General features: G+C 66.7%; 43 protein-coding genes and 1 pseudogene (1 of these 44 running past the window's edge). 24 read left to right on the forward strand and 20 right to left on the reverse strand.

Going from position 1 to position 57,671, the window contains the following annotated elements; genetic code table 11:
• Nucleotides 1-219 precede the first annotated feature (219 nt).
• The 3 genes from JW364_RS18030 (at nt 220) to JW364_RS18040 (ending at nt 8,867) form a co-directional block, all read left to right on the forward strand.
• Nucleotides 220-996, forward strand: a complete 777-nt coding sequence (locus JW364_RS18030) for a hypothetical protein (protein ID WP_307814805.1) — start codon at nt 220-222, stop codon at nt 994-996.
• A gap of 361 nt (nt 997-1,357) precedes the next feature.
• Complete coding sequence (locus JW364_RS18035; protein WP_205334459.1) at nt 1,358-4,846, forward strand: DNA-directed RNA polymerase subunit beta; 3,489 nt, start codon at nt 1,358-1,360, stop codon at nt 4,844-4,846.
• A gap of 64 nt (nt 4,847-4,910) precedes the next feature.
• Nucleotides 4,911-8,867: a DNA-directed RNA polymerase subunit beta' gene (locus tag JW364_RS18040; RefSeq protein ID WP_058253299.1), complete on the forward strand. Its 3,957-nt coding sequence runs from the start codon at nt 4,911-4,913 to the stop codon at nt 8,865-8,867.
• A gap of 60 nt (nt 8,868-8,927) precedes the next feature.
• Here JW364_RS18040 and JW364_RS18045 read toward each other — a convergent pair whose 3' ends face one another.
• The 5 genes and pseudogenes from JW364_RS18045 to JW364_RS18065 form a co-directional block, all read right to left on the reverse strand.
• Complete coding sequence (locus JW364_RS18045; RefSeq protein WP_165630493.1) at nt 8,928-9,908, reverse strand: alpha/beta hydrolase; 981 nt, start codon at nt 9,906-9,908, stop codon at nt 8,928-8,930.
• A gap of 394 nt (nt 9,909-10,302) precedes the next feature.
• Nucleotides 10,303-11,817, reverse strand: coding sequence for an acyl-CoA synthetase (locus JW364_RS18050; RefSeq protein ID WP_205334027.1), 1,515 nt, complete (start codon nt 11,815-11,817; stop codon nt 10,303-10,305).
• Nucleotides 11,818-11,848: 31 nt separating this feature from the next.
• A pseudogene (locus JW364_RS18055) lies at nt 11,849-12,687 on the reverse strand (SDR family oxidoreductase).
• 44 nt (nt 12,688-12,731) lie between these two features.
• Nucleotides 12,732-13,529 (reverse strand): maleylpyruvate isomerase N-terminal domain-containing protein, encoded by a 798-nt coding sequence (locus JW364_RS18060; RefSeq protein WP_205334028.1) that lies wholly within the window; start codon nt 13,527-13,529, stop codon nt 12,732-12,734.
• A 56-nt stretch (nt 13,530-13,585) separates the two neighbouring features.
• Nucleotides 13,586-15,037, reverse strand: a complete 1,452-nt coding sequence (locus JW364_RS18065) for an aldehyde dehydrogenase (RefSeq protein WP_205334029.1) — start codon at nt 15,035-15,037, stop codon at nt 13,586-13,588.
• Between the two features lie 116 nt (nt 15,038-15,153).
• Between JW364_RS18065 and JW364_RS18070 the strand changes: the two genes are divergently transcribed.
• Complete coding sequence (locus tag JW364_RS18070) at nt 15,154-16,176, forward strand: AraC family transcriptional regulator (RefSeq protein WP_205334030.1); 1,023 nt, start codon at nt 15,154-15,156, stop codon at nt 16,174-16,176.
• Here JW364_RS18070 and glsA read toward each other — a convergent pair.
• The 7 genes from glsA to JW364_RS18105 form a co-directional block, all read right to left on the reverse strand.
• Nucleotides 16,173-17,438 (reverse strand): glutaminase A, encoded by a 1,266-nt coding sequence (gene glsA, locus JW364_RS18075; RefSeq protein ID WP_205334031.1) that lies wholly within the window; start codon nt 17,436-17,438, stop codon nt 16,173-16,175. The genes JW364_RS18070 and glsA overlap by 4 nt on opposite strands.
• Before the next feature lie 22 nt (nt 17,439-17,460).
• Complete coding sequence (locus tag JW364_RS18080; RefSeq protein ID WP_205334032.1) at nt 17,461-17,832, reverse strand: glyoxalase superfamily protein; 372 nt, start codon at nt 17,830-17,832, stop codon at nt 17,461-17,463.
• Nucleotides 17,833-18,231: 399 nt separating this feature from the next.
• Nucleotides 18,232-19,047: a hypothetical protein gene (locus JW364_RS18085; RefSeq protein WP_240199276.1), complete on the reverse strand. Its 816-nt coding sequence runs from the start codon at nt 19,045-19,047 to the stop codon at nt 18,232-18,234.
• 381 nt (nt 19,048-19,428) lie between these two features.
• Nucleotides 19,429-20,310: a helix-turn-helix domain-containing protein gene (locus tag JW364_RS18090; protein ID WP_205334034.1), complete on the reverse strand. Its 882-nt coding sequence runs from the start codon at nt 20,308-20,310 to the stop codon at nt 19,429-19,431.
• Nucleotides 20,311-20,368: 58 nt separating this feature from the next.
• Nucleotides 20,369-20,695 (reverse strand): hypothetical protein, encoded by a 327-nt coding sequence (locus JW364_RS18095; RefSeq protein ID WP_205334035.1) that lies wholly within the window; start codon nt 20,693-20,695, stop codon nt 20,369-20,371.
• Nucleotides 20,696-20,830: 135 nt separating this feature from the next.
• Nucleotides 20,831-21,370, reverse strand: a complete 540-nt coding sequence (locus JW364_RS18100) for an RNA polymerase sigma factor (protein WP_205334036.1) — start codon at nt 21,368-21,370, stop codon at nt 20,831-20,833.
• Nucleotides 21,371-21,433: 63 nt separating this feature from the next.
• Nucleotides 21,434-21,793 carry a hypothetical protein gene (locus JW364_RS18105; protein ID WP_205334037.1) on the reverse strand — a complete coding sequence of 120 codons (360 nt, stop codon included), beginning with the start codon at nt 21,791-21,793 and terminating at the stop codon, nt 21,434-21,436.
• Between the two features lie 159 nt (nt 21,794-21,952).
• Between JW364_RS18105 and JW364_RS18110 the strand changes: the two genes are divergently transcribed.
• From JW364_RS18110 to JW364_RS18120, 3 genes are all read left to right on the forward strand, one after another.
• Entirely contained in the window at nt 21,953-23,335 is a 1,383-nt protein-coding gene (locus tag JW364_RS18110; protein ID WP_240199272.1) for a GTPase, read from the forward strand.
• Nucleotides 23,336-23,404: 69 nt separating this feature from the next.
• Complete coding sequence (locus JW364_RS18115) at nt 23,405-25,258, forward strand: dynamin family protein (protein WP_205334067.1); 1,854 nt, start codon at nt 23,405-23,407, stop codon at nt 25,256-25,258.
• Between the two features lie 45 nt (nt 25,259-25,303).
• Entirely contained in the window at nt 25,304-27,088 is a 1,785-nt protein-coding gene (locus tag JW364_RS18120; RefSeq protein WP_205334039.1) for an Hsp70 family protein, read from the forward strand.
• Between the two features lie 27 nt (nt 27,089-27,115).
• Here JW364_RS18120 and JW364_RS18125 read toward each other — a convergent pair whose 3' ends face one another.
• On the reverse strand, nt 27,116-27,784 hold the full coding sequence (locus tag JW364_RS18125; protein ID WP_205334040.1) for a hypothetical protein: 669 nt from the start codon (nt 27,782-27,784) through the stop codon (nt 27,116-27,118).
• Nucleotides 27,785-28,089: 305 nt separating this feature from the next.
• On the opposite strand from JW364_RS18125, the gene JW364_RS18130 reads away from it, so the two are divergent.
• Both JW364_RS18130 and JW364_RS18135 read left to right on the forward strand, forming a co-directional pair.
• Nucleotides 28,090-28,794, forward strand: a complete 705-nt coding sequence (locus JW364_RS18130; RefSeq protein ID WP_205334041.1) for a hypothetical protein — start codon at nt 28,090-28,092, stop codon at nt 28,792-28,794.
• Nucleotides 28,795-28,835: 41 nt separating this feature from the next.
• Nucleotides 28,836-29,966, forward strand: a complete 1,131-nt coding sequence (locus JW364_RS18135; protein ID WP_205334042.1) for a DNA polymerase IV — start codon at nt 28,836-28,838, stop codon at nt 29,964-29,966.
• 717 nt (nt 29,967-30,683) lie between these two features.
• On the opposite strand, the gene JW364_RS18140 is transcribed toward JW364_RS18135, so the two are convergent.
• From JW364_RS18140 to JW364_RS18150, 3 genes are all read right to left on the reverse strand, one after another.
• A complete protein-coding gene (locus JW364_RS18140; protein WP_205334043.1) occupies nt 30,684-31,943 on the reverse strand; it encodes an HNH endonuclease signature motif containing protein in 1,260 nt (419 codons plus the stop codon).
• Between the two features lie 747 nt (nt 31,944-32,690).
• Nucleotides 32,691-33,881 (reverse strand): alkaline phosphatase family protein, encoded by a 1,191-nt coding sequence (locus tag JW364_RS18145; RefSeq protein WP_307814806.1) that lies wholly within the window; start codon nt 33,879-33,881, stop codon nt 32,691-32,693.
• Nucleotides 33,882-33,886: 5 nt separating this feature from the next.
• Entirely contained in the window at nt 33,887-34,738 is an 852-nt protein-coding gene (locus JW364_RS18150; protein ID WP_205334045.1) for a GNAT family N-acetyltransferase, read from the reverse strand.
• A gap of 73 nt (nt 34,739-34,811) precedes the next feature.
• Here JW364_RS18150 and JW364_RS18155 point away from each other — a divergent pair, with 73 nt between their 5' ends.
• The 4 genes from JW364_RS18155 to JW364_RS18170 all read left to right on the forward strand — a co-directional run bounded on the left by JW364_RS18155 (nt 34,812) and on the right by JW364_RS18170 (nt 37,610).
• Nucleotides 34,812-35,327 carry a YtxH domain-containing protein gene (locus JW364_RS18155; RefSeq protein WP_205334046.1) on the forward strand — a complete coding sequence of 172 codons (516 nt, stop codon included), beginning with the start codon at nt 34,812-34,814 and terminating at the stop codon, nt 35,325-35,327.
• An 86-nt stretch (nt 35,328-35,413) separates the two neighbouring features.
• Nucleotides 35,414-36,163 (forward strand): YcnI family protein, encoded by a 750-nt coding sequence (locus JW364_RS18160; protein ID WP_205334047.1) that lies wholly within the window; start codon nt 35,414-35,416, stop codon nt 36,161-36,163.
• The gene (locus JW364_RS18165) at nt 36,156-36,704 is read left to right on the forward strand and encodes a copper resistance CopC family protein (RefSeq protein ID WP_205334048.1); all 549 of its coding nucleotides are present in this window, start codon (nt 36,156-36,158) and stop codon (nt 36,702-36,704) included. The genes JW364_RS18160 and JW364_RS18165 overlap by 8 nt, the downstream gene beginning before the upstream one ends.
• Before the next feature lie 6 nt (nt 36,705-36,710).
• A complete protein-coding gene (locus tag JW364_RS18170; protein WP_205334049.1) occupies nt 36,711-37,610 on the forward strand; it encodes a copper resistance D family protein in 900 nt (299 codons plus the stop codon).
• Between the two features lie 243 nt (nt 37,611-37,853).
• Here the strand turns inward: JW364_RS18170 and JW364_RS18175 are convergent, their stop codons facing one another.
• Nucleotides 37,854-38,777, reverse strand: a complete 924-nt coding sequence (locus tag JW364_RS18175; protein ID WP_068971172.1) for an alpha/beta fold hydrolase — start codon at nt 38,775-38,777, stop codon at nt 37,854-37,856.
• 118 nt (nt 38,778-38,895) lie between these two features.
• Here JW364_RS18175 and JW364_RS18180 point away from each other — a divergent pair, with 118 nt between their 5' ends.
• Entirely contained in the window at nt 38,896-39,705 is an 810-nt protein-coding gene (locus JW364_RS18180) for an alpha/beta fold hydrolase (RefSeq protein WP_205334068.1), read from the forward strand.
• 110 nt (nt 39,706-39,815) lie between these two features.
• Here JW364_RS18180 and JW364_RS18185 read toward each other — a convergent pair whose 3' ends face one another.
• Together JW364_RS18185 and JW364_RS18190 are read right to left on the reverse strand one after the other, a co-directional pair.
• Complete coding sequence (locus tag JW364_RS18185; RefSeq protein WP_205334050.1) at nt 39,816-41,075, reverse strand: HNH endonuclease signature motif containing protein; 1,260 nt, start codon at nt 41,073-41,075, stop codon at nt 39,816-39,818.
• 176 nt (nt 41,076-41,251) lie between these two features.
• Nucleotides 41,252-41,491 (reverse strand): hypothetical protein, encoded by a 240-nt coding sequence (locus JW364_RS18190; RefSeq protein ID WP_205334051.1) that lies wholly within the window; start codon nt 41,489-41,491, stop codon nt 41,252-41,254.
• A gap of 823 nt (nt 41,492-42,314) precedes the next feature.
• On the opposite strand from JW364_RS18190, the gene JW364_RS18195 reads away from it, so the two are divergent.
• From JW364_RS18195 to JW364_RS18210, 4 genes are read left to right on the forward strand one after another with little or no spacing between them, the layout of a single operon-like run.
• Nucleotides 42,315-43,859, forward strand: coding sequence for a hypothetical protein (locus JW364_RS18195; RefSeq protein WP_205334052.1), 1,545 nt, complete (start codon nt 42,315-42,317; stop codon nt 43,857-43,859).
• A complete protein-coding gene (locus JW364_RS18200) occupies nt 43,856-45,301 on the forward strand; it encodes a glycosyltransferase family 2 protein (protein WP_205334053.1) in 1,446 nt (481 codons plus the stop codon). The genes JW364_RS18195 and JW364_RS18200 overlap by 4 nt, the downstream gene beginning before the upstream one ends.
• Nucleotides 45,294-47,258, forward strand: coding sequence for a hypothetical protein (locus JW364_RS18205; RefSeq protein ID WP_205334054.1), 1,965 nt, complete (start codon nt 45,294-45,296; stop codon nt 47,256-47,258). Before JW364_RS18200 ends, JW364_RS18205 begins: the two co-directional genes overlap by 8 nt.
• Nucleotides 47,255-49,210 carry a glycosyltransferase family 39 protein gene (locus tag JW364_RS18210; RefSeq protein ID WP_205334055.1) on the forward strand — a complete coding sequence of 652 codons (1,956 nt, stop codon included), beginning with the start codon at nt 47,255-47,257 and terminating at the stop codon, nt 49,208-49,210. Before JW364_RS18205 ends, JW364_RS18210 begins: the two co-directional genes overlap by 4 nt.
• Here JW364_RS18210 and JW364_RS18215 read toward each other — a convergent pair.
• A complete protein-coding gene (locus tag JW364_RS18215) occupies nt 49,193-49,564 on the reverse strand; it encodes a hypothetical protein (protein ID WP_240199273.1) in 372 nt (123 codons plus the stop codon). The genes JW364_RS18210 and JW364_RS18215 overlap by 18 nt on opposite strands.
• Before the next feature lie 940 nt (nt 49,565-50,504).
• Between JW364_RS18215 and JW364_RS18220 the strand changes: the two genes are divergently transcribed.
• The 6 genes in view from JW364_RS18220 to JW364_RS18245 are tightly spaced (at most 17 nt apart) and all read left to right on the forward strand, a layout consistent with a single transcriptional unit that may run on beyond the window.
• Nucleotides 50,505-51,920 carry a sugar transferase gene (locus JW364_RS18220; protein WP_374100849.1) on the forward strand — a complete coding sequence of 472 codons (1,416 nt, stop codon included), beginning with the start codon at nt 50,505-50,507 and terminating at the stop codon, nt 51,918-51,920.
• The gene (locus JW364_RS18225; protein WP_205334056.1) at nt 51,920-53,221 is read left to right on the forward strand and encodes a UDP-glucose/GDP-mannose dehydrogenase family protein; all 1,302 of its coding nucleotides are present in this window, start codon (nt 51,920-51,922) and stop codon (nt 53,219-53,221) included. The genes JW364_RS18220 and JW364_RS18225 overlap by 1 nt, the downstream gene beginning before the upstream one ends.
• Nucleotides 53,214-54,338: a glycosyltransferase gene (locus JW364_RS18230; protein WP_205334057.1), complete on the forward strand. Its 1,125-nt coding sequence runs from the start codon at nt 53,214-53,216 to the stop codon at nt 54,336-54,338. Before JW364_RS18225 ends, JW364_RS18230 begins: the two co-directional genes overlap by 8 nt.
• A 1-nt stretch (nt 54,339) precedes the next feature.
• Nucleotides 54,340-55,818, forward strand: a complete 1,479-nt coding sequence (locus JW364_RS18235) for a lipopolysaccharide biosynthesis protein (RefSeq protein ID WP_307814807.1) — start codon at nt 54,340-54,342, stop codon at nt 55,816-55,818.
• A gap of 5 nt (nt 55,819-55,823) precedes the next feature.
• On the forward strand, nt 55,824-56,921 hold the full coding sequence (locus tag JW364_RS18240; RefSeq protein WP_205334059.1) for a polysaccharide pyruvyl transferase family protein: 1,098 nt from the start codon (nt 55,824-55,826) through the stop codon (nt 56,919-56,921).
• A gap of 17 nt (nt 56,922-56,938) precedes the next feature.
• Nucleotides 56,939-57,671: the 5' portion of an O-antigen ligase family protein gene (locus tag JW364_RS18245; protein ID WP_205334527.1), read on the forward strand. 614 nt of this gene lie beyond the right edge of the window; 733 of the gene's 1,347 nt are visible here — the first part of the coding sequence; it begins with the start codon at nt 56,939-56,941; the stop codon falls past the right edge of the window.

Below are 57,671 nucleotides of genomic sequence, written 5' to 3' on the forward strand. Positions count from 1 at the left end.
CCCTCTGAGGTGCGAGAAGCCCCCCTGCCCCCTGAGGTGTCGGACGAAGCGACAACCCCTCTGCCCCCTGAGGTGTCGGACGAAGCTGCGTCCCCCTTGCTCCCTGAGGTGCGAGGAGCGAAAGCCGCCGGGCCGAGCGAGCGAAGCGAGTCGAGGTCGACGAGCCACGAAGGGCCTGGTGACGCCACCGCGGAAACCGGCAATTCCCTGCCCCCTGAGGTGCGAGGAGCGCGAGCGACGAGCCTCGAAGGGCCTGGTGACGCCACCGCGGAAACCGACACCGCGGAAACCGACGCCGTCAGCCTCGAGAAGCCCTCTCCGGCCGAGTCGCCCACACCCGACGTCACCAAACCCAAGACCAAACCGGTCGCGCGGGTCTCGACCCTGCGCCGCGGAGACACCCCGGCGCCGGCCGGGTCGTCGGACAAGCCGAACCGGCCGATGGGCCGGCGTCCCGGCAAGCGGGACCGGCGGGGGAGGGGTGCCTCCCGCAATCCCCTCGGCATCCGTACCGGAGTGCTGGCGGGCATCGCGGCCGTGTTGTTCGTCATCGCTGCCATCCTCGCGTTCCATCCGGGCGCCGAGATCGGACCGAACAAGGCGTTCGTGGACCAGGAGTCGACATCGCAGCTCACCTCGCAGGCCCAGGAGCGGATCTGCGCGGTGTTCGGGTATGACCACACCGAACTCGACGAGTGGCAGCGGCGGGCGCAGGACGCGCTGACCGGGCAGGCCCGCACGGAGTTCGACGACACGCTGAAGGCGCAGCGCGAGCTGATCACGCAGACCAAGACGGGTGCGGAGTGCCGGGTCGACGCGATCGGCGTCCGGGACCTCTCCGGCGCCGACGACGGCGCGACCGCGACCGTCATCGCGAACCTGGTGGTGAGCGAGACGCAGAACAGCATGGCCACCAACAGCGGTGCACCGCGCGCCCAGTTCGCGATGGTGCGTGAGGGCGACCAGTGGCGGATCCGGGCGGTCGAGCCCTTCTGATCGAGGTGCGTCGCCCCCTCATCACCAGGTCGGACGCCGAGTTCGACACCGACTTCGCGAAATTCGCGCGTAGCGCTTGACGTGGAGGCGATGTCGGGCCAGGCTGTGACCAGCGATCGACGTGCAGGCAGCCACCCGCGCGAAATCGCTTTCCAGACGGCTTGACAAAGTGCGTCTATTTTCTGCTACAGTTGGACGTTGCGCTGGCTGCCTCCTGTCCATCTATCGATCCTTCTTCGGCCACTCTCTAGACGTGTGTGCTGCGGTGATCGCCGATTCCAGGGTGTCACCAGCGAACGGCCCATCAAGCCACGTACTGCACATCTAGGTTGTGAATAACGTCGTGTTGGAAGGACGCATCTTGGCAGTCAACCGCCAGTCCACCTCAACAATCCCCGGCGCGCCGCATCGCGCGTCGTTTGCAAAGATCAGCGAGCCGCTGGAGGTCCCGGGCCTCCTCGACCTCCAACTCGATTCGTTCGAATGGCTCGTCGGTTCGCCGGAGTGGCGCGCGAAGGCGATCGCCCGCGGCGACGAGAACCCGACCGGTGGCCTCGAGGACATCCTCCACGAGCTGTCCCCGATCGAGGACTTCTCCGGTTCGATGTCCCTGTCGTTCTCCGAGCCGCACTTCGACGAGGTCAAGGCCTCCGTCGAGGAGTGCAAGGACAAGGACATGACCTACGCGGCGCCGCTGTTCGTCACCGCGGAGTTCATCAACAACAACACCGGCGAGATCAAGTCGCAGACCGTCTTCATGGGCGACTTCCCGATCATGACCGAAAAGGGCAGCTTCATCATCAACGGCACCGAGCGTGTCGTGGTGAGCCAGCTGGTCCGCAGCCCCGGCGTGTACTTCGACGCCTCGATCGACAAGACCACCGAGAAGACCCTGCACACCGTCAAGGTGATCCCGGGTCGCGGTGCGTGGCTCGAGTTCGACGTCGACAAGCGCGACACCGTGGGTGTGCGTATCGACCGCAAGCGCCGTCAGCCGGTCACCGTGCTGCTCAAGGCGCTGGGCTTCACCGCCGAGGAGATCACCGAGCGGTTCGGGTTCTCCGAGATCATGATGTCGACGCTGGAGAAGGACAACACCGGCAGCCAGGACGAGGCGCTGCTGGAGGTCTACCGCAAGCTGCGCCCGGGTGAGCCGCCGACCAAGGAGTCCGCGGAGAACCTCCTGGAGAACCTGTTCTTCAAGGACAAGCGTTACGACCTCGCCCGCGTGGGCCGCTACAAGGTCAACAAGAAGCTGGGCCTGACGGGCAACCCGATGGTGGGCGAGTCCACGCTGACCCGCGAGGACATCATCGCGACCGTCGAGTACCTGGTGCGTCTGCACGAGGCCGACCCGCACACCACCACCTACATGACCGTCCCCGGTGGCGTCGAGGTGCCCGTCGAGGTCGACGACATCGACCACTTCGGCAACCGTCGCCTGCGTACCGTCGGCGAGCTGATCCAGAACCAGATCCGCGTGGGCCTCTCGCGTATGGAGCGTGTTGTGCGTGAGCGCATGACCACTCAGGACGTCGAGGCGATCACCCCGCAGACCCTGATCAACATCCGTCCCGTCGTGGCGGCGATCAAGGAGTTCTTCGGAACCAGCCAGCTGTCGCAGTTCATGGACCAGAACAACCCGCTGTCGGGTCTGACCCACAAGCGTCGTCTGTCGGCGCTGGGCCCGGGTGGTCTGAGCCGTGAGCGTGCCGGCCTCGAGGTGCGCGACGTGCACCCGTCGCACTACGGCCGCATGTGCCCGATCGAGACCCCTGAGGGTCCGAACATCGGTCTGATCGGTTCGCTCTCGGTGTACGCGCGGGTCAACCCGTTCGGATTCATCGAGACCCCGTACCGCAAGGTCGTCGACGGTGTCGTCACCGACGAGATCGAGTACATGACCGCCGACGAGGAGGATCGCTTCCTCATCGGTCAGGCCAACACCAACTTCGACGGCAGCGGCCGCATCACCGACGAGCGTGTGCTGGTGCGCAAGAAGGGCTCCGAGGTGGAGTTCGTGGGCGCCGACGCCGTCGAGTACCTCGACGTCTCGCCGCGCCAGATGGTGTCGGTCGCCACCGCGATGATCCCGTTCCTCGAGCACGACGACGCGAACCGCGCCCTGATGGGTGCGAACATGCAGCGTCAGGCCGTGCCGCTGGTGCGCAACGAGTCGCCGCTGGTCGGTACCGGTATGGAGCTGCGTGCCGCCGTCGACGCCGGTGACGTCATCGTGTCCTCCAAGACCGGTGTGGTGGAAGAGGTCTCGGCCGACTACATCACCGTCATGTCCGACGAGGGCACCCGTGACACCTACCGGATGCGCAAGTTCGCGCGTTCGAACCACGGCACCTGCGCCAACCAGCGTCCGATCGTGGACGAGGGCCAGCGCGTGGAGGCCGGCCAGGTCCTCGCCGACGGCCCCTGCACCGAGAACGGTGAGATGGCGCTCGGCAAGAACCTGCTCGTGGCGATCATGCCGTGGGAGGGTCACAACTACGAGGACGCGATCATCCTGTCGCAGCGCCTCGTCGAAGAGGACGTGCTCACCTCGATCCACATCGAGGAGCACGAGATCGACGCCCGCGACACCAAGCTCGGTGCCGAGGAGATCACCCGGGACATCCCGAACGTCTCCGACGAGGTCCTCGCCGACCTCGACGAGCGCGGCATCGTGCGCATCGGTGCCGAGGTCCGCGACGGCGACATCCTGGTCGGCAAGGTCACCCCGAAGGGTGAGACCGAGCTGACCCCGGAAGAGCGTCTGCTGCGTGCCATCTTCGGTGAGAAGGCCCGGGAGGTCCGCGACACCTCGCTGAAGGTGCCCCACGGCGAGACCGGCAAGGTCATCGGCGTGCGCGTGTTCAGCCGCGACGACGACGACGATCTCGCGCCCGGCGTCAACGAGCTGGTCCGCGTGTACGTGGCCCAGAAGCGCAAGATCCAGGACGGCGACAAGCTCGCCGGTCGTCACGGCAACAAGGGCGTCATCGGCAAGATCCTCCCGCAGGAGGACATGCCGTTCCTGCCCGATGGCACCCCCGTCGACATCATCCTCAACACCCACGGTGTGCCGCGGCGTATGAACATCGGCCAGATCCTGGAGACCCACCTCGGGTGGGTGGCCAAGGCCGGCTGGAACATCAACGTCGCCGAGGGTGTGCCGGAGTGGGCGTCGCGTCTGCCCGAGGACATGTACTCGGCCGAGCCCGACACCAACACCGCCACCCCGGTGTTCGACGGCGCCCGCGAGGAGGAGCTGACCGGACTGCTGTCCTCGACGCTGCCGAACCGCGACGGTGAGGTCATGGTCAACGGCGACGGCAAGGCGACGCTGTTCGACGGTCGTTCCGGCGAGCCGTTCCCGTACCCGGTGTCGGTCGGCTACATGTACATCATCAAGCTGCACCACCTGGTCGACGACAAGATCCACGCTCGTTCGACCGGCCCGTACTCGATGATCACCCAGCAGCCGCTGGGTGGTAAGGCGCAGTTCGGTGGTCAGCGCTTCGGTGAGATGGAGTGCTGGGCCATGCAGGCCTACGGTGCGGCGTACACGCTGCAGGAACTGCTGACCATCAAGTCGGACGACGTGGTGGGCCGCGTCAAGGTCTACGAGGCGATCGTCAAGGGCGAGAACATCCCGGAGCCGGGTATCCCTGAGTCGTTCAAGGTGCTGCTGAAGGAGCTTCAGTCGCTGTGCCTGAACGTCGAGGTGCTCAGCTCCGACGGTGCCGCCATCGAGATGCACGACACCGACGACGAGGACCTGGAGCGCGCCGCTGCCAACCTCGGCATCAACCTGTCGCGCAACGAGTCGGCCACCGTCGACGATCTCGCCAACTGATCTGACCCTCACCCGGCCGGGTTTCGCCCCGGCTACTGACAACAGAGCTCTGGAAAGGTAACAAGTGCTCGACGTCAACTTTTTCGACGAACTGAAGATCGGCCTGGCCACGGCCGACGACATCCACAACTGGTCATACGGTGAGGTCAAGAAGCCGGAGACGATCAACTACCGCACGCTCAAGCCGGAGAAGGACGGCCTGTTCTGCGAGAAGATCTTCGGCCCGACCCGCGACTGGGAGTGCTACTGCGGCAAGTACAAGCGCGTCCGCTTCAAGGGCATCATCTGTGAGCGCTGCGGCGTCGAGGTGACCAAGGCCAAGGTGCGCCGTGAGCGCATGGGCCACATCGAGCTGGCCGCCCCGGTCACGCACATCTGGTACTTCAAGGGTGTGCCGAGCCGGCTGGGCTACCTGCTCGACCTGGCGCCGAAGGATCTCGAGAAGATCATCTACTTCGCCGCCTACGTGATCACCGCGGTCGACGACGAGCTCCGTCACAACGAGCTCTCGACGCTCGAGGCCGAGATGGAGGTCGAGAAGAAGGCTGTCGCCGATCAGCGCGACGTCGACCTCAACGAGCGTCAGCAGAAGCTCGAGCAGGATCTCGCCGAGCTGGAGGCCGAGGGTGCCAAGGCCGACGTGCGCCGCAAGGTGCGCGACGGTGCCGACCGCGAGATGCGTCGTATGCGCGACGCCGCTCAGCGTGAGCTCGACGGTCTCGAGGAGATCTGGGACAAGTTCGTCAAGCTCGCCCCGGGCGACCTCATCATCGACGAGAAGCTCTACCGTCAGCTCGAAGAGCGCTACGGCGAGTACTTCCAGGGTTCGATGGGCGCCGAGGCGATCAAGAAGCTCCTGGAGACCTTCGACATCGACGCCGAGGCCGAGTCGCTGCGCGAGACCATCCGCAGCGGCAAGGGCCAGAAGAAGCTGCGCGCGCTCAAGCGGCTCAAGGTCGTCGCGGCGTTCCAGCAGTCGGGCAACTCGCCGCTGGGCATGGTTCTCGACGCCGTTCCGGTGATCCCGCCGGAGCTGCGTCCGATGGTGCAGCTCGACGGTGGCCGCTTCGCGACCTCCGACCTCAACGATCTGTACCGCCGCGTCATCAACCGCAACAACCGCCTCAAGCGACTGATCGATCTGGGTGCTCCCGAGATCATCGTCAACAACGAGAAGCGGATGCTGCAGGAGTCGGTCGACGCCCTGTTCGACAACGGTCGTCGTGGCCGTCCGGTCACCGGGCCGGGCAACCGCCCGCTGAAGTCGTTGAGCGATCTGCTCAAGGGCAAGCAGGGTCGTTTCCGTCAGAACCTGCTCGGCAAGCGCGTCGACTACTCGGGCCGTTCGGTCATCGTGGTCGGCCCGCAGCTCAAGCTGCACCAGTGCGGTCTGCCGAAGCTGATGGCTCTCGAGCTGTTCAAGCCGTTCGTGATGAAGCGTCTGGTCGACCTGAACCAGGCGCAGAACATCAAGTCGGCCAAGCGCATGGTCGAGCGTCAGCGCCCCGCGGTGTGGGACGTCCTCGAAGAGGTCATCGCCGAGCACCCGGTTCTGCTGAACCGTGCACCGACGCTGCACCGCCTCGGCATCCAGGCCTTCGAGCCGCAGCTGGTGGAGGGCAAGGCCATTCAGCTCCACCCGCTGGTGTGTGAGGCCTTCAACGCCGACTTCGACGGTGACCAGATGGCCGTGCACCTTCCGCTGTCGGCGGAGGCGCAGGCCGAGGCGCGCATCCTGATGCTGTCGTCGAACAACATCCTGTCGCCGGCGTCGGGCCGTCCGCTCGCCATGCCGCGTCTGGACATGGTGACCGGTCTGTACTACCTGACCACCCTCAAGGAGGGTGCGGCGGGCGAGTACACCCCGGCGAACGGCGACGACGTCGAGCGTGGCGTCTACTCGACCCCGGCCGAGGCCATCATGGCCGTCGACCGCGGTGTGCTGACCGTGCAGTCGCGCATCAAGGTGCGTCTGACCGACCAGCGTCCGCCGGCCGACATCGAGGCCGAGCAGTTCCCCGACGGCTGGAAGTACGGCTCGCCGTGGGACATCGAGACCACGCTGGGCCGGGTGCTGTTCAACGAGCTGCTGCCGATCGAGTACCCGTTCGTCAACGAGCAGATGCCGAAGAAGCGTCAGGCCGTGATCATCAACGATCTCGCCGAGCGCTACCCGATGATCGTGGTCGCCCAGACCGTCGACAAGCTGAAGGACGTCGGCTTCTACTGGGCCACCCGTTCGGGCGTCACCGTCTCGATGGCCGACGTGCTGGTGCCGCCGCAGAAGGCGGAGATCCTCGACAAGTACGAGGAGCGGGCCGACGGTCTGGAGCGCAAGTTCCAGCGCGGTGCCCTCACCCCGGACGAGCGTCGTGACTCCCTCGTGGAGATCTGGAAGCAGGCGACCGAAGAGGTCGGCGCGGCCATGGAGGCGCACTACCCGGACGACAACCCGATCCCGATGATCGTGAAGTCGGGTGCGGCGGGCAACATGACCCAGATCCGCTCGCTGGCGGGCATGAAGGGTCTGGTGACCAACCCGAAGGGTGAGTTCATCCCGCGTCCGATCAAGTCCTCGTTCCGCGAGGGCCTGACCGTGGCCGAGTACTTCATCAACACGCACGGTGCCCGGAAGGGTCTGGCCGACACCGCGCTTCGTACCGCCGACTCGGGTTACCTGACCCGTCGTCTGGTGGACGTGTCGCAGGACGTCATCGTGCGCGAGACCGACTGTGGCACCGAGCGTGGCATCACCACGACCATCGCCGAGAAGCAGGCCGACGGCACGCTCATCCGTGACGCGCACGTCGAGACCTCGACCTACGCCCGCACGCTGGCGCAGGACGCGGTCGACGCCGACGGCAACGTCATCGTCGAGCGCGGTCACGACCTGGGCGACCCGGCCATCGAGGCCCTGCTCGCCGCCGGCATCACGCAGGTGAAGGTCCGTTCGGTCCTGACCTGTGGGACCGGCACCGGTGTGTGTGCGATGTGCTACGGCCGTTCGATGGCCACCGGCAAGCTCGTCGACATCGGCGAGGCCGTCGGTATCATCGCGGCCCAGTCGATCGGTGAGCCCGGTACCCAGCTGACGATGCGTACGTTCCACCAGGGTGGCGTCGGTGACGACATCACCGGTGGTCTGCCGCGTGTCCAGGAGCTCTTCGAGGCCCGCGTCCCCAAGGGCGTGGCGCCGATCGCGGAGGTCTCCGGCCGGGTGCGTCTCGAAGACGACGACCGCTTCTACAAGATCACCCTCATCCCGGACGATGGTTCGGAAGAGGTTGTCATCGACAAGATCTCGAAGCGTCAGCGTCTGCGCGTGTTCAAGCACGACGACGGTTCCGAGCGGCTCCTCGCCGACGGTGACCACGTCGAGGTCGGCCAGCAGCTCATGGAGGGCTCGGCCAACCCGCACGAGGTGCTCCGTGTCATGGGTCCCCGTCAGGTGCAGATCCACCTGGTCAACGAGGTCCAGGAGGTCTACCGCAGCCAGGGTGTGTCGATCCACGACAAGCACATCGAGACCATCGTGCGTCAGATGCTGCGTCGCGTGACGATCATCGATCACGGTTCGACCGAGTTCCTGCCCGGTTCGCTCGTCGAGCGTGCCGAGTTCGAGGCGGCCAACCGTCAGGTCGTGACCGAGGGTGGCGAGCCCGCAGCCGGACGTCCGGTCCTGATGGGTATCACCAAGGCCTCGCTGGCGACCGAGTCGTGGCTGTCGGCGGCGTCGTTCCAGGAGACCACGCGTGTCCTGACCGACGCGGCGATCAACAGCCGCAGCGACAAGCTGATCGGTCTGAAGGAGAACGTGATCATCGGTAAGTTGATCCCGGCCGGTACCGGTATCAACCGCTACCGCAACATCCAGGTTCAGCCGACCGAAGAGGCTCGTGCCGCGGCGTACGCGGTGCCGTCGTACGACGACACCTACTACAGCCCGGACGGCACCTTCGGTGCTCCGGCCGGCGCTGCGGTGCCGCTGGACGACTACGGGTTCTCCAACGACTACCGGTAGGCGCTAGGACAAGACGACGCGGCCCCCGCACTCATCGCGAGTGCGGGGGCCGCGTCGTTTCTAGGGAACGGGCAGTGTTGTGACGGTGCGGGTTTCGAGCAGCAGGTCGTAGTAACGGCCGCCGGGGTAGTAGGTCGGGGTCGCGGTGTCGGCCACCATGTCCGACGACCAGCCAGTGGCGAGTGCGCGGATGACCCGTCCGTTGCGGGGACGCGGCACCGCAAGCTCGGACAGTTCGCCGATCAGATCGGTCGACTCGCCTTCGGCGTCGATGTGGATTCCGGTCACCAGGCGCGAGCCGAGAAACTCCTGCCGCGTTGTCTCCTGGAGGACGGACACGCCTTGCCCGAAGTTGTTGGATACCGACGGTTGCGACGCGATGACCCGGATCGGTAGCCCGGCGGCGGCGAGAGATGCTGCGGCGGTGGCGAAGTTGACCCCGAAGAACGAGTTGACGGGGTCGAACAGCATGAGGCCGGCGAGGCGCCGGTAGGCGACGGGGTCGGCGCGGCGGAGTGCGTCGGCCGCCACGACGACGAACTCGCCGCCGGCCGAGTGTCCGGAGAAGATCATTCGGTACGGCATCGTCACGTCGGGGCGGTGGGCGGAATCACGGGCCTCGCGAAGGCTTGTCGCGAGCGGACTGCCGGTGTCCCGGCCGGAACCGAAGACCCCGCCGATGGTCCGCGCGAACGCCGCGTTGTCGGCGATGTTGTAGGCGACGGCACACCCGCCGAGGTTGACCGAGTCCAGCGTCGGGCTCACGACGAGGAACCCGGATTTCGCATACGCGCGGGCCACGGAGTCGAGATTGGCCGCAGTACGGGAGAAGCCGTGCTGCAACCACACGATCGCCGAGGGTTCACCGGGCGGGAAGTACCACCGGACCGCGACCCGGACGGGCTTGCCCGCACATTCGGTGGCGATGTCGGACGACGACACGGCCGCCGGCGCTGCTGTCACTGCCGACGGTGTCACACCGACGAACACCACGATCGCGGCAACAACCGCGATGCACCAGCGGAACAATCCTCCCGACATCCGGCAAGTCTAGGACCGGCCGGACGCCACGGTGCGCGGTTTCAGGGAGCGCGACCCCCTCCGGCCTCCGCTCCCTGTGGTGCAGAGGAGCGAAAGCGACCCCCCCCCCCCCCCCCCCACCCCTCCCCAATCCGAAGAACCGCATAACCCATGCTCCCTGAGGTGCGAGGAGCGCAAGCCGCCGGGCCGAGCAGGCGACGAAGGAGCGCGTCGAGGTCGACGAGCCACGAAGGGCCTGGTGAGGCACCTTGCGAGCCCCTTCGTGGCTCGCTTCGCTCGCACCTCAGGGAGCATGGAGTTCAGACGCTCACGAATGTACTTTCGAAGTTCGCGACGGCCATCCCTCTGCTCCCTGAGGAGCGCCCGGAGCTTGCGGAGGGCGCGTCACGAAGGGTCACAGCTTGCGCTTGACCAACTTCCCGGTCGGCGTGCGCGGCAACGTGTCCCGGAAGATGACCTCGCGCGGCAGCTTGAACTTCGCGATCCGCGGTCGGAGGTGATCCAACAGTGCATCGGCGAGCTCGTCGCCAGCGTCCTGCCCCGAGACCGGTTGCACGACCGCCGTCACCCGCTCGCCGAGATCGGGGTCGGGTACGCCGATGACCGCGGCGTCGAGCACCGACGGGTGGGCGAGGAGTGCATCCTCGATCTCCCGCGGGTAGATGTTCACCCCGCCGGAGATGATCAGGAACGAGTCGCGGTCGGTGAGGAACAGGTGGCCCTCGTCGTCGACGTAACCGACATCGCCGGTGGTCGTCCATGTCGGATGCTCGGGATGCTGTGCGCCACTGGTCTTCTCGGGGTCATTGTGGTACTCGAACGGCAGCCGGTCGCGCTCGAAGTAGATCGTGCCGATCGTTCCCGGCGGCACCTCGGTGCCCTCGGGATCGCAGACCCGGATCGTGCCGAGGACGGCGCGCCCCACCGTGCCCGGGTACTCCAGCCACTCCGGGGTGTCGACGATGGTGAGACCGTTGAGCTCGGTGGACGAGTAGTACTCGGACAGGATCGGACCCCACCAGTTGATCATGGCCCGTTTGACGTCGACGGGACACGGCGCGGCGGCGTGCACCGCGACCTTCAGGCTCGACGTGTCGTACCGGGCCCGCACCTCCTCGGGAAGTCGGAGCATGCGCACGAACATCGTCGGCACCCACTGGCTATAGGTGACGCGGTGTTCCTCGATGAGGGCCAGCGCCCGTTCCGCGTCGAACCGCTCCATCACCACCACCGTGCCGCCAAGCGCCTGCACCGAGGCGCAGGTGCGAAGCGGCGCAGCGTGATACAGCGGTGCCGGCGACAGGTAGACGGTGTCGGGACCGACGCCCCACACGGACTGGTTCATCGCGATCATGGTGTCGCCGGGCTCGTCGACCTGCCGGTTCGGCAGTTCGGGTTTGATGCCCTTCGGTCGTCCGGTGGTGCCGGACGAGTAGAGCATGTCCGCGCCTCGCGGCTGGTCGGCGAGCGGTTCGGTCGACTGCGTCGCCGCGGCGGCGTCGAGGTCCTCGTGACCCTCGATCCGGCCGGAGTAGGCGAAACGTGTCTCGACGCCGGGGGTGAGCGGGACCAGCTCGGCGCCGAGGTCGGCGAGAGCGGCGTCGACGATGAGAGCCTTCGCGCCGCAGTCGGTCACGATGTAGGCGCTCTCGGCGGCGGTGAGGTGCCAGTTCACCATGCTCAGGTAGAGGCCCGACCGCATTGCCGCCCAATAGATGTCGAAGATCCGCGCGGTGTTGGTGGCGAGCACCGCGAGGTGGTCGCCGGGCCGCAGGCCGCGGTCGGCCAGGGCTCGGGCGACCTGGATCGACCGGGTCTCCGACTGGGTGAAGGTGACCGTTTCACCAGAGTCGGCCATGAGGACCGCGGGATCGTTGGGTCGGGTGGAGAGGTGGGCTCCGGGGTACATCAGAAAGCTCCTAGCGGGTCGAACCGGTCGATCAGTACAGGTAGTCCTCGCCGCTGGCACGCACGGTCACGTCGGAAAGGCTGATGCCCCACGGCTGGTCGATGACGTGGACGACGGCGTCGGCGAGATCCTCGGGCTTGATCAGCCAGTACTTGATGGAGTCGACGTCGGTGAGTTCGGCGGGCAGGTCGTCGTTCATGAGGGCCGTGACGTGCTCGCCGTAGGAGGCGGCGCGCTGGCCGACGAGGCCCATGATCGCGGTGTCGTTGACGATCCAGCTGGCGAGGTTGGTGCCGGTGATGCCGGTCGGCTTGACGGTGGTGACCTTGATCTTGCCCTTGGCCTCGATGCGCAATGAGTCCGAGATGGTGGTGACCGCGGCCTTGGTCGCGCTGTACACGCCCGAACCCTCGATGCCGGCATTGCCGTAGATCGACGAGATGTTGACGACCTGGCCGCGACCCTGCGCGATCATCTGGTCGTAGACCCCGCGGAGATGCCGTTGACGACGCCCTTGATGTTGATGTCGATGGCGGCGTGCCACTTCTGCCAGGCGCGGGCGTGGTCGGCGAAGTAGGCGAGCGGCATGACACCGGCGTTGTTGACGAGGACGTCGATGGCGCCGAACTGCTCCACGGTGGCCTTCGCCGCCGCGGCGACCTGCTCCATGTCGGTGACGTCGGCGACCTGGGCGAGCGCCGAACCACCGGCCGCGCGGATGCCCTCGACGACGGCGTTGACGTTGTCGGCGTTGACGTCGACTCCGACGACGTGCGCGCCGGCGGCCGCGGTCTTCTCCGCGATCAGCTTGCCGAAGCCGCTACCGGCGCCGGTGATGACGATGACCTTGTCCTTCAGGTACTCGGACATGGGGGTACTCCGTTTCTGTTCTGGGTGAGACGAATTGAGTGAGTTCAGACGATGTCGACGGCGTCGAGGACGCCTGCGACGCGCTGTCGGTCGCCGCTGACGGTGACCGCCGACCGCCAGGCGCTGCGGGTGGTGCCCCAGCGCAGGAAGTCGGTGGCCGAGGAGGTCGCGACGTCGGCCGGCAGGTCGGCGGTCTCGCGTACGGTGACGATCGTGCCCGCGGTGTCCCGGTCGAGGACGAACGACCGGTCCGTCGCGCCGGTGAGATGCAGGCCGATGGGCTGTTCGAGTGTGGGATACACTGCTGCACCGCACATCTGGGGCAGGCCGGCGATCATCCAGTCGATGGCGGGATCGATGGCCGCACTCACCGACACCTCGGCGGCGTCCAGCGGTCCGAACGGCTGCATGAGGTCGCTGGTGAGATGCACGAGGTGGTCGAAGGCGACGGCGTCGCTGAGCTGGCTCAGCCGGTAGGTGCCCAGGTCGAGCATGTCCAGCGGCTGGTCACGAAGGTCCTCGCCCTGCAACACGGCCAGGGTCGCGAGGCCGGCCTCGGACTGCGCGCGGTAATACTCGACAGCCTGTTCCGACGACCAGTCGGCCCGCTCGCGTACCGCGGCGTCGTTGAGTCGCTCGGACTTTCCGCTCGGATTGTCGGGGAAGACCAGGTCGGGGTCGGCGATGAAGTTGAAGAAGAAGCCCATGTGGGTGACGACGTCGTGGACGCGCCAGCCGTGGCAGGCGCTGTCGGCCGCCCAGTGGGCGGGCGTGAGCCGGTCGAGCAGGGCGAGGGTGTCGTTCACCAGTGCCTTGGCAGCAGTGACTCCGGCATCGGACATGGCCGATCGCCTCCTTGGAATATGTTGTGTACGAGTGTGAATGGACGAGACGGGTGTCAGGCGGGCAGGAAGATCGACTTGAGGTTCTGGTAGGCGGCCAGGCCCTCGGGGCCGAGCTCGCGGCCGATGCCGCTGGCCTTGACGCCACCGAAGGGCGAACCCCAGTCGAGGTTGAAGTAGTTGACGCCGAACGAGCCGGTCTCGACGCGACGGGCGACGTCGACGCCGCGATCGGGATCGGAGGTCCACACCGTTCCGCCGAGCCCGTACGACGAATCGTTGGCGAGCGCGATGGCGTCGTCGACGTCGTCGTAGCGCAGCACGGTCAGGACCGGGCCGAAGACCTCTTCGCGGGCGATGGTGGCCGAGTTGTCGATGCCGGCGAAAACGGTTGGCTCGACGAAGAACCCGCGGTCGACACCCGACGGCGTCCCGCCACCGGTGGTGACCGTGCCACCCTCGGTGCGGCCGCGCTCGATCAGCGACAGCACCCGATCCCGGTGCCGGCCGCTGGCGAGCGGACCGACCGCGACGTTCTCGTCCATCGGGTCGCCGACCGGCAGCGACGCGCACATCGCGCTGATCGCATCGAGGTACTCGTCATAACGGCTGCCTGGCACCAGGATTCGGGTGGACATGTAGCAGGTCTGGCCGGTGTTGAGCAGCGAGGCGGTGGCGAGTCCGCCGACGGTCTGCTCGAGATCGGCGTCGTCGAGCACCAGCGCTGCGGACTTGCCGCCGAGTTCGAGGGTCACCGGACGGATGAGTTCGCCACAGACGCGGCCGATCTCGCGGCCGGCCGGGGTCGAGCCGGTGAACGCGACCTTGTCGACGTGCGGGTGCGACACCAGGTGACGGCCGATCTCGCTGCCGCCGTTGACGATGTTGAGGACACCGGCGGGCAGGTCGGCGGCGATGGCCGCCTCGGCGAGGACGTACGCGTCGAGGCTCGTCTCGGGGGATGGCTTGAGAACCACGGTGCAGCCGGCGGCCAGCGCGGGCGCGATCTTGAACATCGAGAGGATCGCCGGGAAGTTCCACGGTGCGATCGCCCCGACGACGCCGATGGCCTCGCGGCGCACGATCGTCGAGCCGGGCAACGGTTGGCTGGTACGCGTCTCCTCCACCGGGGTGGACTCGACGAGGTCGGCGTAGTAGCGCAGCAGCTGAACCGGGGCCGCGCCTTCCGCGAAGCGCGCCAGCGCGATCGGCATGCCGTTCTCGGACGTCACCGCCGACGCGCGGTCCTCGGCGCGTTTGTCGAGCTCGTCGGCGAACCGGCGCAGGTGTGCGGCACGGTCGGCAGGGGACAGGTCGCGCCAGCCCGACGACCGGAACGCGGTGCGGGCGGCCTCGACGGCCGCGTCGACGTCGGCGGTGGTGGCCTCGGGTACCGAGCCGAACTGCTCCTCGGTGAGCGGGGAGATCGGGATCGTCGCCGAACCGGCCGGCGCGCGCCAGCCGCCGTCGATGAAGAAACTCGTGCGGACGGTGTCGATGGTGGTCATGGGTACTCCTCGCTGAGTGTGTCGGCCGTCGAGCGGTCGGCGGCGTGTGTCCATGATCACTCCCACCCAGGTCGGATTTCTTGACATCTCATGACGACTTCTTGACAGTTGGTGCCATGGCCGATCTGATCTGCGCATCCTCGCTCAGTCAGTTACCCGAACTGATTGCCGAACACGATGGCGATGCCCGCGCGATCCTCGGCCGCGTCGGCATCGACCCGGCCGTCGTCGGCGCGTACGACCGGTTCGTCCCGTTTACCGCTCTGTCGACGGTCATCGGTCTGTGCGCGGCCGAGTTCGACGTCCCCGACTTCGGGCTGCGCCTCGCCGCCCGGCAGGACCTCGACATCCTCGGCCCGGTCGCGATCGCCGCCCGCAACGCCGAGACCGTCGGCGATTCGTTTCGACAGGTCTCGGCATTCGCACACGTGTACAGCCCGGCCATCCGCGCTCAGATGCACTACGGCGAGCGGGAGGTCGCCTATGAGTTCGATACCGTGCTGCAGCGTGTGCCGTACCGACCGCACGTCGTCGAACTAGCGATGGGCGTCACCCGGTCGACGTTCGCGATGACGCTGGGCCACGGCTTCCGCGCGAACCGGATCACCTTGGCGCACCCGCCGATGTCCGAGCCGCGCGTCTACACCGACTATTTCGGTTGCCCGGTCGAGTTCGAGGCGCCGGCCAACCTGGTGGTCTTTCCCCGCGGGGTGATGCAACAGACGTTGCGGCGGGTCGACCCCTTGGCCTACGACGTGGCCATCCGATTCATGACCGGACACGATCGCGAGAGGGCCTTCGGCGAGGCGGTCTCGGCGCTGATCGTGCGCGCACTGCCGGCCGGGGCGGCCACGCTGGAGGCGGTGTCGAAGCTGCTGATGATGCACCCGCGTGCGGTGCAGCGGGGTCTGGCCGACGAGGGCGCGACGTTCGAGCAACTCGTCGACGACGCGCGCCGCGACCTCGCCGTCTCACTGCTGTCGAATCGGGGTGTCCCGCTGGCGGCGGTGGCGCGGCAGATCGGATACTCCGAGCAGAGCACGCTGACCCGCAGTTGCCGACGCTGGTTCGGCGTGCCGCCGCTGGCGAAGCGCCGCGAGCTGACTGCCCCGGGCCAGGACTCGTCCCGAGATCTCTAGGAGTCTCCGACGGTCGGGGTGTCGTCGCTGTCCGGGGTGTCGTCGCCATCCGAGAAGTCGTCGTCAGCCGAAGCGTCGTCGAAAATGTCATCGGGGTCTTCTATGCGGACGTCGTAGTCGTCACCGAGGCGGCGGGCCACCTCGCCGATCAGCCGTCGGGCGGCGTCGTCCATCACGCGGACATGGGTCAGATCGAGGACGACGGCGTCGGTGCCGAAGCCTTCGCACGCACGACTGGCGACGATTTCCGCGCCCGCGAAGCGCACGTCGCCCTGGAGCTCGACGACTGTCGTGCCGTCGTGTTCGGTCACCGATCGCAGCGCGGGCCGACCGGTGGGGGCCACGTGCATCATGTGCAGTTCCATGTCGCGCGACAGCCGTTCGAAAACGGCGACGCCGCGCACGCTGTTGCCCTGTCTGTCGAGCTGCGGCGACCACACCGCGAGCCCTACCTGGCCGGGCAATACGCCCAGGATCGCGCCGCTGACACCGCTTTTCGCGGGGATTCCGACCGTCGCCATCCAGCTGCCGCTGCCGTCGTACATGCCGCACGTGGCCATGACCGACAGGACGTGCCGGGTGATCCAGCCTTCCAGGAGGCGCTCGTCGTCGCCGGTCGACAGTCCGCCGTTGGCGAGTACCGACCCCATGACGGCGAGGTCGCGGCAGGAGACCCGGATCGAACACTGGGCTGCGTACCCGTCGACGACCTCGTCGGGTTCGCAGTCGAGTTTGCCCGCCGAGCGCAGCAGGTAGGCCAGCGCGGTGTTGTGGTCGTCGGAGGCGAGTTCGGCGCGGTGGACCTCCTTGTCGACCGAGACCTCGCGTCCGGCGAGAGTGCTGACGAGGTCGATGACGCGGTCGACGCGTTCGTTGGGATCCGCGCCGTTGATCATCTCGTGCACGGCGACGGCGCCCGCGTTGATCAGCGCGTTGCGCGGCCGGCCGGTCTCGGCCTCGAGCGAGATCTCGTTGAAGGCGTCGCCGGACGGTTCGGTGTCGACGCGTTCGAGTACGGCGTCGAGCCCGCGGTCGCGCAGGGCGAGCGCGTAGGCCGGTACCTTGCCGATGGACTGGATGGAGAATTCGTGGTCGGCGTCGCCGGCGGTGTACACGGTGCCGTCGATGGTGGCCAACGCGATACCGAACGACGACGGATCCGCCTGCTCGAGTTCACGATTGCCGGTCGCGACCTCACCGCCGTCGTCGTCGCGGCATTCGGAGAGTACTCGTTCGAGGTAGTCGTCGATGGGGGAGCGCATATCCCACGGTAGCCACTTGGGCTCAGTTCTGGCGGTACGGCATGTACTGCACCGACCAGTGGTTGCCGTCCGGATCGTCGAAGTACACGAAGTGGCCCCACGCCTGTTCGTCGATCTCGCCGGGGTCGACGCCAACCGCGAGCAGCTGCTCGCGGGCCTCGTTGATGTCGGTGACGACGACCTGCAGACCCTTCACCGATCCCGGTTCCGCGTCGCTCAGTCCCTTGCCGAAGGCGATGGAACACGCCGACCCGGGCGGGGTCATCTGGACGAACCGGATCTCGTCGGACACGACGTGATCGTGGTCGACGTTGAAGCCGATCTTGGTGTAGAAGTCTCGCGCCCGGTCGACGTCGCTGACCGGCAGGATGACGAGTTCGAGTGTCCAGTTCACGGTTCCTCCTGGGGTTGTGGTGTGACACCAGCCTCTCAAGAGTCGAGGACAGTTTCGGTCCTTATTCGAGACGTTGGCCCGCCCCCCTCTGAGTAGGCGAGGTGCCTGCCGAGGGCCGTCTCGCCCGCTCCCTGATCCGAAAGAACGCCCTGCCACTGCTCCCTGAGGAGCGCCCGGAGCTCGCGGAGGGCGCGTCACGAAGGGTCTTCGCAACCCGACTCACCAGGACCCTTCGTGACGCTCGCAAGCTCGCTCCTCAGGGAGCAGTACAAGGGCTCGCGCCGCGCTCAACAGTTCTTTCGCCACGACGGCCGCCCGACCGCTCCCTGAGGAGGCGCGGAGCTTGCGGAGGGCCGTCTCGCCCGCTCCCGGAGGAGGCCCGGAGCTTGCGGAGGGCCGTCACGAAGGGTCGCCCCGTCGGCGGATGCGGTGCCGGTCGGGGCGTGTCAGCGCGCGGATCTCCTCGAGGACCTCCTCCCAGTCGTACAGCACGTCGTCGTAGGTGAGGCGCATCGTCATCCAGCGGTCGAGCATGGTCATCCGGTCCCGCCGACGGTCGTTGCGGAATGCGGCTCGGTCGGAGTGGTACGACTCGCCGTCGCACTCGATGAGCAACGAACCCGTGCGGAGATCAGCGTGTTCGCGGTCGCCGATCGACGGTTGCACCTCCACGTCGAATCCCGCGGCGATGAGCCGGAGCCGGACGAGCGACTCGGTGCCGGATTGCGAACGGGCATCACATCGGTCGAACATCGCCGAGACCGCACGGGTTACACGACCCATCTCGGCCTGGAGGTCCGGGATGGTCAAGTCGGTGGCGTTGAGGACCGAGTCGACCACCGCTATCCACTCCTCGGCCGGAAGGCACCCTGCGGCGCAGCCGACCGCCACGGCGATCGGGTCGACGGCCGTCGTCACGGGGAGCGGGCGGCCGAAGCCCTGGCACCACCGGAACGGGCCGCTGGGCTTCGTGGCGGACTTCGCGTGTTTGCTGAGACGAACGTGGGTCTCGTTGTGGCCCGGCGGTATCCAAAGATCCGGCAGGCCGCGCCGCTGATGGAACCGCAGCGCGCTGATGCAGGACAGCGCACCTCCGGCCGTCACCGCGGACACGACGTGGGGGTCCGCCGCGGACGTCCGCACCCAGCCGTATCGGAGCGACGTCAGGGTCTCGGCCTTGCGCGCCTGCGCAATGGCATCGGGCGCCCAGCCCATCGCGGTCAGTTCTCTCAGCGAGTACACGCCACAATCCGAAGTCACACCTGCTTTGACGCACGGAACCGGTCGGTGGTTTCGTCAGATCGGGCCGGGTGTGGAAAGTGTTGTCCCCGTGAGAGTCGTGGGAGGGCAATATGCCCTTCGAGGTCGCTCATGGGGACGAGACTTTGACTCACCCCGCAGAGAACCGGACCGTGGTGCGGATCTGGGTGGCTCCGGGGTGGTCACAGGCGGTAGTCGTGCCGGCTTTGGGCGTGGCCAGGCGCGACGGGCCGGTTCCTAGGCTTCGTCGGGCCGGGTGTGGAAAGTGTCGTCCCCGTGAGTGTCGTGGGAGGGCAATGTGCCCTTCGAGGTCGCTCATGGGGACGAGACTTCGGCTCACCCCGCCGAGAACCGGATGGCGGCGCGCACCTGGGCCGCGATCGCCCGTCCGGCGCCGAGCGGCCACCGGTGCATGACGTAGTCGGCGGCCGCGTCGACGGAGAGTTGACGGGTGGAGTTTCCCGCGCGCACCCAGAACTCGGGCGGGGCGTTCTTCCCGGCCCGCAGATAGACCGGCCGCGGGGACGGTGAGCACGTCACCCGGCAGACCGGGACGTCCCCCGACCCGTCGGGCCGCGCGACCGATTCGACGGTGATGCCGACGGCCGCCGCGGTGTTCTGGCCGAGAGTGGTGGTCAGCAGATCGCGCAGCCACAGTTCGAAACGGTCGGCGTCGGGCACCTTCAGTGTGGCGAAGTCGGGTTCGAGACCGAGCGGGGTGCCGTCGTCGGCGACACCGATGAGCAGGGTGCCGCCGTCGGAATTGAGAAACGCCGACACCGTCTTGACGATCACCTGCTCCATCCGCGGGTCTTTCTCGCCGCTGCGCAGGTTGACCCGGGCGGTCGACTTGAACTCGAGCCGATCCGATTCGCCGTCGGAGAGCAGTTGCGCGACAGGGGCATTGGATTGCCGTTGCAACCGCGCCGCGAGCAGGCCGTAGGCGCCGACGGCGACGACCGAACTGATCAGTCCCAGCACGACCGTCGTCACGCTCCACACCCGGAGGTGCTTGTCGACGAGGCCGGCGATGTAGAGGCCGAGCGCGGTGCCGAGGATCGACAGCACCATCGCCGTCGTCGCGTCGAGGCGGGCGCGTCGGCGCAGCAACCACCTGGCGACGACGCCGAACACCCACGCGACCACCAGCACCAGTATTAGCGCGGTCGCCGTCGCCCAGACCGGTACCGCGAACTCGATTCCGCCGATCGTTCCCACACAGCTTTATAGCCCGGAGCCGCGCTCAGCGTGGCTCCGGGCTATAAGGACGTCGAACTCAGATGGCGTCGCCGCCGTCGATGCTGCCGAAGTCGCCGACCTCGACGTTGCCCTCGTCGTCGACGGCGGTGTCGAAGGTGCCGTCGCCGTCGGTGTCGGCGACGGCGATGTCGGTGTGGCCGTCGGCGTCGGTGTCGGCTTCGATGATGTCGATCTCGCCGTCGGCATTGGTGTCGTAGGCGATGGAGTCGGCCTGGCCGTCGCCGTCGGTGTCGAGGATGGCGTCGGTGGTGCCGTCACCGTCGACGTCGGTGAGTGCGGCGTCGACGGCTCCGTCGCCATCGGTGTCGACGAGAACGGCGTCGGCGGGGATCTCGGTGCTCATGGTGGGTCCTCTCGGGGTTCGGCGCGGTGGTGCCGGGGGTTGTGAAGTGCTTCTGGTTACTTGGAGGTGAGTCTGCCCCGGTTTGTTCCCCACGGCCTCGAAGTCGCGTCGGGATCATTCGCGGGGAGTACCCCCTCAGCGCAGATCGGCGAGCAACTCCGACAGGAGGGACCGCGCGCGGGAGATGCGACTGCGCACGGTCTGCAGGCCGATGCCCTGGGCCTCGGCGATCTCGGAGTAGCTGAGCTCGCCGTAGACGCGCAGCACGAAGGTCGCCCGATAGGCGTCGGGGACCTGCGCCAACGCTTCGGCGATCCGGTCGGACACGACGACCTGCGCCGCGACGTCCAGATGGCTCATCGGGTCGTGGTCGGCGATGTCGTCGGCGTCGGTGCGTTTGCGGATCCGGGCGAGCGCGGCGTTGGACCCGATGCGGTACAGCCAGGTCGACAGTTGCGCGTCACCACGGAAGTTGCCGATGGCCCGCCACGCGGCGACGAGCGCGTCCTGCATGGCGTCCTCGGCGTCGTGCTGATTGCCGGTGATGCGTAAACAGATGGCCCACAGCCGGTCTCGATGCTGTTCGACGAGCGTGGTGAAGGCCGCCTGATCGCCGGCGCGGGCGCGTTCGAGGAGGTCCGCGCCAGCGGGGGATTCGTCGATCAACGACTGCACCCGCTCATCGTAGGGCCGTGCCCCGACCATGGCAGCACATCGCGACTTTCGGTGCCGCGCAGCTCAGAAGTCGTCATCGAATGTCCCGTCTTCCACTGGATCGACGACCGGATCCCCGTCGTCGCCGAAGACGTCGTCGATGGTGTCCCCGGAGCTGTCCCCGAAGTCGCCGCCGATCGGATCGTCACCCGCGAGGTCGGATTCCGCGGACACCTCGCCGTCGAACTCCTCGTCCGCCGGATCCGGCCCGGGTGCGGCGGTCAGGTCGGTGTCGAGTTCGTACGACGGGTCGAACGCGGTTCCGACGGCGGTCTCCCACGCGCCCTCGGGCACGCTCAGCTCGCCGGGCGGGTCGGTGTCGCGCAGCCAGTCGTCGAAGCCGCTCTCCCCGGAGCCGGTGTCATCGTCAAGGTCGTCGGTCATGGTCGTTCGCCTCCGCAGGTATCTCTGTCATCCGGTCGACTGCCGGGCGCCGAGGAGTGATGGACAATTCTCGGCACGTACCTAGGAGTGTCGCCGAGCCCGGAATGTTCCCGCCGGATCGGAAGAAGTCTCGGGAGGTCAGATCTCGTGGAGCAGCGCATGACCGTGCGTGGTCGCGTGGAGCAGTTGCTCGACGAGGTGGGCCTGCTGGCGCCGGACCCGGCGACGATTCCCGCCCTGCGGGCCCGGCTCGCCGAACCGCTGACCGTCGCGCTCGTCGGACGCGTCAGCTCCGGCAAGTCGACGCTGCTCAACGCCCTCGTCGGGGACCGTGTCGCCCCGACCGACCGCGCCGAGTGCACCCGCGTCGCCGCGCTCTACGTCGAGGGCAACCCGCAGCGGGTCGAGGTCGTCGGACTCGACGGCGCGGTCACCGAACTTCCCGGACCCATGCGCGGCGACCTCGGCCGGCCACCGGAGGAGATCGACCATGCGATCGTCCACACCCCGTCCCGGTTGCTGCGCGAGCGCTTCCGGGTCATCGACACCCCCGGCCTCTCGGGTTTCACCGACACCGCCGAGATCGCGACCCGGCGGGTGTTCGGTGGGCAGAGCAGGCTGGCCCGGCCGGACGTCGTGCTCTTCCTGCTCGACGACGCCGCGGGACCGAAGGCCGACGAGGTCGCCTTCCTCGCCGACGCCGGTGCGTCGGCGCAGAACACCATCCTGGTGATCTCCCAGGCCGACCTCATCGCCGCCGACAACCCGATGCTCAAGGCGCAGGAGATCGCTCGCCGGGTCTGGCGACGCTTCCCGGCGATCGCGGGCGCCGTGGTCGCGGTGTCCGGGCTGATGGCCGAGGCGGGCGTCTGCGGGGTCACCGAACGTGAGACCGCCCAGATCTCGCGCCGCGGACAGCTCGAGTCCTGGGAGCTGTTGACCATCCTCGACGGCGGGATGCCCGCGCCGCCGGGGATCGACGTCGACGAACTGGGCCGGCTCGAGCAACTCGTGGGCACCTATGCGATGGACGCCGGGGGCGAGATCGCGCGGCAGGGTGCACGGGCGTACAGCGAATGGCTGCACCGGGTTTCGGGTATCGACGAGTTGCGGCTGGCCATCGGCCGACGATTCCTGGCCGTCGGCGACATCCTCAAGGCACGCACGGTGCTGGCCGCGCTGCGCGAATCGGCCTACCGCAGTCCGCGACGCGACGTCTTCCTGGAGGCGATCGACGAGGCCGAGACGTCCCCGGCGCTGCACCGGCTCCGCGAGATCGCCGCGCTCGAGGCCCTCGCCCGGTGGCAGCCCGACTGCGAACTGGTCGGCGAGCTCAACGTCGTCGTCGCGAGTCGCGATGTGCGCGTGCTGTTGTCGTTGCCGCCGAATGCCGCACCACCGGCGATCGCGGACGCCGCGCGGCAGCGGGCCACCGACTGCCGGTCGCGGCGGGCCTTCGCGGCGACGTCTGCCGAACGGGAGGCGTTGCTGGTGCTCGAGCAGACCTATCAGCTCGTCCGGCGCGGACTGTGGGTCAACTGACGTGATGGTCGACGAGGAGCGCAGGGTGAACGAGGAGAGCAGACGGTGACTTCCAGGGAACCCGCCGCCATGTCCGGGGCTGGGGCCAAGGGACTCGAGAAGGCTCCGGCGAAGAGTGCGACGCCGACGCCAGAGGCGGTCCTGCGCTCGGCGATCGACGCATTGCGCAAGCACGGCGAGGACGCCATCGCCGACCGCGCGACCCTCGTCCGCGACCGACCGGCACCGCAGGGGACCGTGGTCGTCATCGGCGAGGTCAGCCGGGGCAAGAGCTCGCTGGTCAACACGCTTCTCGGGGTCGGCGACCTCGCGCCCGTCGACGCCGAGATCACCACCTCGGTGTACGTCCGGTTCACCCCTGCCGCCGACGACCTGCCCGCCGGCACCGCGCTCGTCGAGTTCCCTGGTGCCGCCCACCGCATCCCGGCGACCGAACTGTCCGACTGGGTGACCGTCGGCGGGCGCCACGCGGCCGGGGTGCCGGCAGAACGTCTCGCGCCCGGCACGCCCGTCGATTCCGTTCTCGTGCCGCCGGTCTCGGCCCGGGTGGGGGTCGACGCCACGGTCCTGCCCGGCGTCACCGTCGTCGACACACCGGGTGTCGGGTCGCTGGTCCCCGAACACGTCGAGGCCGCGGTCAGCGCGGCTCGCGGCGCGTCGGTACTGGTGATGGTGTGCGACGCGACCGCACCACTCAGCGCACCCGAACTCGACTTCCTGCGCAGTGTCAGCGAAGAGGTCGCCTCGGTGGTGCTGGTGGTCACCAAGACCGACCTCGTGATGCGGCAGTGGCGGACGATCGTGGCCGAGAACCGAAAGCTGATCGGCGCCAACGCACCTCGCTTCGCGCACATCCCGATCATCGGTGTGTCCAACCGCATCGCCGCCCAGGCCGCGGCGATCGGCGACCCCGACCGTCGCGAACGGGCCCTCGCGGCGTCGGGCGTTCCCGAACTCGTCGACGCCCTGACACCGCTGGTCCGCGACGGGGCCGCGTCGCCGGTGCGCAACGCGCTGCAGCTGACGTTCGCCGGGCTCGACGACGTCCGCACGCGTCTGGTCCTGGAGATGAAGGCCGCCACCGCGACTCCCGCCGACCGAGCCGACATCGAAGCCGAACGCGACCGGCTCCAGCGCCTCAAGGATCGTCGTCGGGAATGGCGGGCGCGACTCACGCAGGACATCACCGCGGCGTCGCTGAAGACCGACGACCTCATGCGCGACCGCTTCGACAAACTGCTGGGCCAGTGGTCCACGCGCATCGACAAGTTGCGCTTCTACGAACCGCACCGGGCGGGCCAGGAGCTGATCGCGCAGATGACCGTCGACCTCGAGGCCGCCGCGCGCGAGGTGAGCGCCTCGTTCGTGGCCGGGATCGAGCGGATCGCCGACGCACTGTTCGCCGATGCCGCCATCTCCGACGAGCTGGTCGGGCAGATCGCCGGCAGCGCGGGTGAGCTCAAGCTCCGTGAGCAGGAGAAGATCTCGCCGTGGAAGAACATGGTCGACCCGATCCTGCTCTCCATCGTCGCCGCCGGCGGCCCGCTGGCGATCATCCCGGTGGTCAACGTGGTGGCGGTACCGGTGTGGGCGGGCGTCGTCGTCGGGTTCCGGGCGTCGAAGGTCGGCAAGGAGAATCACCGCAAGTGGTTGACGAAGGCGGTCGCCGACATGAAGGCCGACGTCCGGTCGCAGCTGCAGTCGATCAAGGCGCAGGCCAGCGGTGACCTGCAGATTGCCTACGACGAACTGCTCGAGCGGCTCCTCGCGGAGTCGACGAAGATCCTGAACGACGCCACGGCCGATGCCAAGAAGTCGGCGGCCGAGCGGGAGAAGATCGCGCAGGATCTCCGGAGCCAGATCATCGCGGTCGACAACGTGCGCAAGTCGATCGCCCGGGTACTTCGAGCGCCCGCCGGATGAAACCCGCTGTCATGTGTAACGATCTGCACCTGAGGAGGTGGCCACGTGGCGCAGGAGAGCAGGCGGCGACTGTGTGTCGACTTCGGCACCAGCAACACCGCGGCCGCGTACCGGGTCGGGTTCGGCGAGCCGGTCATCGTGCCGCTCGGCCCGGGTGGACCCGCGATGCCGTCGGCGGTGTTCGCGGCTGACACAACCGTCGTGGTGGGTCACGACGCGGTGCAGCGGAGGTTGCAGGCACCCGACGCCTTCGAGGACACCCCGAAGTCGCGTATCGACGACGGCGAGATCGAACTCGGCGACCGGTTCTGGCCGGTCGAGGATCTGATCGCCGCCGTGCTGCGGCACGTGCACCAGACCGCGTTGCGTCACAGCGGACTGCCGATGTTCGACTCGATCGTGCTGACCCATCCGGACCGCTGGAGCGAGCGACGCAAGAACGTCCTCCGGCGCGCGGCGCAGCGGGCCGGCATCCCCGCCGACGCACTGCGTGTCGCCTCCGAATCACTCGCTGCCGCTTGGTACTACGTGTACCGCGGGCACGACGTCAGTGGTGGCGAACGAATGTGTGTCTTCGACTTCGGCGCCGGCACGTGCGACGTGGCGGTCCTCGTCCGCGACGGCGCCGAGGGATTCACCGTCACCGGGTCGGGCGGCGACAATCACCTCGGCGGCCGGGACCTCGACGCCCGGATGATCCGTTGGGTGCACGACGAGGCCGCCGAACTCGACCCCGACCTCCCGAGCCGGCTCCGATCCCCGGCCGCCGCGATCGCCCTGGCCGATCGGGTGCGGACGGCGAAGGAAGCGCTGTCCGACACCGCGCAGGCCGTCATCGAACTGCCCGGCACCCGGCACACGCTGCTGCTGACGCGACGCGAGTTCGAGGCGATGATCGGACCGTTCGTGGAGCGGGCCGTCGAGTTGACCCGGGACGCGATCGCGCGGGCCGACGCCGCGGGTACCGGTCCGGGCGGGCCGGTCATCGTCTATGTCACGGGCGGGACCAGCAGCATCCCGATGTTGCAGTCCGCGCTGTCGTCGGTAGGCCGGGTCGCCCGGATCGGCGACCCGAAGGTCGTCGTCGCGCAGGGTGGGCTCCTCCGCTCGACCAACGTCGTCCCGGGGACCGAGGCCAACAGCTTTGACGCCGGGCGGGAGACCGATCCGCGGCGGACCGTGGGCCCGGCGGTCGACGCATCGGGTCGTCGAATCGCGTTCCCCGCGTTGCCGGGCGGTTCGGTGATCGCCGCCGTCTCGGTGCGCAACGGCCAGCCCGTACGAGCGGGGGAACCGCTGGCGACCGTCGATTCCCCGGCCGGGCGGGTGACGATCGACGCACCGGTCGCGGGCACGGTGCACGGCCTCGACCTGCGGTCGGGCGCCGCCGTCCAACCGGGTGCGGTGTTCGCGGCGGTCGGACCGGTGGACCTGCGGCCGGACCAGTGGCCGCGGCTGCATCGGATGCCCGCCGGCACATCAGTGGTAGCGGCGCGGCCCGTGATGCAACCCGTCGTCCCGCAACCCCTCGCACCGCAACCCCTCGCCCCGCAGCCCGTCGCTCCACCTGCCCACATCTCGCAACCCGGCTCGGCGCAACCGATTCCGGAACCGGGGAAGGTGAATGCGTTCGGGCTGGCGGGACTCATCGTGGGAATTCTCGGGTTTCCGCTGTGCCTGGGCACGATCGTCGGCCTGGTACTCACGGTCGTGGGCATCACGCGTGCCGGTGGCCGTCGCGATGCCCTCACCACGACGGCGCTCGTCATCAACATCCTGGGCGCCGTGGCCTGGGTGGCGTTCGTCATCTGGGCGGTCATCAGCGGCTGACCCGCACGCCGCCGCGCAGGTCGTCGGTCAGGGATGGCTGTCGATGTCGAACTGACGCCACGCGGCGTCCCACTCTCGTGACCGGTGCCGATCGGCGACCAGGCGCACGAGCACGGTCGAGCCCCACCAGACGAGCACGACGAGCATCACCACCCCGGCACCGGCGATCAGGCCCTCCATCACGGCGTCCGTCGTGGTCACGGGCGGGCCCACCACCGCACCGGTGTCATCGAGCCAGACGGTCCGGACCCGGCCGACGGCGTCGAGCGGCTCGGCGCCGACGGTCGCCGTGAGCCGGTGACCGTTCGGGTCCTGCCACGCCACGGTGGTGTGGTCGGTGGTGTTCTGGCCGCTGTCGTTCGGCACGTCGGCGTTCGGCACGTCGGCGCTCGGAACACCGACGCCCGGGACGCCGGCACTCGGTGCACCGATGCGTGATTCCCCGTTGCCCTCGACGGACGTGCGAATGATGGTGGCGCTGACCGAATGTCGGGGTTCCTGGTGCTCGATCGTCGCCTTGTGCGCCGCATAGGTGTTGCCCCCGACGGTCAGGGCGACCATGAGCCCGGCGAGTGCTGCGATCCACAACATCACGAGTGTCGCGGTTTCCAGGCGGTCGGCGCGGCGGACCAGGCCATTCGACGATGCGTGCATCACGCGCCAGCAGTGGAGTTCGCGGGCGAGGAATCGCAGCATGTCCCCCTCCTGATGCCGGTCGCCCCTTACATGGTCGTTGCCGGTGGCCCGCCGGGACAGGGCCTTTGGTCCCGAAACGGGCGTCGCACCGGCGTGTTCAGTCATTCGACTCACAAACGATCCGTGCTCGGCGTATCCTCGCACTGCGCCGATGGCCGACATCGTGTGGGGGTGCCGGGGCGTAGGGGGTCGACTCGAGGGGCTCCGATCTCGCTCCTCGTCGGTGTCCACGATCGTCATGGTTCGACAGGTCGTCGACGGTCGTGGTCTGAGTGGAGGGGTTGACGTTGACCAGCGTTTTGTCTGTGGGCGCATCGAGACGCGGTGCGCGCACGTTTCTCACGTCGTCGGCGATCGGCGAGGCGATCGACATCGAGGAGTCGATCGTCCTGACCGGGTACGCGGCACTCGCCGAGAGTTCCGCGGACTTCGGGGTGACGCCGGACCTGATGCGTGAGGTCGACGCGGCCGTGCACCGGCACCGGGCGATCATCGCGCGGCTTCGGCTGATGCGAACCGAAGCTGTTGCTGCCGAACAGGTCTCGTCGCCGCACGACGAGGCGCTGGCCGTCCTGGGTCTCGGTGGTCCCGATGGTGATCCGATCGCCACGGACGTCGAGCCGTCGAAGGTGGTGCGGTCGTACCGTGCCGCCGGCCACGATGCCCGGCATTCGGCGCTGGTGGCCGTCGCGTACCTGCTCGCCGCGACGCACGCGCTGACCGACCCGACGAACTGTGGGACCGCCTCGCCCGCACTCAATCTCATGCCCCCGCCGCTGCATCGGGATCGCGCCCTCCTGGAGAAGGTGCTGACCCACGCCGTGGCGATGTCCGACCCGACCACCCGTGCGGAGCTGGCCGCTCACATCACCGCTGCGAGTGCCGCGTTCGCCGACGCCGGCGGTGGGGCCGACCGTTCCCTCTCCGTGCTGCGGTACAACCCGCACTCGTTGCGCACCTCGTGCCGGTCGATGGGTCTGGGCGAGGTCGACATCTGTATCGCCGGCTGATCTGATCGGCCACCGGGCACGCGGCGATTACTCTGGGCGTCGTGACCACGTCGGTTTCGCAGCGCTATCGGTGGCTCCTGCACGTCGATCTCGACCAGTTCCAGGTGGCGGTCGAGCGGCTGCGGGCCCCCGAACTGGTCGGGGTGCCGGTCATCGTCGGCGGCAACGGCGATCCGACCGAGGCGCGCAAAGTGGTCACCTGTGCGTCGTATGAGGCGCGCGACGTGGGCGTCCGTGCGGGGATGCCGTTGCGGGCGGCGCACCGCAAGCTGCCCGACGCGGTGTATCTGCCGCTCGACATGGGCGCCTACGACGCGGCGTCCGCCGAGGTCATGGACGTCCTGCGGGCCACCGGTCACCCGGTCGAGGTCTGGGGCTGGGACGAGGCGTACCTCGGGGTGAGCGCGCGCGGGGCGGAGGTCGACCCCCTCGACGACGCGGCCATCGTCGACCTGGCCGAACGGATCCGTTCGGAGATCCTCGACCGGTGCGGGCTCACGAGCTGCGTCGGGATCAGCGACAACAAGCAGCGCGCCAAGATGGCCACCGGATTCGCCAAGCGTCCGCCCGGCGGCGCGCGAAGCGGTGTCGACGCACCGCGCGTGTTCGTGCTCGACGACCGCAACTGGCTGGAGCTGATGGGGGAGCGGCCCACCCGCGACCTGTGGAGCGTCGGGCCGAAGACGTCGGCGAAGCTCGCTGCCACTGGGATCACTACGGTGACCGAGCTGATCGCCACTCCGCGCGACGACTTGATCGCCACCTTCGGTCCGCACCAGGGCAATTGGCTGTACGTCCTCTGCCGCGGCGGCGGTGATTCGACGATCACCGCCGAACCCTGGCTGGCGCGTTCGCATTCCAAGTCCCGCACCTTCGCGACCGACCTCAGCGACGCCACCGAGATGCGCGCCGCCGCCGCGGACCTCCTGCGCGAGTTGCTCGATCAGGTGGTCGGCGAGGAACGCCTGCCGTTCCGGGTCGCGGTGACCGTCCGCACCACCACGTTCTACACCCGCACCAAGTCGAGGAAGCTCCCCGCGCCCAGCCCCGACTTCGCCGAACTCGAGTCGGTGGTCGCCGACCTGCTCACCAGGTTCGACATCGACCGCCCGGTCCGCCTCCTGGGCGTACGCCTCGACCTGGTGACCGACGACGAGGACGCCCCAACCTGAGGTGCCTCCCGCTCTCTGAACCGAAAGAAGCGCATAACCCCTGCTCCCGAGCCCGACGGGCGTGCTGAGCCACCGCTCCTTAGTCCAAAGAAACGGCCTGCCCCTGCTCCCTGAGGAGCGCCCGGAGCTTGCGGAGGACGCGTCACGAAGGGTCTTCGCAACCCGACTCACCAAGAACCTTCGTGACGCTCGCAAGTGGCGGGACTGTCTCGCGTACCCGCCCCGATTCGTGACCGACAGACTTCAACTCGACTCCTAGACCTCGATCGAAGTCTGCCGGTCGAGTTGAGGTCTGCCGGTCGCCGGCCCGACGTCTGCTCATAGTTGCTCTGCTCGACCCAGCGGGTCGCTTTCCACACTCCGGAGGGCGCGGCCGACTACTGCTCCCCGAGGAGGCCGGAGCTTGCGGAGGCCGTCATGAAGGGGCCTGGTGAGATGCGTCGCCGTCGCTGGCACTCCTCGCACATCATGGAGCAGGGTTTTTGCAGTCCTTTCGGATCAGGGAGCAGAAGGGACGCTCGCGGCTCGCGACCCAGGGAGCGGGGCGGGGCGGCCCGCAACCTCGCTTCCAGGTTTCGCGGCCCCCTGCGGGCCGTGCCTGGCCCACGATATTTGACCGGGTATGGAGCCGACTGGGGTGTTCACTGTGGAGTTGTCAAGGGACGGATGCGGTCCCGGGTGTGGCCCGGGTGCGGAAGGTGCTGCGCGAAGGTGTGGTCAGGCGGCGTCGTCGAGTCGCATGGTGCGTCGGTTGTGGGCGGGTAGTGGTCGGCGGTGCGGGTCGATGGTCGCGGGTGGGATGAGCCACGGATGACGGTCGTAACCGATGACGATGTCCCAGCCGTGGTGGTGGACCTGGGTGTGGCAGCGTTGGCAGAGCAGGCAGCCGTTGTCGAGGTCGGTGGGTCCGCCGTCGGCCCACGACTTGATGTGGTGGACCTGGGTATGTGACGCTGGTGCACCGCATTTGATGCAGCAGGCGTCGCGGACGATGATTGCTTTGCGTAAGTGTGCCGGATACAACCGACGGGTGTGACCCATCTGTAGTGGTACGCCCTCACTGTCGAGGACGATCTCGGTCAGGGATCCGTCGCAGGAGACCTGTTTCGCGGTGGCATGGCTGACCGTCCCGGTCCACGGCAGCGTTGCGAGTTCTCCGGTGGCGGGGATGGTCAGCATCAGTTGCGTGCGTGGGCTTCCGACGGTGTCGATGGTCGCGCCAATCGCTGCTTGGTCGAGGATCAACTCGAAAGCGTCGGCACGGCGTTGCTCGGCGGTGCGACGATCTTCGGTGCCGTCGGGTTCGGGCCGTGGGCAGGACCGTTCGTCGATCATCGTCAGGAACTTCTCGCCCACGACCTGGGTGAGGTCGGCATGTACTTCGACGCGGCCGTCGTCGGTGGTGTGGGCGGTGACCGCGTTCAGCGATGGGTCGTCGGCCGCGGGAAGGCCGGTGTCGGAGGTGTCGGCGAGGTCGTTGGCGATCGCGCGGGCGTGTTCTAGGACCTGTGTCGGGGTCGCGCCGGACAACGCTTGTGCGATGAGGTCGGTTTCGTACTGGGATCGGTCACCGTCGGAAAGCGCCTCACCACAACGCTTGTCGATCTGGTGCATGCCTCGGACGATGGCGTCGACGACCTCGCTGGACAGCCGCCCGTCGGCGGCATGCCGCGCTGTGGCCGGCAGAGTGGGCAGGGCGTCGACACTGCGCATGGTGCGAAGAGCGGCCGCCGGGGCGTGGCCTGACTCGATCAGCAGCTTCTTGGTGGTGCTGCCGGCTTTCTGTGCGACGCCGATGCCGTCGAGTTGCGCTGCGTGCGTGACGATCTGATGATCGGCAAGGTTGCGGATCAGGCGCCACGTGTCGAGGGCGTCGAGTGTTTCTCTGCCTGTTGGGTCGTCGGCGGGCGGGCTGGTGTCGATGAGTTGATCGAGGAGCGTGGTGAGCTCTGGCATGACTCCAAGGTACCGGAACATGCGTTCGATTTCGAGGTTTCTCCACAGGCCAGAAGCTCGAATTCATCTACTGTGCAGCAATTGTCGTCTAATGAGCGCCTATTCGCGTTGACTGTGCGCAGATCGTCAACAGTGGTGTACTTCAGTCGCACAGCTCTCTAGTTCTGGCGCGCCTTCGACCGACTGAGTTTGAGGTGTTTGAGCTGGTTCCCGTTGAGCAGGGGCCGCCGATCACAAAATCTCGCGCTTGACAGTCGACTTCGGGCGCGCGCGAGAGTGTAGCCGAAAACTCCTCCACCTGAGTGCGTTCGAAGGGCGATATGCCCTTCGATCATGCTGAGGGGGACGAACTTTCAGAGTCGTCTCCGCAGGGTGGCGCGCTGGGTCGTCAACCGTCTTCTACGGGCGGGCTCCTCAGTATCTGCGGCCTGGCGGCCGTCGTGGACTTCGTAAGAATTCGTTGTGCTCGGGGCGAGCCTTACCTCTGCTCCCTGAGGAGCCCGGAGCTTGCGGAGGCCGTCACGAAGGGTCCTGGTCAGTCGGGTTGCGAAGACCCTTCGTGACGCGCCCTCCGCAAGCTCCGGGCGCTCCTCAGGGAGCGGTGGTTGGCCGCGCCGTCCGCAAGCTCCGGGCGCTCCTCAGGGAGCGGTGGTTGGCCGCGCCGTCCGCAAGCTCCGGGCGCTCCTCAGGGAGCGGTGGTTGGCCGCGCCGTCCGCAAGCTCCGGGCGCTCCCTGAGCTGAGGAGCGGGGGCAGGTCGTTCTTTCGGATCAGGGAGCAGGTTGGGCCACGATGAGCGGAACGAGTTGCTCGGCGGTGGTCCAGGCGCCGTGGTGGCCGAGCATCATCGACTCCATCGTCTCGCGCTTGCTGCGGGTGAGGGTGGTGGCGCCGCGGGCCACGGCGACGACGTCGCCGATGCGTTGTGCCACAGCGTCACTGACGATCGGTCCGAACCACTCTTCGTCGATGGTCTGCTCGCGCGAGACCACGTGCGCGGCGTCGCCGAGATACGACGCCCAACCGCTCAGCACGTCGTCGGCCGATCCCGGTGTCGCATAGACGTGCCGGACCCGCGCCTCGCCGGCCACCGCGTCGACTCCGTCGAGCAGGGCGGGGGCGGTGTCGATGTCGATCGCCCGGTCGGCGGTGATCATCCCGTGGTCACCGGTGACGAGAAGTGTTGTGCCATCGCCCAGTTCGGAGGCAAGGTCGGCGACCAGCCGTTCGACGATGCGCAACTTCTCCAGCCACTCCGCCGACCCCGGGCCGTGGATGTGGCCCGCCATGTCGAGTTCGCTGTAGTAGGCATACACGAAACGCCGATGCCGACTCCGACGCCGCAGGGTGGTCAGCACGGCGTCGCGGATGCCGTCGGGCGTCACGGCTGGCAGGAACTGTCCCGACGCGCGGAAGGCCGCCATCGTCAGGCCGGTTCCGCGGAACTCGCCGGGCATCACATAGGTGACCCGGACACCCTCTGCGGCAAGCTCTTCGAGACTCCCACGCTCGGTGCGTACGAGGGCCGGGGGATAGGTCATCAAGGCCGACGGTCCGGAGGCGTCGTCTAGCGTCCAGCGCAGCGAGTTGAGCACTCGTCGTGACCCGCGGGTCCGGCATTCGTCACCCGGGCGGAAGCTGTACCCGATGATCCCGTGCACTCCGCACGACGTCCCGCCCGTCAGGCTCAGGATGCTGGTCGCGGTGGTCGCCGGAAACCCGGCACGCAGCGTCGTCGAGGTCAGTTCCCTGAGCGTCGGGGCATCCTCGGCGTAGTCGTCCAGCAGGGTCGCGCCCAGGCCGTCGATGAGCAGCAGCACCACCGAGTCGCTGGGCGGAACAACGGGTCCCGCACCCTCGGACGCGACCCCGAGTGCACCCGCCACCGCCGGCAACACGTCGGCGAGCGTGTGCGGATATCCGTGCCAGTCTGCCGGGGCCAGCTCCAGCGGACGCGCCACTTCCGTCACCGCGCCCCCGAACCGGCCGGTCCGAACACATAGTGTCCCGACCGCAGGAACCGGACCGCCCGACGCGCGTCTCCCTCGACGAGCAACGGCGACAACGCATCTCGCAGCGCGATCCGCCACCGGGCGGCGTCGAGCGGCGCGCTGACCCGCATCGACTCGACGTCACGCGGAACCTCGACGACGGCGCCGGCATCCGGTGTGATGCGCTCGTGGTGCGCGACGGGATGGGATGGCCGGTCGACGTCGATGACCGACACGGCCCCACCGGCGAGCGCCTCGTCCACCGACTCCACCGACCCCTCCGACCTCGACGACCCGTCCGGCACCGACGGCGCGGCGGACTTCAGGTCCCACGCCACCAACACCCGGTCGGAGTCGGCGTCGCCGCCCAGCTCGTCACCGAGTTCGCCGTAGAAATCCTCGTAGTAGTGCACGGGCGTCGCACCGAGCTTCGCGAGGTTGAAGTAGGCGTTCCGGGCGACCAGGGGATCGAAGGTCCAGGTGATCGTCGACAGTCCGCGTTCCAACGCCCAGCGACGCTGGTGCATCTTCAGCGCATGACCCACCTGATGGCCGCGGCCGCGGCGGGTGACCCCGGTGATGTGGCTGTGCAGGGTCTCGCCGACAGGCGCACCGAAGAACGCCACGCTGCCGCCGGCGAGGTGGTCGCCGATGAAGGCGCCGGCCACATAGTTGCCGGCGTGACTGAGCGCCCGCAGCATGTCGGTCCCCACGGGCCGGTTCGTCGGATCGGGCCGCCACACGTCGTCGAAGATCCGCAGCAGGTCCTCGAGCTCGTCGGGCGACGACAGTTCACGAACCTCCACACCGAGGGTTGCATCCGACATGGGGTCGATTCTGTCACCGCCCGACGACACCGGGGTCGGGGTTGGCCCAGTCCGCGCAACTACTATGAGCCCCATGTCCCGCACCGCCCGACCGTCCGACGCGTTCGCGCGCGTCGCCGCGGCCGGTGTGGTTCCCGCGGTCGCGGTCGCCGCGCACGGTGCGGCGAGCGGGGCGATGCCGAGTTCGTCGGGCGTCCTGCTGAGCGCCGCGATCGGCGTGGTCGCGTCGATGCTGCTCGCGCCGCGTCGGGGACGGCTCACGACGGCGGCGGCGTCGACCACGCTGGTCCTGTCCGCTGCCCAGGCGGCGAGTCACTGGGCTCTCGGGCTCGACGCGGGGCACGCAGCCCACGACGCGTCGACGTTGCCGATGCTCCTCACCCACCTGGTGGCGATCCCGCTCAGCGCGGTCGGAATCGTCGCCGGTGCCCATCTCCTGGCGTCGATCGGCTCGGTGATCCGATCGCTGGTGCCACCGGTCGCCGTCGCGGCACATCCGGCCGCTCCGGTGTTCTGGACGCCGCCTTGTGTTCCGGCCGCACCTGCGTTGTGCGGCACCGGCGTTCGCGGACCACCGGCCGTCTCCTGACGCGCCCGGGCCCCAGACCAGAACGGTGTGGGGTCGATGCACGCGTCCACGAGGACCGGTCCCGACACCATCGAAAGACACACTCCATGAAGCTCAGTTCCCCGCGGGCGACGATCGCCCGCCGCATCGCCGCGCCCGCCACCGCCGTCGCCCTCGTCGGCCTCGCCTCCTTCGCGGGTGCGGGTGCCGCGTCGGCACACGTCACCGCCAACGCGCCGACGGTCACCCAGGGCGGGTACGGCGTCGTCACCTTCGTCGTCCCCAACGAGTCCGACGCCGCCGCCACGACCGCGCTGCGGGTGACGCTGCCCGGGCTGACCTCGGCCCGCCCGGAGGTGATGCCCGGCTGGAAGTCCGTCGTCACCAAGAAGGACGACAAGGTCACCGAGATCACCTGGACCGCCGACCCGGGTTCGCCCGGCGTGCCGGTGGGCCAGTTCGGTCAGTTCCGCTTCTCCGGCGGACCGTTCCCCGAGCAGGAGACCGTCGAACTCCCCGCGCTGCAGACCTACGCCGACGGTGAGACCGCCGACTGGAGTCAACCGACCCCCGACGACGGCTCCGAGCCGGAGCTGCCCGCACCGACGCTGACCCTGCCCCCGGCCACGGGCGACGGGCATCACGGCGGCTCGCACGCCGCCTCGACGACGGGCACCGCCGACTCATCGGACACCGCCGACTCATCGGACACCTCCGAGTCATCGGCATCGTCTGAGGACTCCGCCGCGCGCTGGCTCGGTGGGATCGGCCTGGTGGTCGGCACTCTCGGCGCGGTCATCGGCGTCGCGGCGCTGACAGCGCTGCGCCGCAACGGTCGTGGCGGCGGCGATGCCTGACCGTCGCGCGCCGGTTCGACGCGTCGTCCTGGTCCTCGCGACGCTGCTGTGTCTCGGGCTCGTCGGATCGTGGGCGGCAGCCCCGGCGGCGGCGCACTCGCGGCTGGTGTCCTCCGACCCCGCCGAGGGGGCGACGTTGCAGTCCGGTCCGCAGACGGTGACGCTGACCTTCAACGAGCCGATCCAGTCGTCCTATGCGGTGCTCAACGTCGTCGGGCCCGACGACCACTACTGGCAGAACGGCGATCCGACGGTCGACGGCCCCAACCTGCGTGTCGGGGTGCGCGAACTCGGCCCGGCCGGTGAGTACGTCGTCAACTACCGGGTGACCTCGGCCGATGGGCACGTCATCAGCGGACAGCGCACGTTCGAGCTCGCGGTCGCCGGCAACGGTGAACCCGGTCCGGCGATCGAAGCGGTCGATGCGTCATCCGACGAGGGAATCCCGGTGTGGTGGTTCATCGCCGGCGCCGCGGTCGTCCTGATCGCCGGACTCGGCGTGGTGTTCTGGCTGAGCCGGCGACCCTCGACGCGGCGCTGACACCTGATGACCGTCCGCAACGGGTTGATCCTCGCGATGACCCTGGCCGGCGGTCTCGTGGTGAGCTGGTTGCTCGCCCGTCCCGACGGTCCGGATCTGGTCGCCGTGCCCACGACCCTCGCGCTCGGTGTCTCCGTGACGCTGCTCGGTCTGGGGGCGCTCCCGACGGTCGACGCCGAGCCCTCGACCCGGGTGATCGGCCTGCTGGCCGGGGTGTGGGTGTTGGCCGTGCTGGTCAGCTCCTGGGTGCGGACGGCCGATCGGGCGGGTGTCGAGGTGCTCGACGTCAAGGCCGGCGACTTCGGCGACGTGCTGTTCTCGGGTGCGCCCGAGATGGTGGCGCTGGTGGCCGGGGTCCTGATCCTCGCGTGGGTGGTGCTGGACCTGCTGACGGGGATCGAGATCCCCGTGCTCGTGGTCGGAGCGCTCGCGGCGATCGGGGTGCTGGCCACCTCGATCGCCGGTCACGCCGGCAACGACTCGTGGGGGCCGTTCCTCATCGGTGCCCACGCGCTGGCCGCGGCCTGGTGGTGTGGACTGCTCGCGGCGATGCTGCTCTCGGTGCGCGGCCGGTCGGGGTGGGCGCGCAGTCTGCCGGTCTTCTCCGGGCGCGCGCCCTGGGCCGTCGGGGTCCTCACGGTGACCGGCCTGATCTCCGGCCTGATCGAGGTCGACGGTCCGGCGAACCTGGTGAGCAGCGGTTACGGCCGAATCCTGCTCGCCAAGGCCGCGGTGCTCGCGGTCCTCGTGGGTCTCGCCGTCTGGCACCGACGACGCTGGCTACCGGCGGTGCAGCGGCATCGCAGCAGCGAGCCCGCCTCCGTGCGCGCGGCTGTCGTCGAACTGGCGATCATGGCCGTGGCGCTGGGCCTCGCGGCCGGGCTGTCGGCGACCGCGCCGCTCTGAGCTGGAGCGTCTCCCTCGGCTCCCTTTCCGCTGGTCGAGAGGGCGACCTTTCCCGCTGGTCGAGAAGGTGACCTTTCCCGCTGGTTGAGCCGGCTCCGAGCGCAGCGAGGCGCCGTGTCGAAGCCACTCGTCCGGTTCACGACGTCGGTCACCAGGTGGCCTCGACGGGCGCGGCGGCCTCGCTGCGCTCGTTCGACGCTGCTCGACCAGCGGGGGTTGGATCGACCCTGCGCTACCCGCGGATCACTCGCCCATCGGCGGTCGCGATTGGTCCCACAGCGCGAGGAGTTCGTCGATGATGTCGGTCGCCATGTGCAGGGTGCTGAGGTGACTCTCGCCGGGCATCTCGAACAGCTTCGCGTCGGGGAGTAGCGACACCATGTGCTCGCCGTGGGCGTACGGGATGATGTGGTCGGCGTCGCCGTGCCACCAGCGCACGGGCACCGTGACGTCGCCGACACGGAAGCCCCAGTCCCGCGCGAAGACGACGACGTCGGCGAATGGCGCGTTCATGCGTCGGCTTCCGCCGTGGAGCAGGTCGTCGAGGAACATGGCCCGGAACTCGGGGCGCGCCAACAGTTCTCGGTCCGCCTGCGGGGACAGTCGACCGTAGATGGAGATCGCTGGTTCGGCGATCGGCCGGGCGAAGCCGAGGGCGACGCTCAGCACCTGGCCGATCGGCGCGCCGGCCACGCTGACGAGCGGTGCGAGCAGCGTGCCGAGTCGCATGGCCCCGCCCTCGATGCGGTCGGGTCCGACCGTCGGCGCGACACCGCCGAGGATGCCCGCCGCCGTCACCCGGTCGGGCATGGCGTGGGCGACCCCGAGTGCGTACGGCCCGCCGCCCGACAGCCCGATGATCGCGAAGTCGTCGATGCCCAGTGCCTCGAGGACCTCGGCGAGGTCGGGTGCGAAGGCGGCGACGTTGTCGTACCGATGCGGGCTCGACGACCCCACGCCCGGCCGATCGAGTCCGATAAGGCGGATTCCGCGTTCGAGCGCGTACGCACGCGCTTCGACGGGGATCTGGCGCCGCGCGCCGGGGGTGCCGTGTAACCAGACGATGGCCCGTCCGGTGGCCGATCCGTACTCGGCGAATCCGATCCGACGATCACCGTCGGCGACGGCGATCGACCCCTCGATTTTCGGACGGGCGATGTCGATCATGTGATCAGCATCTCACGTACGGTTGGTGGCGTGATCCCCGAGTTCGTTCACGGCACCGCGCGCGCCCATCCGCCACGTGTTCACCCCGTACCCGGCTCGGGACATCCCGGAGGGCCGGATGGTCGACCTCCCGGGTCGCGGGCGGGCGTTCGTCACCGACTCGGGCCCGCGCGACGCACCCGCCGTCTTCCTCCTGCATTCGGTGCTCACCACCGGGTTGCTCTGCTGGTACCCGACGATCCCGGCGATCAACGACCGCTATCGCGTCATCACCCTGGACGCGCGCTGGCACGGCCGCGGCATCGAGTCCGACACCTTCGACCTCCGTGACTGCGCCGACGACGTCGTCGCCCTCGCCGATGTCCTGGGTATCGACCGGTTCACGGTCGCCGGGTTCTCGATGGGCGGCGGCATCGCCCAGCTGGTGTGGCGACGCCATCCGGGACGTGTCGCCGGTCTGGTGCTCTGTTCGACCGGTCCGTACTTCAGCACGCACGATCCCCGGCACCGCGCGTCGTCGGAACGCATGGGACGCATCCTCCGCCCCGTCTACCGCATCCTGCCGCGGGTGTCCGAGAAGAGTCTGAACAAGACGACCTCACACACCTCGATCTGGGCCCTTCGACAGTTCTTCTCGACGCCGCTGTCGCACCTAGGTGACTTCGGAAACGGGCTGGGGGAGTTCGACTCTCGCGACTGGCTCCACGAGGTCGACGTCCCGACCGCCGTCGTCGTCTCCATCCGCGACCGAGTCGTCGAGCCCGAACGGCAGCAGCTGCTGATCGACGGCATCCCCGGCGCACAGCGCTTCGAGGTCGACGGCGGGCACGCCTGCTGCGTCCTCGGCGCGCGCTACTTCATCCCACCGTTCGCCGAGGCGCTCGACGCCGTGGCGCCCCGCGATCGAGCATCGGTGGCGGCTCACTGAGGAGGCCGCCGTTCACACTGTGGAGTTGTCAATGGACGGATGCGGTCCCGGGCATCACCCGGGTGCGGAAGGTGCTACGCGAAAGTCTGTTGGTCTCTGGCGGGGTGTGGTCAGGCGGCGTCGTCGAGTCGCATGGTGCGTCGGTTGTAGGCGGGTAGCGGTCGGCGTTGCGGGTCAATGCTGGCGGGTGGGATGAGCCAGGGGTGTCGGTCGAACCCCATGACGATGTCCCAGCCGTGGTGATGGACTTGGGTGTGGCAGCGCTGGCAGAGTAGGCAGCCGTTGTCGAGGTCGGTGGGTCCGCCGTCGGCCCACGCCTTGATGTGATGCACCTGTGTATGTGACGGTGGTGCACCGCATTTGATGCAGCAGGTGTCGCGGACGATGATCGCTTTGCGGAGGTGTGCCGGATACAACCGGTGGGTGTGACCCATCTGCAGTGGTACGCCCTCACTGTCGAGGATGATCTCGGTCAGCGATCCGTCGCAGGAGACCTGTTTCGCCGTGGCTTGGGTGATCGACCCGGTCCACGGGAGTGTTGCCGGGTCTCCGGTGGCGGGGATGGTCAGCATCAGTTGCGTGCGTGGGCTTCCGACGGTATCTATGGTCGCGCCGATCGCGGCTTGGTCGAGGATCAACTCGAACGCATCAGCGCGACGCTGATCAGCGGTACGCCGATCCTCGGCTCCGTCGGGTTCGGGCCGTGGACACGATCGTTCGTCGATCATCGCCAGGAACTTCTCGCCGACCACCTGGGTGAGGTCGGCGCGGATTTCGACGCGGCCGTCGTCGGTGGTGTGGGCATTGACCGTGTTCAGAGACGTGTCGTCGGCTGCCGGTACATCGGTGCCGGAGACGTCGGCGAGGCTGTTGGCGACGGCTCGGGCGAACTTGAGCACTTCTGTCGGCGTCGCGCCCGAGAGCGCTTGGCCGATGAGCTCGATCTCGTACCGGGAGCGCTCGTCATCGGAAATGTCTTCGGCGCAGCACTTTTCGATCTGGTTCATTCCGCGAATGATGGCGTCGACGACTTCGCTTGCCAGTCTCCCATCGGCGGCATGACGAGCCAGCGCGGGCAACGTCGGCAGGGTGTCGACACTGCGCATGGTGCGAAGAGCAGCGGCCGGTGCATGGCCTGACTCGATCAGCAATTTCTTGGTGGTGCTGCCGGCTTTCTGAGCGACGCCGAGTTCGTCGAGTTGTGCTGCGTGGGTGACGATCTGGTGGTCGACGGTGTTGCGGATCAAGCGCAGCGTCTCGAGCGCGTCGAATGTTGATCGGCCCGTGGGATCGTCGGCGGGTGGGGTGGTCTCGATGAGCTGATCGAGAAGAGTGGCGAGCGCTGGCATGACTCCAAGGTACAGGAACATTCGTTCGATTTCGAGGAGTTTCCACAAGCCGGGAACTGCGAATTCATCGACTGTGCAGGGTTTTTCGTCGACAGTGTGGTAACTGTTGTCAGTAGTTGACTCCAGTCACACCCGTTTCAAGTTCGCGCCCAGAATTGGTGATTAGCGCCATGGCCACGAGCCCCACGGGCGGTCAGTTAGCGGCCTTCGTGATGCAGACGAACGCCCACTCGGTGCTCGTCATCCCCACAGAGATCGGCGGTGGCCGGTAGGTCGAAGTTCGGCGACACCTGCGCGAGTGGCGCGTAGGCCTCCTTGCGCTCAGCGGGTCCGCCGTAGCCCGCCAGGCCGACCGGCCTGCGGTCGATGGTGTAAGCGGCGCCGTGCCGTGCCGAGTGCCGCCAGGTGTCCCCGTTGTCGGCGATGCCGCCTGCCACGCCGACCGCGCCGACGGGTCCTCAGGTTCGACGGGTGCAACGGCCGGGCTGCCGCCCGAGGGTCGTCCCTCACGAGGTTGACGAGCGGTCCGACGCGTCGGCTGATGCACCCGTGTCAAATCGGTGGGCCCAAAAGCGGGGGGCGCAGTCGATGACGGTGGATGCGCCGACCGATCACTGTCATTGACGTGGATGGTCGAGGTCTGCTGGTCCGGTCGCGGGGACGCAGAGCGCCAACACCGCCGTTGTCAAACGACCAGAAGTCGACGCAGTAGCACCACGTGACGTCGACGTGGTCTCGCGAATGGACTCACGACGATCCCGCTGCGACTGCTGACTGACAAATAATGCTTGTTGATGATATTCCGCAGTGGCCGCACCACCCGAATGTCTCGACATTGTTGCCGAACCACATGGATCGTTTGTGAATAGCTGCAGCGCAGCGTCTTTAGCGTTGCGACACGGTCAGGTGACCCACTTTCTCGGGTGTGACATCAACTACAAATTCGTGCCGTAAGTCGCGTGACTTTCGGACCATGCCGCGGCCCAGTCGGCGATCCCGGACGACGCGATAAATGCCCCAAATAAGCTGTAGCACAATCAAAAATAAGAGTCGCCTCGACCCCGCGTCGAACCCTCATCCAGCACCGACTCGGCTGCGGCTCACGAATTCCATGCGACCGATGCGCTCCATCAACTTTTCTTTTAGCGTTACTCTTTCTTCAGTTCGCGATTCAGTTGCCAGGGGAGGCCCGCAGGGTTGGCACCGGAGCCGCGTCTGGCGTTGGAGCCCACTGCTCAGGCGCCGTCCTGGGGAGGGCTCATGACTGTTATTGATTCTGTCGCGTCCGCGACACCGCGACATGCGGAGGTCGACGCGCACCTGGCGTCACCCGGAGGCCGCGACAACGGCCGACGCGGATGGCGAGCGACGCTGACCGCGCCGCGTGAGATGTCGATGGGCGCCCGGTACGCGTCGACGATCGGTGCGGGCATGCTGGCGTTCGCGCCGGCCATCGCTGCCGAGTTCGACGCGCTCCGTCAGGGGTCGCCGACGGCATTCCTGCTATTCGTACCCCTGTGGTGTCTGATGATCGCCTTCGGTCTCGACGTCTCGTCGCGGGGCCGTGAGATCGGTGACGGCGAGTTCGACCGCATCCTGGTCGTCGTCGTGGGCGGAGCGCTCGGACTGACCGCGGCCCTGGTCATCCCGCGGATTCCGGCCGTCGCGGCGTTCTGGCACGCCGATCTGATCCCGCTCCTCATCTGGGTGTTCGCGGCGTCGATCGTGGTCTTCGGGATCCGACGTGTCGTCCGCGACTACCTCATCTGGTTGTTCCTGCTGACCTGCTTCCCGCCGAACTACCTGCTGATGGGGCAGGTGCTCGGCGGCACCACCGTCGCCTTCGGCGCGTTGTCCGTGGCGATTGCCCTCGTCGTGACGTACATGGCGCTGCGTCGGCACCCGCGGGTCGCCCTCGCCACCGCGGCGCTGTCCGGCGTCGGCGGCGCGGTGCTGGTTGCGGTACTCCACGACATCCCGGTCCTGGCCTACACGGTTCCCGCCGGTGCGGTGACCGCGATCGCGATCGTCGTACGACTCCGGTTAGGCAGAACGGGCTCGGCACGCGCCGGCCTGCCCAAGCAGTCCATCGCCACCCTGGCGTCGGCCTGGTTGGTGGCACTGGTGATCCTGGCGGTCACCCCGTTCGCCCCGGAATCACCAAAACCCGTGGTGTCACCCCCCATCGGCGAGGAGTGGCTCGAGCAGCTGCGGACGCTGGGTATCGGGATCACCGAGCCCGAGGTGTTCGACTGGGGTCCCCGGGTCATGGGGTCCGACGGTGACGTGCGCCGGTACCGCGTCACGACGGGGCAGACCGGTCCGGAGAACAGGCCGCTGTCCACCGCCTATCTCGACGTGTTCTCCACCGCCGATCTGGGCCGCTTCTCCAGTTACCGCCGTGGTCTCTGGTACGAGGCGGTGCCGCCGGCGACGATCCACTCGACTCCCGCCTCTTCGGACGGCCGACACACCCGGCTCGGCAGCATCGCCAACACCCTGGAGTCGGTCCGTACCTCGGATCAAACACTATGGACCGGTCGATTCTGGGGTTGGCGAGTTCCCACGCCGGCCGGTGAGCGCTACATCGCCGTCTACCTGATGGCCGCGCGTGATCAGCCGGGATCGTCGAACGTCGCGGAGCCGAAACCGCCCAGCTATGCCACCACTGTCGCCGAACCCATCAGCTGGCTCATCCGCGGTGGCGACGACACCCCGGACCCCGTCGACGACTCCGACCTCGATGTCGCGCTGACCGATCTCGCGTGGTCGATGATCGACGCCGTCGAACGACCAGCTCGGTGACCACCCCCGACGCGGGACCGGTCACCGACGCGCGGCATGTCTCCACCCTGTCGGCACGACATCCGTTCAGCCGCAGGCAGCGTCTCGGCCTCGTCGTGCTCGCGATCGTCACCGCGGCAGCGTTCCTCCTGACCTGGCGGGTCTCACTCGCGGTCATCCTGAGCATCTGCGCTCTGTACTTCCTGGTCTCGAGCGTCGACAAGTTCGTGCTCGTCACCCGCGGCATGTCCGGCAGGGGAGTGCTGCGGGTGTCCGACGACGAAGCCCGCGCGATTCCCGACGCCGACCTGCCGGTCTACACCGTGCTGTTGCCGGTCTACGGCGAACCCGAGATCGTCGCCAACCTGGTCGCCGGTGTCGGCAAGATCGACTATCCCGCAGACAAACTCGACATCTTGCTGGTCCTCGAGGCCGACGACCACGAGACCCGGGCGGCTGTCGAACACGCCGATCTGGACGGGATCACCCCGGTGCTGGTCCCGCCGAGCGAGCCCCGGACCAAACCCAAGGCGTGCAACGTCGCCATGAGCCTGCCGTCGGAACGCAGCGACATCGTCACCATCTACGACGCCGAGGACATCCCGGACCCGCTGCAATTACGCAGGGCGGCAGCCGTCTTCGCCGCCAGTCCGCCCGAGGTCGGTTCCGTGCAGGCGCGGCTCGGTTACTACAACGAGCGCGAGAATCTCCTGACCCGGTGGTTCGCCATCGAGTACGACCAGTGGTTCTCCTACATGCTCCCCGCGCTCAGTGCGTCGAAGTGTGTGATCCCGCTCGGCGGGACGTCGAACCACATCCGCACCGATGTGCTGCGGGAGGTCGGCGGATGGGATGCTTACAACGTCACCGAGGACGCCGATCTCGGAATCCGGCTGGCGCGCTACGGGTATCGCACGGTCGTCCTGGACTCGCTCACCGGCGAAGAGGCGAACGCCGACGTCGTGAACTGGGTGCGTCAGCGCTCCCGGTGGTACAAGGGCTATCTACAGACCTTTCTGGTGCACACCCGTCACCCGGTCGAGATGGTCCGCGAACTCGGACTCGTTCCGGCCCTGAGGATCTCGAACCTGACCGCGGGCATGCCGATAGCCAACACCCTCAACCTGCTGTTCTGGACGCTGCTGCTGATCTGGTTCGCAGGCAAGCCCGACTTCATGCACTCCCTGTTCCCGGGGCCCATCTACTACCTGTGCGTCCTGATGTTCACCGTCGGGAACCTGTCGACCATCATGCTGGGCGTCGTGTCGACCCGCACCCTCGGGAAGCCCTACCTACTCGGCGCCGCGCTGCTCGTGCCCGGTTACTGGTTCCTTCAGTCCATGGCTGCGATCAAGAGCATGGCGCAGCTCATCTACAAGCCCTCCTACTGGGAGAAGACCGTGCACGGACTCTCGGCCATGCCCGGTGTGTCCCGACCTCCGAAAGGTCCTGAGAATGTCTAGCAACAGTGCTGTCCGCCTGCGACGCCTCCTGGGGGCGACCCTCGTGGCGCTGGCCGTCGGGCTCGGAGCCGTGGCTCCGGCCGCGGCCGCGCCGGGAGACGGCACGACGACGCTCAACTGGCGGCAACTGGGAATGGGCACCTCGGTCACGATCGACGGCGCCGACGTTCCGGTCGGAGTGAGTATTCCGGTGCCGCAGGGCATGTCACCGACCACGCTGACCGGTGTGGTGGCGTCGGCGACCAACGTGACCGACGCCTTCATCCAGGTCGCCCGCACCGACGGCACGATCATCGGCACCGTCGTCGTACCGAGGTTCGGTCCGCGGCAGCTCAGCACCGCGTTTTCCGTTCCGCTGACCGCAGTGCCCGTGGGCGACAACGGCCGTGCGGATCTGCGACTGACGCTGCGCAACGGGACCGACGATTCGGTGTGCGGACCGGTGCCGGAGGTCGCGCTGACCAGCCTGAACGTCGCCTTCCGGGGCGCCGCGACGGTGCCTTCCACCATTCAGGATGTGTTCGGGACCGTGGTCAACCGGGTGACCGTGTACACCCCGGAGCACCCGAGTGCCGCGGCCGCGCAGACCACGCTCGGCGTCGTCGCCGCTGTCGCGGATCACTATCGCCCACAGCGTGTTGCGATCGACGTGGTGGAGTCGGCAGATGCCCGGCTGCCGCGTGTGGCCAGTCCGCTCGACCGCGCGGTCGTGATCCGCGAGGAGGGCGGCCCGGGGAGTGTCCGTCTGGAACGTGCGGGGCAGCCCGGGGCTGCGCTGGTGATCAGCGGTGATCAGGATTCCCTGCCCGATCAGGTGGCGCTCTTCCGCGACGGGCTGACCGATCTTGCCCAGACAGACGCTGCTGCAGTCGAATCCGTCGGAGACCGCGAGGTGCAGGGTTCGGATTCGGTGACCTTCGGGGAGTTCTCCGATCGGTTGTCGGTGGAGGCTCTCGGAACCGCCTCGCTGGTACCGGGTTTCGATCCGACGATCCTCGCCCTCGGTCGGCCCGGCGCGGTCGACGTCGCGCTGAAGGCGCGCTACACCCCGGTCCGCGACGACGAGCGCGCGAATGTCATGGCCGTCACCGGCGGAGAGATCCTGCACACGAGTGCGCTGGATGCGTCCGGATCGCTGGACACACAGTTCACCATCCCTGCCGCGCAGGTGGCGGCCAACGAGCCGCTCGAGTTCCGGGTGTCCTACGAGCCGGCCCCGGGCGCGTGTTCGCCTCGCAGTGTGCCGCTGACGTTCCAGATCGATCCGTCGTCGACGGCGTCGTCGAGCACGACTCCCGTTCGGATGGGCGGTTTCTCGTCGGTGCCGCTCGGGTGGCAGCCGACCGTTCAGGTCGCGCTGGACAACACCAATCCGGCGCAGCTCGACGCCGCCGCCGAGCTGATCGCGTCGGTGCAGCGTAGTTCGGCCACCGCACTGTCGCCGGTGCTGGTGCCGCTGGATCAGGCGATCGCCAGCAACACCGGCGCACTCGTGGTGGCCGACGCGGCGAACGCCCGCCCGCTGAATCCGCCGATCAACACCGAGGACTCGTCGACGCTCGTCGACCTCGCGGCACAGATCCGGCTGGCCATCCCGGACGGGCTGGGCACCATCCAGGCGTTCTCGCAGAACTCGCGCACGGTGGTGTTGGTGAGCACCTCGGGGTCGTGGGAACTGGTCGACCCGCTGTTTGCGTATCTCGATGACCAGCAGGGAGATCTGGCGAACCTCCGCGGTGACGTACTGGTGGCCGGCCGCGCGGGTCAGCCCGAGCTGATGACCGTGCGAGCGGACGGTCCGCAGGCCGAGGTCGACCAGGTCGGCACCAGCTGGGTGATGTGGCTGGGTATCAGCGCCGCCGTCGTCGCGATCGCAGTCCTCGTCGCGGTTGCGATCATGTTGTATCGCAGACGCTTCGGCGGCTCGAGCGGTCCCGCTGGCGGCTCGACTACATGACCGTCGAGCTTCACGACGACGCCACGTCGCCGGCGGTCGGTGTGCAGCCGCCGGTGACCGAGGGCCGTCGACGGCTCACCGCGACGCAGTGGTGGGGTATCGCGCTGTTCGCCGGTCTGGTCGCCGGGTATCTGGCGGTCGGTGCGTACCTGTATCTCGCTGTCGGATACATCAATCCCGACGCGAGCAGTCGCGTGGGCAACGCCGGGTTCACCATCTGGAGCCGGGACCCGCACCTGGGCGCGATCGGTTTCGTGTGGAATCCGTTGCCGAGTCTGATCGAGATCCCGCTCGTCGAACTGTCGTCGCACTGGCCCCTGAACCAGTGGCCGGAGCTGCGTCGCGTCGGATTCGCCGGTGCGGTCATGAGCGCGCTGTTCATGGCCGGTGCCGGGTGGCAGGTTCGGCGCATCGCACTCGATTACGGTGCCGGCCGCCTGCTCCGCTGGATCGCGGTCGCGGCGTTCGCGCTGAACCCGATGATCATCCTGTACGCGGGGATGGGGATGAGCGAGGCGCCGTTCCTGTTCTTCCTGCTGTGGACATGCCGTCGAATCCTGCTGTGGGTGAATCGATCACGTGTGCTCGATCTGGTCATCGCCGGCGTCGCCCTGGGTTTGGCGTATCTGACACGCTACGAGGCGCTACCCGCGGCCGCGGGTGTGGCGGTCGGGGTGTTCGTGGTGTCGACCCGTCGGCACCGTCCCGAAGGAGTCTCCGGACGCGCGGGGTGGCGGGCCGGAGCCGGCTTCGGTGTGCACGACGCGACCATCGTGGCCATGCCCACGGCGTTCGCGTTCGTGGTGTGGGCGGGCCTCGGCTGGCTCCTCGACGGGAATGCGTTCTCCCAGTTCTCCTCGCAGTACGGCAACTCGGCGCAGGTGGAGGCGGCGGGGATCGTCTCGGCGGAGGACGTCGGAGCGGGTCCGCTGGCGGAGGTGATCGTCGCGAACCTGCTCGGCATGCAACCGCTGCTGTTCGCGGTGCTGCCGGTCGTGGCCTGGATCGCGGTCCGGTTGCGCAGGGTCGACGCCGCGGTGCCGGCAGTCGTGTTCGGTTCGGTTCTGCTGTTTCAGATGTCCGCGGTGATCCTCGGCTCGACCTTCGGCTGGTTCCGCTTCTACCTGGCATCGACGCCGCTGATCGTCGTCGCGGTCCTCGTAGCCTGCGGGCCCGCGCGCCCTTTGCTCCCTGAGGTGCGAGGAGCGAAAGCCGCCGGGCCGAGTGAGCGAAGCGAGTCGAGGTCGACGAGCGACGAAGGGTCCGGTGACCCACACGCTGCGCCCACCCGCCGTTCCTTGAGCAGCGACCGGAGCTTGCGGAGTCTGGACCCCCGCCGTTCCTTGAGCAGCGACCGGAGCTTGCGGAGGTCGGACACCCGCCGTTCCTTGAGCAGCGACCGGAGCTTGCGGAGGTCGTGTGTCGAAAGGACCACCCTCACCACCCTGATGGCGCTGGTCCTGGCGACCTCGTTACCGGTGACGGCGTCGTCGATGCTCAACCCAGCGCTGGGCAAGGAGGAGTACGGACTGCGCTCGGCGTTCTGGCCCGATCGCCACCCGCCGTCGGAATTCTGGTTCTACTGGTTCGGCGAGGTCTCGGGCAACGTCGCCGCCTGGCTGGACAGCCAGAATCTGCCGGAGGGCTCTGTTCTCGTCGACACCTTCGGGGTCTCGCGCGTCTGGCTGGAGTCCGAGCGCCCCGCACAGTTCGTCGTACGCAGCGACTTCGACTTCTTCGCGAAGCTGAACGCACCCGCCGAGCAGGGCGTGCAGTACATACTCACGCAGCGGCCGACCGGCCTCGGCTCGCTCGACGCCATCAACGTTCGCTATCCAACGCTCTGGGCCGACGGCGCCGACATCGCGACGGTCGCCATGACGGTGACGACGCCGACTGGCAAACCGCAGTTCCGGATCTATCGGATCAAGGGATCAACGCCAGCAGATTGAGCTGCCCCGCCGGTCGCGTCGCCCCTCGTTGCGCCCAACCGCCGGTTGAGTTGCGCGATCGCCGGCTGACGAAACCACCCCATCTCTCGGCTGCCGGCTCCTGACTCGCGACCGAAAGATCGTCGCTACGGCAATCACGACCGCCAACACCGACAACATGTCGGACTCTGTGATCCCGTGCTCGATGTTGAAGGACACCAGCACGCGCCCCTCGATGGGCTGATTCCACAGTGCCCAGGCCACGCCGGTCGCCGCGAGGGCCGCGGCGGCCGGATAGCTCGGCCGGGCGAGGCACCACGCGCCCACGACGAAGAGCAGGTTCATCAATACGAGGGAGTGGAACGGATCTGGCATCAGGACATTATGGGCGGACCTTCAGCAGAACACGGAATTGGTGCAAGGCTGAAGACTGTGGTGCTGAAGAAGTGGCTCCGTGTCGCCGTGCCGAACGATCTTCGCAACCGTACTACTGTCGACGGTATGGGTACGCAGACGTTCGAACTGTCTGCTAAGTCGCTGACCTGTCCCAGCGTTTGGACGCGGATCGATCACGGTGCAATGGACGGATAGGTGCCGCGTGGCCGGTTAGAGAGTGCAGAACGACGCCAGCGTCGCGAGGTGACAGAACGACGCGGCAGGGTACCGGATCTCCGTGAAAAGCAAGTATTAACGATATGCGAAGACAATTAATTTGAACAAATTGGGACTTCTTTGGTGTCGTGAAGACCACATGAAACGGAATTCCTAGGCTTGGCAGTGTTCCTTACGTTTCCGGTTGGTTACACGGACTTCCGTGGCAGATGGCGCTCTACGACGCGCGATAGGCGCAGGAGCCACTGCCTAGCAACGTCTTTCGATAGCATCGCCGACCTGGTGGCTGACCCTGCAACCGGCTGGTGTAACGCCATAAATTAGCTATCCTAACTGCCCGCGTTAATGATCCTATCTGTTGCTAAGGGGTAGGGGCTGCATTACTGTCAGGGCATCCATTGAGGGATGAGGCCGCAAAGATCAGGGTGCCGCGACGCAATCCCGAACATTGGGAGATCGCGGATTTGAGACTCCAGATCCTTCGGTTGTGTGTCACCGTTTCCGCACGAGCGGATCAGTTCTGAGGTCTGAAAGGACATCCTGCGATGACCAGGAAAGAGGTCGGGGGGCGGGGTAACCAGGGGGGAGGGCCGGTGTGAGCACCGGCCGTCATATAGAGGAGAGTGCTGCAGGACCGCTCGCCAGCCGGAGCCGACGGTTGTACTCGCTGGCGCGACGTCAAGCAAACGCGCGGACGTGGACTCTGCGCTACGTGCGCCGACTGGGATGCGCGGACATCGCTATTGTCATCGCCGCCGTAGCTTTTGCCCAGGTTCTCAGGTTCGGTCCGGGGAGTCTGGCGCCGGCGTCGGGGCCGTTCGGCGTGTCATCGATTCTCCTACCAGCGGGACTCATCGCCGCGTGGTTGATCGCACTCCGTGCAGCCGGAACGTATGACCGTCGGATTGTCGGCTCAGGCTCAGAGGAATACAGCCGCGTAACAACCGCGTGTCTGGCAGTATTCGGAATCCTCGCGATAGTCGATTTGCTACTCAAACTCGATATTGCCCGCGGATTCTTGGCGATCGCTTTCCCACTGGGGACCGCTGGTTTACTCGGCAACAGATGGGGTTGGCGGCAGCGTCTGGGCTGGCAGCGTCAGAAGGGCCGTCATCTCGACCAACTCCTGGTGGTGGGAACCGAACGCTCGGCGGCGCCGTTGATCGAGCGTCTGGCTGCTGACCCGTCTCTAGGTTTCGAAGTAGTTGGCGTCTGCCTTCCCCCCTGCGACGTCGGTATGCGTTCCAGTTTGCAGGTGGGTGACAAGGAGATTCGCGTTTTCGGCGATTTCGACGATCTCACCCGCGCCGTCTACCGCTCCGGGGCCACGACGATCGCTGTAGCCTCAGCCGAGGCCATCGGGCATCGGGCGATGCAGGATCTGTCATGGGAACTGCAGGACGCATACGTCGAAATGTTGGTGGCTCCGGGAGTGACAGACGTTGCGGGCCCGCGGATGTTGGTGAGACCAGTTGCGGGCCTGCCGCTGCTGCACATCGACAAGCCACGCTACGAGGGCGCCAATCGATTCAGAAAATCACTCCTTGACAAGTTGGTTGCGGCCGCCGGGCTGATTGTGGTCGCTCCTGTCCTGCTCGCTGTTGCAATCGCGATCAAGCTCGACTCGAAAGGTCCCGTCTTCTACAAGGCAACGCGGGTCGGTGTCAGTAACACTCCCTTTCAGATGTGGAAGTTCCGCTCGATGGTTCAGGACGCAGATGCGCTGAAGAACGAGCTCGCGGATCTCAACGAAGGTGCAGGTGTCCTGTTCAAGATGCGTAGTGATCCCAGGGTCACGCGGGTCGGGAGCTTCATTCGTAGGTACAGCCTCGACGAACTTCCTCAGCTCTTCAACGTACTGACGGGTTCTATGAGTCTGGTGGGTCCGCGCCCGCCGCTTCCAGAAGAGGTGGCTCGATACGACGGTCGAGTTGCCCGACGAATGCTTGTCAAGCCCGGCATCACCGGACTCTGGCAGGTCTCGGGGAGATCAGATCTGTCCTGGGAGGAATCGGTCCGACTGGATCTGTCCTATGTCGAGAACTGGTCGATCATGCAGGACTTCATCATCCTATGGCGAACTGTCAAGGCAGTCGTGGCGAAAGACGGAGCTTACTGATGCGAATGGTTGTACTCGGCCTGGGGTATCTCGGCGCAACACATGCGGCCTGTATGGCCGAACTAGGTCACGAGGTGTTGGGAATCGAGGTCGTGCCCGAGAAACGAGCCCAGCTCGCAGCAGGCACCGTGCCGTTCTACGAGCCGGGCCTCCCGGAATTACTAAAGCGTCACATCGATTCGGGCTCGCTCACCGTTTCAGACTCGTACGCCGAGGCCGCCGATTTCGCGGACGTCTTCTTCATCGCAGTCGGAACCCCTCAGAAGAAGGGGGAGTACAGTGCGGACCTGTCCTACGTGGACTCTGCGCTGGAAGAGCTTGTCCCGTTGCTGACACGGGACGCGATGATTCTCGGAAAGTCGACCGTACCTGTCGGGACGGCCCAGCGGCTAGCCGAGCGAGCGGATGACCTGGCGAAAGACATCGTCGTAGAGGTCGGCTGGAACCCAGAGTTCCTCCGTGAGGGTTACGCAGTGACGGACACACTTCACCCTGACCGAATCGTGTTGGGGGCATTCGCGGGCGGTCGTGCTGAGGAAGTGTGCCGAGAGGTCTATCAGCCCGTCATAGACCGTGGAACGCCATTTCTCGTGACCGACCCGCCGACTGCGGAACTGGTCAAGACCTCCGCCAACGCCTTTCTGGCGACAAAGATCTCCTTCATCAATGCGATTGCGGAGGTATGTGACGCCGCCGGCGCGGACGTGAAAGCGATTGCAGACGCAATTGGGTACGACGAGCGGATCGGGCGGAAGTTCCTCAACGCCGGCCTCGGCTTCGGAGGCGGATGCCTGCCCAAGGATATCCGCGCATTCATGGCGCGGGCAGGCGAGCTCGGGGCTGCTGAAGCTCTCAGCTTCTTGCGCGAGGTAGACAACGTGAACATGCGCCGTCGTACGCGGATGGTGGAACTCGCGCGAACAGTGTGCGGTGGCACTCTACTGGGAAAGCGGGTCGCGATCCTGGGAGCCGCCTTCAAGCCAGAGTCCGACGACGTACGTGACTCACCCGCCCTGAACGTCGCTGGTCAGATCCAACTACAGGGTGCTTCGGTCAGCGTGTACGACCCGAGAGCTGTCGAGAACTCACGACGCTTGTTCCCAACCCTCGATTATGCGGCATCGGCCGTGGAAGCTTGCGAGTCCGCCGATGTCGTGCTTGTCCTTACCGAATGGAAGGAATTCGTCCAACTCGATCCGTCCGAGATCGCTGCTGTGGCGCGTGGATTGAGCGTGATTGACGGCCGCATGTGCCTGGACTCGAGCCTCTGGCGGCGAGGCGGATGGAAGTACTATGCGTAGTACACGGCCGCGCACTGCGACGACCGCCGAAAGGCATGGGGGAGTCAGTGCACGCGGATCGGGCACAGATGGCGGCGCTGGAACCAGGGAAGTCGGCGAGCGACCGGGCAGCAACGACGACGTCACGGTCCTCCTGTCTCTGAACGCCCCGGACGGGACTACGAGGTTTGTTGATCAGATTGTGTCGGAGAGGCCCGACCAGATGCGCGTCGTGTACTTCTCATGGAAGAACGCGCTGACGGCTGACTACGAAGTATTTCACGTGCACTGGCCCGAGTGGTTGGTCCGCCACTCGAACCCGTGTATCCGCGCAGTCAAGTACCTCCTGATGGTTCTCTTTTTGGCCAGGTTGACAATTAGAAAGACGCCGGTTGTTCGTACCCTTCACAATCGTGTACCGCACCGCTTGGGCTCGCGTACAGAGTCTGTCCTCATAGCCAGTCTCGATCGACGGGTTGCTCGGTATATAGCTTTGAACCCGTTTACCGACGGCTACGAGGATGCGACCCTCATACGGCACGGACACTACAGAGATCGATTCAGTACCTACGAAAAGTGTCAACGACAGCGCAATCATCTGCTGTTCTTTGGAAGAATCGAGCCATACAAGAACGTGCAGGACTTGATTGACCAATTCGAGTACGCCGAGGCCGAGAAAGCGACGCTTCGGATTGTCGGACAGCTGGAGGAGTCTGCGTTCGCAGACCGCGCCAAATCACTTCGAAATGCAGCCTTGGCCCTTAACTCGGTGAGTACGAGGTTCGAATTCGTGCCTGATTCCGACCTGGTAACCGAGGTTACTAATGCGCACCTGGTGGTCCTACCTTATCGGGAAATGTACAACTCCGGATCGCTCATGGTCGCCTTGTCGCTCGGAACGCCTGTACTCGCGCCCCGGACCGAGGTGAACGAGTGGATTCAGCAGGAGGTAGGGCCGCGCTGGCTGATGCTCTACGACGAGCTGACTTCTGAAGTGATTGACGATGCACTCCGTGACTCGGAGCCCAGCGGCATCGGTGAAGTTCCAAATCTTGCCAATAGAGACTGGAAAGCAATAGCTCTTCAGCACTACGACGTCTACCGTCAATGCCGAGACCGTTCACATAGAGCCGCTTGAAGTGCAGTCGACACAAACAGATCAGACTTCTGCGCCTCCCGATATTCGCAGAAACACCGCACGAGGGGCGGTAGCGACGCTTGCAGGTCAAGGCGTGCGCTTCCTGGTGCAACTGACAGGAATAATCGTCCTCTCTCGGCTACTCGGGCCGGAAGCGGTAGGTCTGTTCGCTGTCTTGGCTGTGATAGTAGGGCTTGGCGAGCTCCTGCGTGATTTTGGGTTGTCCTCCGCTGCAATACAGGCAGAGCGTATTTCACGCAGTCAGGCAAGCAACCTGTTCTGGATCAACGCGGCTCTGGGATTGGCGCTGGCCGTAGTCTGCGCCGCCTTCGCGCCCTTGATTGCTAGGTTCTATGGCGAGCCGCAATTGACCGCTGCATGCGTGGCAATCGGAAGCATCTTCGTTCTCGGCGGATTAGGAACCCAGTTCAGGGCGCAACTGAGCCGAGACCTTCGATTCACCACCATCGCCGTGATCGATGTTATTGCAGCAATTACAGGGCTGGCGGCAGGCGTAGTAGCGGCACTTGAGGGACTTGGGCTGTGGGCCCTCGTCGCACAGCAGATCGGTATCAGCGCTGTGGTGACCTTGCTGAACATAGTCGCCACCCGGTGGCTTCCCGGCCTGCCTTCTCGGGGTGTCGGTACACGATCGTTGATTACGTTTGGGTGGAATGTGGGTTGCACGCAACTCGTGAACTTTATTTCTAAGAATGTCGACACCATAGTGATTGGACGATTCTTTGGTGCAGAGGTTCTGGGGATCTACAATCGCGCCTACCAGCTGCTGACCGTTCCGCTCACGCAGCTGAGCACGCCAGCCACCAAGGTCGTCTTCCCAGTTCTGGCGCGACTTCGAGAAGATAGATCCAGATATAACAGGTATCTGCTGGCCGGCCAGCAGGCGCTTCTTCACGTTGTCTTGTTGGTCTTCACCTTCACAATTGCAGTGGCGCCCGAGATGATCGAGATAGCACTCGGCGCGGAATGGGCCGGGGTAGCGCCCATCTATCAGGTGCTGGCGATTTCGGGGCTGGTCCAGACGGCGAGCTACGCCACGTACTGGGTGTTCCTCTCGGAAGGTCTGACAGGGTCAAGCCTTCGATTTGCATTGGTGAGCCGGTCGAGTCTTGTGGTGTCCGTCCTTGTTGGTTCGAACTGGGGAGTGATGGGTGTCGCGGTTGGATACACGGCTGCGACCGTTGTGGCGTGGCCGTTGGGGCTACTTTGGCTGAAGCGAGTATCGCCGATTGCGCCGGTCGGGGAAATGTGGGGCAAGGCTCTACAGACATTCGCGGTTTATGTCTCCGCGGGCGTGGTTGCAATGTTGGTGGGATTCGTAACGCTCAGCGTGTGGGCAACTATCGGTGCGAGTCTATCTTGTTACGTGTTAGTTCTGGCTCTTTCTTACGTCGCAGTTCCTACGTTCAAGCGTGATCTCAAGCAAATCTATAGCTTCCGAGCGATGGTAGGGGTCTGATAGTGATGAATAGTAACCTGGCTGTCGATCGTCGAAGGTCCGAAGGTGTCTACTTCTATTGGTGCAGCGGACAAGAGGACAACATCGGCGATGTTGCGTTGCGACGCTCCTTGTACCACGCGCTGGAATCGCAGTCGGATGAATTAGTGCACATATACGTCGGTCGGTCTTCGGATTCGTTTGTCGAAAGCTTGGAGCTCGGCGAGAAAGTGTGGCTATATCGCTCCAAGGCTGCTTGGCTGCAAGCGCTGATTCGAAGCGAGAAGTCGCCGACGATCATATTTGATCCAGGCGAAATGAGGTTGGACGAGTCGCTTGTTTCGCAGTTGGCATTACTGCCATTTCAAGCGTTCTCATGTCTCAGGGGCGGTAGGAGCGTCAAACTTGGCATTTCTGTTCGGACCGATCTGGCATCGTCACCTGCTGCTCGTGGGGTGTTCCGCGTCAGTACGCGCCTCGCGAGCAGCGTGGTTTGGAGGGACGTGACTTCGGCGAGGTCGTTCGGTGGTGGAACAGTCGGTTGCGATTGGGCTTTCGCGGAAAGCGATCCGTCGTTGTGGCGTGAGGATGAGGATGGCTCCAGGACGATTTTCGCAGTGTGTGCGAGGAACGACAGGCCTCTCTGGAGCCCGCTGACGGTCGACGCGATTGCCGATTTCTGCGCCACGCACGGACTCCGACCGGTTGTTTTCGTCCAGGTACGACGGGACAATGAGCGTGCGAAGGCTCTGGCCGGCATGTTGGGAGCTGATCTCGTGGATTGGCCTGAGGATGTCGGTCACCGAGAGCAGGAGGCAACCGTTCGTGAGTTGATGAGGCACTCGGTTGCAGTTGCGGGCGATCGTCTGCATGCGCTCATCATCGGCGCCGGCCAAGGAGCCGTCCCTATAGGCCTGACCGACAAGAACGATTCGAAGATCTCCGGACACTTGGATGCGATTGGTCTTTTCGGGTTCTCTCGTGTCACCTCCGAACTGACCAAGCGAGACCTGCAGGAGTTTCTAGCTTGGGCGACTGCGTCTCGGTCGACAGTCGCGGCCGCGATGTCGAGGACGACTGGGACTGTTGCTGAAATGGCCTCGCTGTTGGCGGGTGCGAAATGACTGCCTCCATGTGGAGTGTGGACCGCTCCACCTATGCCGCTCCTCCAGATCCGCGGATAGTAGGCATACTGATCGGCGCAAGCGCCGCGGTTGTCGCGGTGAGATTTCCCGGTGTGCCGCCGTGGCTGAACTTGAGCGCGGTTTTCGTTGTCGCCGCAGTACTGTACGTCTGCGTGAAGGACTTCAAGTCTTTCCTTGACATCCGCTTGACGTCAGTAGATTATCTGCTATCCCTTTACGTTTTCCTACGCGTTTTCACAGATCTTGTTGATGCGTCTACGCTGGCGGTCTCTATCCCGCTCGCGTCAATTGCAGACGCGGTGGTGATTTTGTGCGCGTATGCGACGGTAAGGGCTGTTGTAAGGTCAGTCGGTGACGCCATTGGGCTGTTAGGGACGATGATCTATCCTGCGTTTGTTGTCGCATTTATCGCGGTTTTGCAGTTGCTCGATATAGGTCAGATCACGGCAGTTCTTGCTGAACATACACGGAGCGGTGGCTTGAATGGGCGCCTCGAACGAGGCTGGAGTGAGATCCGCGCGACGAGCACAATCGGTCACTGGACGGCTCTTGGTGGCTATCTGGTGTGCATGACGGCTGTAACCTGCGCGCTGCTACTGAGTGATGACGGCGGAGTCCGGACGGCACGCGTCCGTACACTCATCTTGGCCACTCTCCTTATGGGCGCTCTCGCGACCTTGACATTCGCTCCGATCGTCGTGGTGTGCGCAATCATCGGCTTCACCTTGT

The sequence above is a fragment of the Gordonia sp. BP-119 genome (assembly GCF_016924115.1).
Taxonomy (GTDB): domain Bacteria; phylum Actinomycetota; class Actinomycetes; order Mycobacteriales; family Mycobacteriaceae; genus Gordonia; species Gordonia hongkongensis.

Bases quoted from the DNA above. Each gene is read 5' to 3' on its own strand.
- JW364_RS18045 (WP_165630493.1), bottom strand. From the start codon at position 9,908: ATGTCGGGAGGATTGTTCCGCTGGTGCATCGCGGTTGTTGCCGCGATC.
- JW364_RS18050 (WP_205334027.1), bottom strand. From the start codon at position 11,817: ATGTACCCCGGAGCCCACCTCTCCACCCGACCCAACGATCCCGCGGTC.
- JW364_RS18060 (WP_205334028.1), bottom strand. From the start codon at position 13,529: ATGTCCGATGCCGGAGTCACTGCTGCCAAGGCACTGGTGAACGACACC.
- JW364_RS18065 (WP_205334029.1), bottom strand. From the start codon at position 15,037: ATGACCACCATCGACACCGTCCGCACGAGTTTCTTCATCGACGGCGGC.
- JW364_RS18070 (WP_205334030.1), top strand. From the start codon at position 15,154: ATGGCCGATCTGATCTGCGCATCCTCGCTCAGTCAGTTACCCGAACTG.
- glsA (WP_205334031.1), bottom strand. From the start codon at position 17,438: ATGCGCTCCCCCATCGACGACTACCTCGAACGAGTACTCTCCGAATGC.
- JW364_RS18085 (WP_240199276.1), bottom strand. From the start codon at position 19,047: ATGGGCTGGGCGCCCGATGCCATTGCGCAGGCGCGCAAGGCCGAGACC.
- JW364_RS18095 (WP_205334035.1), bottom strand. From the start codon at position 20,695: ATGAGCACCGAGATCCCCGCCGACGCCGTTCTCGTCGACACCGATGGC.
- JW364_RS18105 (WP_205334037.1), bottom strand. From the start codon at position 21,793: ATGACCGACGACCTTGACGATGACACCGGCTCCGGGGAGAGCGGCTTC.
- JW364_RS18110 (WP_240199272.1), top strand. From the start codon at position 21,953: ATGACCGTGCGTGGTCGCGTGGAGCAGTTGCTCGACGAGGTGGGCCTG.
- JW364_RS18115 (WP_205334067.1), top strand. From the start codon at position 23,405: ATGTCCGGGGCTGGGGCCAAGGGACTCGAGAAGGCTCCGGCGAAGAGT.
- JW364_RS18125 (WP_205334040.1), bottom strand. From the start codon at position 27,784: ATGCTGCGATTCCTCGCCCGCGAACTCCACTGCTGGCGCGTGATGCAC.
- JW364_RS18140 (WP_205334043.1), bottom strand. From the start codon at position 31,943: ATGTTCCGGTACCTTGGAGTCATGCCAGAGCTCACCACGCTCCTCGAT.
- JW364_RS18150 (WP_205334045.1), bottom strand. From the start codon at position 34,738: ATGTCGGATGCAACCCTCGGTGTGGAGGTTCGTGAACTGTCGTCGCCC.
- JW364_RS18155 (WP_205334046.1), top strand. From the start codon at position 34,812: ATGTCCCGCACCGCCCGACCGTCCGACGCGTTCGCGCGCGTCGCCGCG.
- JW364_RS18160 (WP_205334047.1), top strand. From the start codon at position 35,414: ATGAAGCTCAGTTCCCCGCGGGCGACGATCGCCCGCCGCATCGCCGCG.
- JW364_RS18165 (WP_205334048.1), top strand. From the start codon at position 36,156: ATGCCTGACCGTCGCGCGCCGGTTCGACGCGTCGTCCTGGTCCTCGCG.
- JW364_RS18170 (WP_205334049.1), top strand. From the start codon at position 36,711: ATGACCGTCCGCAACGGGTTGATCCTCGCGATGACCCTGGCCGGCGGT.
- JW364_RS18175 (WP_068971172.1), bottom strand. From the start codon at position 38,777: ATGATCGACATCGCCCGTCCGAAAATCGAGGGGTCGATCGCCGTCGCC.
- JW364_RS18180 (WP_205334068.1), top strand. From the start codon at position 38,896: ATGGTCGACCTCCCGGGTCGCGGGCGGGCGTTCGTCACCGACTCGGGC.
- JW364_RS18185 (WP_205334050.1), bottom strand. From the start codon at position 41,075: ATGTTCCTGTACCTTGGAGTCATGCCAGCGCTCGCCACTCTTCTCGAT.
- JW364_RS18195 (WP_205334052.1), top strand. From the start codon at position 42,315: ATGACTGTTATTGATTCTGTCGCGTCCGCGACACCGCGACATGCGGAG.
- JW364_RS18205 (WP_205334054.1), top strand. From the start codon at position 45,294: ATGTCTAGCAACAGTGCTGTCCGCCTGCGACGCCTCCTGGGGGCGACC.
- JW364_RS18210 (WP_205334055.1), top strand. From the start codon at position 47,255: ATGACCGTCGAGCTTCACGACGACGCCACGTCGCCGGCGGTCGGTGTG.
- JW364_RS18215 (WP_240199273.1), bottom strand. From the start codon at position 49,564: ATGCCAGATCCGTTCCACTCCCTCGTATTGATGAACCTGCTCTTCGTC.
- JW364_RS18225 (WP_205334056.1), top strand. From the start codon at position 51,920: ATGCGAATGGTTGTACTCGGCCTGGGGTATCTCGGCGCAACACATGCG.
- JW364_RS18230 (WP_205334057.1), top strand. From the start codon at position 53,214: ATGCGTAGTACACGGCCGCGCACTGCGACGACCGCCGAAAGGCATGGG.
- JW364_RS18240 (WP_205334059.1), top strand. From the start codon at position 55,824: ATGAATAGTAACCTGGCTGTCGATCGTCGAAGGTCCGAAGGTGTCTAC.